Genomic DNA, 57,671 nt, shown 5'->3' on the forward strand with positions numbered 1-57,671 from the left:
TGGGTCCTCCTGGACTCGTGTCTTCGTCTCCGCCGTGCTGACGGCAGGTCTGTTAGGGGTGGTGGGGTGCGGGCCGCGGACCTTACCGATCCGCGGCTCGCACCCTCCGGGCAGGTCGGGCACTCCGGCCCGCCCCGGGGAGCCCTTACTCGCCCGTGGCCTTCGCGATGATCTCCTTCGCCACGTTCGCCGGAACCTCGGCGTAGGAGTCGAAGACCATCGTGTAGTTCGCCCGGCCCTGGGTCCGCGACCGCAGGTCGCCGACGTAGCCGAACATCTCGGACAGCGGCACGGTCGCCTTCACGACACGGGCACCGGCCCGCTCCTCCATGGCCTGGATCTGGCCGCGGCGGGAGTTCAGGTCACCGATGACGTCGCCCATGTAGTCCTCGGGCGTCATCACCTCGACGGCCATCATCGGCTCGAGGATGGCGGGGCTCGCCTTGCGGGCCGCCTCCTTGAACGCCATGGAACCGGCGACCTTGAAGGCCATCTCCGAGGAGTCGACCTCGTGGTACTGACCGTCCAGCAGGGTGAGCTTCACGCCGACCACGGGGTAGCCGGCCTGGATGCCGTACTGCATGGCGTCCTGGGCACCGGCGTCGACCGACGGGATGTACTCCCGCGGGACACGGCCACCGGTGACCTTGTTCTCGAACTCGTACAGCGCACCGTCGCCGCTGGTGAGCGGCTCGAGCTTGATGATGACGCGGGCGAACTGGCCCGAACCACCGGTCTGCTTCTTGTGCGTGTACTCGAACTTCTCGACGGCCTTCTTGATGGTCTCCCGGTAGGCGACCTGCGGCTTGCCGATGTTCGCCTCGACCTTGAAGTCGGACTTCATCCGGTTGACCAGCACCTCGAGGTGCAGCTCGCCCATGCCGGCGATGATGGTCTGGCCGGTCTCGTCGTCCAGGGAGACCTGGAACGTCGGGTCCTCCTCGGCGAGCTTCTGGATCGCCAGGGAGAGCTTCTCCTGGTCCGCCTTCGACTTGGGCTCGACGGCGACCTGGATGACCGGGTCCGGGAAGGTCATCGACTCGAGGACGATCGGGTTCTGCGGGTCGCAGAGCGTGTCGCCCGTGGTCGTGTCCTTCAGACCGATGACCGCGTAGATGTGGCCGGCCACGGCCTCGTCGACCGGGTTCTCCTTGTTGGAGTGCATCTGGAACAGCTTCCCGATGCGCTCCTTCCGGTCCTTGGTCGAGTTGATGACCTGGGCGCCCGCGGCGACCTGACCCGAGTAGACCCGGATGTAGGTCAGCTTGCCGAAGAACGGGTGCGCGGCGATCTTGAAGGCCAGCGCCGAGAACGGCTCGTCCTTCGACGGCTTCCGGCTCGCCGGCGTCTCGCCGTCGGTGAGGAAGCCCTCGACCGGCGGCACGTCGTACGGCGACGGCAGGTAGTCGATGACCGCGTCCAGCATCGGCTGGACGCCCTTGTTCTTGAACGCCGAGCCGCACAGGACCGGGTACGCGGCGCGGTCGGTGACCAGCTTGCGCACGCCGTTCTTGATCTGCTCGACGCTCAGCTCCTCGCCGCCGAGGTAGAGCTCCATGAGCTCGTCGTCGGTCTCGGCGACGGCCTCGACCAGCGCGGTCCGGTACTCCTCGACCTTGTCCTGCAGGTCGGCGGGAATCTCCTCGACCGTGTAGTCCTCGCCCTTGGCCACCTCGCCGCGCCAGGTGAGGGCACGCATCTCGACCAGGTCGACGACACCGATGAAGTCGTTCTCGGAGCCGATCGGGATCTGCAGCGGCAGCGGGGTCGCGTTCAGCCGGTCCTTGATGGTCCGGATGGTGAAGTAGAAGTCCGCGCCCAGCTTGTCCATCTTGTTGACGAAGCAGATGCGGGGGACGTCGTACTTGGTGGCCTGCCGCCAGACCTGCTCGGACTGCGGCTCGACCCCCTCCTTGCCGTCGAAGACCGCGACCGCGCCGTCGAGCACCCGCAGCGACCGCTCCACCTCGACGGTGAAGTCGACGTGCCCGGGGGTGTCGATGATGTTGATCTGGTGGTTCTTCCAGAAGCAGGTCGTCGCGGCGGACGTGATCGTGATTCCGCGCTTCTGCTCCTCCTCCATCCAGTCCATCGTGGCGCCGCCGTCGTGGACCTCACCGATCTTGTAGTTGATTCCGGTGTAGAACAGGATCCGCTCGGTGGTGGTCGTCTTACCGGCGTCGATGTGGGCCATGATGCCGATGTTGCGGACCTTCGTGAGGTCCGTCAGCACGTCCTGTGCTGCCACTGCTCAGCTCTCCCTCGATCGCGAGTTGGCGCCCGACGGTCGGCCGGTCACCAGCGGTAGTGGGCGAAGGCGCGGTTCGACTCCGCCATCTTGTGCATGTCCTCGCGCCGCTTCACGCTGGCACCGAGACCGTTGCTCGCGTCGAGCAGCTCGTTCATGAGGCGTTCGACCATGGTCTTCTCGCGGCGCTGCCCGGAGTAGGTGACCAGCCAGCGCAGACCCAGCGTGGTCTGGCGGACGGCCCGGACCTCGACTGGGACCTGGTAAGTCGCGCCACCGACCCGGCGGCTGCGCACCTCCAGGGCCGGCTTCACGTTGTCCAGCGCACGCTTGAGCGTGACGACCGGGTCGGTTCCGGTCTTGTCCTTGGTGCCCTCGAGCGCGGCGTAGACGATCCGCTCGGCAAGCGAGCGCTTACCGTCCTTCAGGACCTTGTTGATGAGCTGAGTCACCAGCGGCGACCCGTACACCGGGTCCGAGACGAGTGGGCGCTTCGGCGCCGGTCCCTTGCGCGGCATCAGCTCTTCTTCTCCTTCTTCGCGCCGTACTTGCTGCGGCTCTGCTTCCGGTTCTTGACCGCCTGCGTATCGAGTGCGCCACGGAGGATGCGGTACCGCACACCCGGCAGGTCACGCGGGCCGCCACCCTTCACCAGGACGATGGAGTGCTCCTGCAGGTTGTGACCCTCGCCGGGGATGTAGGCGGTGACCTCCATGCCACTGCTCAGCCTCACTCGGGCGACCTTGCGCAGTGCCGAGTTCGGCTTGCGCGGTGTCACCGTGTAGACGCGGGTGCACACCCCACGACGCTGCGGGCTCCCCGCGAGCGCCTTCATCTTGACCTTGTTGGGCTTGTCCTGGCGGCCCTTGCGGACCAGCTGCGAGATCGTGGGCATGTACCGACTACTTCTTCCCGTCGACGTGGCTCGACTTGCTCATGGTGCTGCCGTGGCTTTCCGTGCTGGCATCGTGCCCGGGCGCCGGCCGCAACCGTCGCGCCGGATCCCGAGGTCGGGCGTGTGGTTACCGGCGTCACGAAACGTGTGTCCACGATCTCCGCCGGAGACGTCCACCGCCCGCGGTACCCGCCCTTCGCGGCGTCGACGTGGACGTCGTGGAAGACCCGGGTTGCGGGCAAGCAGAGTGGCCCGACCGGGACCGAGCGCGAGATACAAGCGTACCCGGCCCGTTCGACGAGGGTCAAAACGGGTCGGGGTGACTCCGCGATGGAGATCTCAAGCATGTACCGCGGATCGCCCCCGGACAAGGCGACTCGCCCGTTCGTCGCACGTCGTTCACCGCTCGACGCGCGTCACGGGCACGACGGCGGCGCCGTTCGACCCGGCGCCGTCGGACCTCCACCCGGTGATCATCCGGCCGGACTGTGGTGGAGTGCGTCCGTCATCGCGCGGGTGCCGCGCCCGACCGAGGAGACTCCGACCGTGACCGGTGGCCCCGACCTGATCCCCGACGCGTTCGCCGAGACGGTCCGGGTCCGCCACGGCGCCCGGGGGGATCGCTGGCTGCGCGCGCTGCCGGGACGACTGGACCGACTACTGGAGCACTGGGGGCTCCGACCGGTGGGACCGGTGCGTCACGGGCAGTGCGGCGTGGTGGTGCCGACCGAGTCCGACGGTGTCGCGTCCGCGCTCAAGGTGTCCTGGATCGACGAGAGGACACGGTGGGAGCCGGTCGCACTGCGGACGTGGGACGGGCGCGGGGCGGCACGCCTGCTCCGGCACGCGCCCGTGGACGGGGCGATGCTCATGGAACGCCTCGACGGCGACCGCTCGCTCGAGCTCCTCCCCGAGGACGAGGCGGTGCCGGTCGCCGCGGCGCTGCTGCGCCGTCTCGCCGTGCCCGCCCCGGAGGGCGTACCGACCCTGGCCGGCCTGGCCCGGGAGTGGACACACGACCTCCCGGCCCGATGGGCCCGCCTGCCCGCTCCCCCGCCGGCCCGGATCCGGGACGCGGCGGTGGAGGCCTGCCGGTCGCTCGGACCGCACGCGCGGACGGACCTCGTCGACCACGACCTGCACTACGCCAACGTCCTGGCGGGACGCCGCGAGCCCTGGCTGGCCATCGACCCCAAGGTCGTGTCCGGCGACGTCGAGTTCGGCGCGTGCCCGCTGCTGTGGAACCGCCTCGATCCCGGATCGCCGGGCGCGGGCGCCCTGCTGCGTCGGCGGCTGGACGTCCTGGTCGACACGGCGGACCTGGACCCGGAGCTCACGCGGGCGTGGTCGCTCGTGCGCGCCCTCGACTTCTGGCTGTGGCAGGCGGAGGCGGGCGCGGACACCCGGGCCGCGGAGATGGTCGCCACCTTCCTGTCGGGTCCCGTTCACACGTAGTAGCACTGCAATTCATTGCGAGAAAGCTATAAGATGCATGTGACTCGTCTCACATTGAACCTGCGACGATCGCGTATACGGTCAATCGTGAGTCGGGGGAAATTGAGTACCAGAGCGAGCGGTGTCGCTCACCCAAGGCACCATCGTGCCCGTCGTCGGAGCACGACGAATTCCTCCCGTCCGACAGACGACCCTCGCCGCACCCCGGTCACGACCGGGGCATCGAAGGGAGACCAGCTGGTGGCCGTCCTCGGACTGTCAGGGTTATTCGCTACCGAACGTGACGATTACGATCCAGCGACGTTTCACGGATTCTTCCACGACGCGGCGGCGTGTCTCGTGCAGAACGGCCGGACATTGGCCGCGATCGAAGAAGAACGCCTCAATCGGGACAAACACACCAACCGCTTCCCGGGCCGCGCAGCCGTCGCATGCCTGGCCGCCGCGGGCGTGTCCGCCGCCGAGGTCACGGACGTGGCGTACTTCTTCGACGAAGACTTCACCGATCGCGACCTGGGCAGAGTCGCGTACGACGACCCGGCCATGCCGCTGCCGGCGGCCCGCGACGTTCTGCTGTCCCGGCTGCGCGAGGCGCTCGGGGACGTGACCCCGCGGGTGACATTCGTCGACCATCACCTCGCGCACGCCGCTTCGACGTTCTACGAGTCCGGCTTCGACGACGCCCTTGTGGTGATTGCCGACGGTAACGGCGAACGGGCCGGAATGAGCGTGTACCGCGGCGGCCCGGACGGGCTCGTACCGCTGCGGTCGTACCCGCGAAGAGACTCGATCGGACATTTCTACACCGCTGTCACAAAGGCATTGGGTTACCGTCAGTTCGATGAGTACAAAGTCATGGGACTCGCGTCGTTCGGCTCTCCGGAAAAGTTCGCGGGCAACTTCTCAGGAATCTACGAACTCCGTCCCGGCGGAAATTATCGGCTTCATCATGAAAAGATTCCGGACCTACTGCACGACGCGGGAGTCTGGCCGCGTCGACGCACCGAGGAACTGACCGGGACCCACCGTGATCTGGCCTCGTCGGCGCAGGAGGTGACCGAGCGGATCGGTCTGCACGTGATCTCGTACTGGTTACGCGGCACCGGCCTGCGCAACCTCTGCCTGGCCGGGGGCGTCGCGCAGAACACGTCCCTGAACGGCCGCGTCCTCGCCTGCGGCGAGGCGGACCGGGTCTTCGTACCCCCCGCCGCGCACGACGCAGGCGCTGCACTCGGCGCCGCGATCGTCGTCGACCGGTCCCGTGCTGGCGCGCCGCGGACGACGCGCTACAGCACGGACGCCTACCTCGGCAGGCACCTGGGCGACGACGACGCTATCGCCGGGCGGCTGCGGGACTGGGCCGGATTCGTGGAGTGGGAGCGAGTCGATGACCCGGAACGGGTGGTCGCCGCCGAGCTCGCCGCCGGGGCCGTGGTCGGGTGGGCGGACGGGCGCTCGGAGTTTGGTCCGCGCGCGCTCGGTGCGCGCAGCATCCTGGCCGACCCGCGGCCCGCGGCGAACCGCGAGCGGGTCAACAAGCTGATCAAGAAGCGCGAGGACTACCGGCCGTTCGCGCCGATCGTGCGCGCCGAGGCGGCGGACCGCTTCTTCGACCTCTCCGGCGCCGGTGCCGACCACTCGTACATGGGCTTCGTCGTCCCGGTCTGGCCGGGCGCGGGCCTCGACGCGGTGACGCACGTGGACGGCACGGCCCGGGTGCAGACGCTGCGGGAGGAACAGAACCCGCGCGTGTACCGGCTGCTCGGCGAGTTCGAGGAGCTCGCGGGCGTCCCGGTGCTGCTCAACACGTCGTTCAACAACCAGGCCGAGCCGATCGTGGACTCGGTGGACGACGCGGTGGCGACCTTCCTGACCACCGGTCTGTCCCTGCTCGTCCTGGGCGGTCACGTGGTGACCCGCCGCGACGGCGGGGACGACGCGCTGGCCGCGTCCCGCATCGAGCTCCTGCCGTTCTGCCGGCTGGTGACGACCACCGACCGGCACTCCGAGCAGCACGGGGTCGTCCGCACCGCGACGCCGACCCGGGTCCATCCGGTGTCCGCGGCCGTCGCCCGCCTCCTGCGCGGCGACGGCGTGATCGACCGGGCGGGCGCGGACGGGCCCGACCGCGACGAGCTGATCCGCGACGTCAGCCGGCTCTGGGACGACCGCCTCGTGCGCGTCGTGCCCCGCTCCGACGAGGGAGAGTCATGACCAGTCCCGTTCTGCCGACCCCGACGACCGACCAGGCCGAGGCCGTCTCCGACCTGCGCGAACACGGCTACTGCGTGCTCGCCGACGTCCTGGACGTCGACACCGTGGCGCGGCTGCGCCACGCCGTCGACCTGATCGCCCACCGCGAGCGCGGCGAGGGCACCAGCTGGAACTCCAGCGGCAACCAGAAGTGTTTCAATCTCGTCAATCACGGCCTCGAGTTCCTGCAGCTCGCCGAGCACCCGACGGCGCTCACTTTCGCCGCCGAGCAGCTCGGCCCGCACCCGTTGCTGTCCAGCCTGACCGCCAACGTCACCCGGCCGAGCAACGTTCAGCAGGGCCTGCACGCCGACCAGCAGTACGTCCCGCCGCCGTGGTCGCACGTGTCGTCGATGAACGTCGTGTGGGCGCTCGACGACTTCACCGAGGACAACGGCGCGACCGTCGTCGTGCCCGGCAGCCACCGGGAGGGCCGCCCGCCGCAGCCGGACGCCGGTCCGCTGGTCTCGATCACCGGCCCGGCCGGCAGCGCCGTCGTCCTGGACGGTCGGGTCTGGCACGCCAGCGGGGTCAACCGCACCGCCGACGAGGCGCGCACCGCCATCCTGGCCCACTACTGCGCGCCGTGGATCCGGCAGCAGGAGAACGTGTTCCGCTCGCTGGACCCGTCCGTGCGCGCACGTCTCACGCCGGGCCAGCGCGCCCTGCTCGGCTACGACGTCTGGTCCGGGCTCGGCGTCGTCGGCGGTCCGCCGCGGGAGTGGATCGGCCGCTCCGAGCGCACCGGCCCGACGAACGCCGACGGCCTGTTCGACGAGACGGACCGGGATGGCTGAGGCCCCGCGCGTCCTCCGTTCGGACACGTCGCCCGGCGCCGCCGCCGGGACCGTCGTCTACCTCACGAACCAGTCGCCGTACCCGCCCTACAGCGGGGGCCAAATGCGGGAGTGGCAGTTCCTGCGCCGGCTCGGGCGGCGCTGGGACGTGCACCTGGTCGCGGTCACGCCGCACCTGGAGCGGGACACCGCGGCCGCCGCCGAGGTCCTGTCGGTGTGCCGCAGCGTGAGCCTGGTCCCCGCGGTGCCGCGGCCGGAGCCGTCGGCGGATCTGCCGTCGCGGATGACCGACCACTGGTCGCCGGACGCCGCGGCCGTCGTCGCCGAACGGGTGTCCGAGGAGCGTGCCGACCTCGTGCACGTCGAGGGCTACTTCCTGATGCAGCACGTGGACCCCGACGGAGGCACCCCGGTGCTGCTCGTCGAGGAGAACATCGAGTACCTGATCGACGCCCGGCGCGACGAGCTGCTGGGCCCGTCCGGCCCGGACTGGACCCGCACCCGGGACCTGGAGCAGCAGGCGTGGCGGCGGGCCACCCGGTGCGGCACGGTCAGCGCCGACGACCTCGCCGTCATCCGCGACGACGTCCCCGGCGTGCTGGCGGGCCACCTGCCGAACGGCTGCGACCACATCGGCCCCGCCCCGGACCCGGCGGACACCTCCCTGATCGACCCCCGGCAGGTCCTGTTCGTGGGCAGCGCCGGATGGGGCCCCAGCCGCGACGCCGCCCACCTGCTCGTGACCGAGATCTGGCCGCTGGTGCGCGCGCGGGTGCCGGACGGCGAGCTCGTCCTCGCCGGAGCGGGCATGGACGCCCGCGAGCTCGGGCTGCCGGACGACGACCCGTCGGTCCGGATGATCGGCACGCAGCCCGACCTCGGCCCGGTGTTCGCCGCCGCGGGCGTGTTCGTCTGTCCGGTCCGCTACGGCGGCGGGGTCAAGGCCAAGATCCTGGAGAGCCTGCACGCGGGCTGCGCCGTGGTCAGCAGCCGGTCCGGGCTGCAGGGCCTGTCCCCGGCGCAGCGACGGTCGATCGTCCCCGCCGACGGGGCGGCCGAGACCGCCGACGCGATCACCCGCCTGCTCCTCGACCACGACCTCGCCGCCCGGACCCGGGCGGCCTCGCTGAGCGCGGCGCGCTCGCTGACCACGTGGGACGAGGCCGAGCGGCTGATGGACCGCGCCTGGTCCCGGACGGCCGCGATGAGCCGCCTGCGCTGCTCCATCGAGGCCTGAGTTCCCACGGCCCACGCCACGCAACGACGAGAGGATCTCCATGTTCGACTCCGACACCGCCGTGCCCGTCAGCTCGCACAACGAGTGGGACCCGCTGGAGGAGGTCATCGTCGGGACGGCCCGCGGGGCCGCGCGGCTGGCCTACGAGCCGGCCCTGTCCGCCTACTACTCCCCGTCCGAGCGTGACTTCCCGGGCGAGCCCTACCCGGCCGAGGACGTGGAGCGCGCCGAGCGCCAGCTCGACGGGTTCGCCGCGGCGCTCGAGCGGGAGGGCGTCGTCGTCCGGCGGCCGGACCCGATCGACCAGACCGCGGGCCTCACGACGCCGGAGTGGGCGGTCGACAACGGTCACGCCCAGACCTGCCCCCGGGACACCCACCTCGTGGTCGGCGACCGCGTGATCGAGGTGCCGATGGCCCAGCGCGGACGCTTCCTGGAGTACCGCTCCTGCCGCACGCTGGTCACCGAGTACTTCCGGGCGGGCGCCCGCTGGGTCGCCGCGCCGCGCCCGCAGCTCGACGCGCGCGCCTACGTCGCCGACTACACGACCGACGACGAGCCCTACGACTTCACGACGCATCCGGCGCTGACCGAGTTCGAGCCGCTGTTCGACGCGGCGTCGTTCACCCGCTGCGGCCGCGACCTGTTCTGCCAGCCGGACATGGTCACCAACCAGATGGGCATCGACTGGCTTTCCGGCTACCTGGGCGACGAGTACCGGATCCACACCGTCGAGTTCCACGACCGCCACCCGCAGCACATCGACACCACCCTCGTGCCGCTGCGCCCGGGGCTGGCCCTGACGAACCCGGAACGGCCGTTCAAGAACGACATGGCGAAGTTCTTCGACGCCAACGACTGGCAGCTGGTGGACGCCGTCCCGTCGGTGCGCACGGGCGAGCCCACGACCCGCGACGTCAGCAACTGGATCTCCACGAACATCCTGATGCTGAACCCGGAGACGGTGGTCGTGGAGACCGCCGAGGAGCCGCTGAAGGAGCTGATGCGTTCGTTCGGCATCGGTGTCATCGAGGTCGAGTTCGACGCCGTGTTCCAGTTCGGCGGCAGCTTCCACTGCTGCTCGCTGGACATCCGCCGAACCGGCCCGCTGCAGAGCTACTTCGGCTGACCGATGCGATCCACCGTTTCGGTCCCGACGTCCGGGCCGCACCCGGCCGACGCGGGCGTGCTGGCCAAGCCCCACCTGCTGGGCGGCTCCGGCGGTCCCGACGACACGGCCCCGTCCTGGGTGTCGGGCGCCCGCGGGGCCCACGTCGACGACGAGCACGGACGGCGTCACCTGGACCTGCTGCTCGGCTTCGGGTCCGTGGTGCTCGGTCACGCCGACCCGGTCGTCACCGAGGCCGTCGTCGACGCCGTCCGGCGGGGCGTGTCCCCGTCCCTGCGCTCGACGACCGAGCGTGACCTGGCCGAGCTGCTGACCCGGACGGTGCCGAACGCGGAGTCCGCGTTGCTGCTGCGGACGGGGTCGGACGCGACGGCCGCGGCGGTGCGCGTCGCGCGGGCGTACACCCGCCGCGACCGTGTCCTGCGCTGGGGCTACCAGGGCTGGCACGACTGGTGCGCCCCGCGCGGGGCGGGCGTCCCGCGGGCCTACCGGGAGCTGACGACGACGCTGCCCTTCGACGATGTCGAGGCGCTGCGGGCGGCGTTCGCCGAGCACGGCCCGGACGTCGCCGCCGTCGTCGTGATGCCGGGCGACGAGGAGTACCTGGGCCGCGACTACCTGCTGGAGTGCCGCAGGCTGGCCGACCGGCACGGCAGCCTGTTCGTGCTCGACGAGGTCCGGACCGGGTTCCGCCTCGCGCTCGGCGGAGCCCAGGAGTACTACGGCGTCGACGCCGACCTGGTGGCGCTGAGCAAGGCGATGGCCAACGGCCACCCGATCTCCGCGCTGACCGGGCGCCGGGAGGTCATGGCCACCGTCGCCGACGTGTCGGTGTCGTCGGTGTACTTCCGGTCCACCGACGGGATGGCCGCAGCGATCGCGACGATCGAGGTGCTGCGCGACACCGACGCGCTGGACCGGGTGTGGGCCCGCGGCCGCCGCCTGCTCGACGGCATGGCGGCAGCCGCCGAGCGGACCGGCGCCCCGGTCCGGCCGGTCGGTCTGCCCCCGACACCGTTCCACCGCTTCCGGCTGCACGGCGCGGAGCGCGAGCGGGCGGAGCAGACGTTCAGCGAGCTCGCATGGTCCAGGGGTGTGCTGCTGCACCGCGGCCACCACTGGTTCACCTGTGCCGCGCTGACCGACGACGACGTCGACCACGCGCTGCGCGTCATCGAGGACGGGTACCGCGCGGTGGTCGCGACCGGAGGTGCCCCGTGATCCTGGTGACCAGCGACGACGGCATGGACTCGCCCGGGCTGACCGCTCTGGCGCGCGCGGTCACCGGGGCCGGTCTGGCGCACGTCGTCGCCGGCAACGACCGCGGCTGGACGTCGGCCGGGACGTCGCTGGGCGTCCCGGACGGTGCGCAGTCCGTCGTCCGCACCGGCGACCGCGCGTACCTGTTCCGGGGTGCGCCGCCCGCGCTCATGGTGACCGCGGCTTGCGACGGGCTGCTCGGGGCGGCGCCGGACGCCGTCGTCGTCGGGGTGAACCACGGACCGAACGTGGGCCGCACGGCCCTGCACTCCGGCACGGTCGGCGCGGCGCTGACCGCGCTCGCGTTCGGCCTGCCCGCCGTCGCCGTGAGCTGCGACGACGTGTATTCCACCGGCGGCGACGAGGACGGGGAGATGCACCTCGACCACGCCGCGGTACTGGCGGTGGAACTGCTCGCGCCGCTGCTCGGCGGGCCCGCCCGCGCGCTGAACCTGAACGTACCGAACCTGCCTGCGGAGGACGTCGGCCGTCCGCGCCCGGCCCGTCCGGCCCGGACATTCCCGACCGTGACCGCCGGCCCGGACGGCCGGCTCGCCGCCGGGGTGCGGGTCACCGGGCCGGACCCGGACGGCGAGGACGACGTCACCCTGCTGCGCGCCGGCCACCCGACGTCGACCGAGCTGCGCCCGCTGTTCGACGGCGTCGGCGTCCACCCGCCCGCGGCCCGGCCGATCCCGACGCCGCCGCGCGACACGAGCGACCGAGAGGCAATCTGACATGACCACCGCCACGGACCCCACCACGTCCGGCGTGCCCCGCTGGATCGCCGGCCTGAACCACGGCGCGCACGACGCGTCCTGCGCCCTGCTGGAGAACGGCCGGCTCGTCACCACCGTCGAGCAGGAACGGCTGTCCCGGCGCAAGCGGGCCGTCGACGAGTCCCCGGCCCTCGCGCTGCGGCACTGCATCGACGAGGCAGGCATCTCACTGTCCGACGTGGACGTCGTCGCGCTCGGATCGGATCACGACGCGCTGGCCGGCTGGCTCGGCCTGGACGCTTCCGCCCGCGCCGAGGTCCTCCCGTTCGACGACCCGGAGCGCCTGTTCCCGGTCGAGCTGTTCGGCGGGGCGCGTCCCGGTTCGGTGCGGCCGGTGCCGCACCACCTCGCGCACGCCGCCAGCGCGTACTGGCCCAGCTCGTTCGACGAGGCGGCCGTGCTCGTGCTGGACGCGATGGGCGAGGACACCGCCACCTCGATCGGCGTCGCCGACGGGAACCGGATCGAGCTGCTCGAGACGTTCCCGGTCGAGACGTCGCTGGGTTTCTTCTACGAGGCCGCGTCGGAGTTCGCCGGGCTCGGGCGCAACGAGGCAGGCAAGCTGATGGGCCTCGCGTCCTACGGCCGTCCCGCGTACGACACCGGTCTCGCGTTCCGCGACGGCGCGATCGTGTGGGAAGGCGTCGGAGCCGCGACCGCCACCGGCCGAGCCGGTATCGAGGAGCGGCACGCCGCCGTGCTGGAGCGCTTCGCCCGCACCTGCTACCCGTACACGGTCCGCCGCGGCGAGTCGGTGATGGCGTACGCGGACTTCGCCGCGTCCGTGCAGGCCGACCTCGAGCGGGTGGTGCTGGAGCTGGCGCGGCGGGCCGTGCGCCTGACCGGGTCCGGGCGGCTCGCCGTCGCCGGCGGCGTCGGCCTCAACTGCACCGCGAACGGCAGATTGTCCCGCAGCGGCCTGTTCGACGAGGTCTACGTGCAGCCGATGGCGCACGACGCGGGCGTCGCGCTCGGCGCGGCGCTCGTCGCCGCGTCGGGCGACGGCGCGACCCCGCCGCGGGCCGCCATGTCGCACGCCTACTGGGGCCCGGACCTGGACCCGGCCGACACCGCGGACGCGTTCGCCGCGGCCGGACTGCCCGCCGAGGAGCTGAACTACGAGTCCCTGCTCCCCCGGGTCGCCGGCATCATCGCCGACGGCGGCGTCGTCGCGTGGGGGCAGGGCCGCGCCGAGGTCGGGCCGCGGGCGCTCGGCGCCCGCAGCATGCTGGCCGACCCGCGGGACCGGGAGAGCCTGTACCGGCTCAACATGGCCAAGAGCCGGGAGATGTGGCGCCCGCTCGCGCCGAGCGTCCCGGTCGAGCGGTTCGACGAGTTCTTCACCGGCGCCCCGAACGCGTTCATGATCGTCGCCGCGCGAGTGCGGGACGCCGCGCGGAGCCGGATCCCGGCCGTCGTGCACGTGGACGGCTCCGCGCGCCCGCAGGCCGTCGACCGCGCCCACAACGCGCCCTACCACGGCCTGCTGACCGCGTTCGACCGGCAGGCAGGCGTTCCGGTGCTGGTCAACACGTCGCTCAACGTCGCCGACGAGCCGATCGCCAGCTCCGCCACGGACATCATCGGGACGTTCCAGAAGAGCGGCGCCGACGCCGTCGTCGTCGGGCGGCACTTGGCGGTGCGGCGATGACCGCCACCCAGGTGCGTGGCACCGCGTTCCGCGCGGGTCTCGACGACGAACAGTGGTTCCTGGACGCGGCCGCCGACGGCAGGCCGACGCTGGCTACGACGGCCTGGTGGGAGCTGCCCGCCGGTACCGACCCGGCCCGCCTGGAGGCGGCCGTCCGGGCCATCGTGGCCCGGCACGAGGTGCTCGACTCGCGGGTACGGGTGGACGACGGCGGGGTCTGGTTCGCCCCGGACGGCTCCGGGCCGGAGATCGTGCGCTCGACGGCGCGGAGCGGCCGGCTGGACGAGCCGATCGACCCGTTCCGGGACCCGCTCGTCCGCGCAGCGGTCCTGCCGGGGCCGGCCGGCGTCGGGTTCGGGCTGCAGGTGAGCCACGCCGTGCTCGACGACTGGACGTGGGACCTGGTGCTCGCCGGGATCGACGACGCGTACCGCGGGCCCGACGGTGACCGGCCCGCGGACGTGTCCGCGCCGCAGCTGCGCGACTGGGTCGCGTGGCAGCGCGCGGCCGGCGACGACGACGTGGTCCGGTCCGGCTGGCGGGCGCTGCTCGACGCGGCCGGGGCGCCGCCGCCCGCCCGTCCCGGGACGACCCGGCGCGGGCGGGTCGAGTGGCGCGGCGGGCCGGACGCGTGGCGGTCGCTCTGCCGCGGCGCGGCGCGGTTTCGCACCACGCCCGCCGGTCTCGTCGCCGCCGTGTTCGGCGCGGCTCTGACCGAGACGTCCGGGCGGCCCCGCGCGCTGCGGGTGCCGTACCTCAACCGCGACGTCCCGGAGGCGTTCGACGTCGTCGGGAATCTCGGTTGTCAGATGCTGCTCCCGGTGCCGCACGCGCCGGGCGCGCCGCTGGCAGCGGCCGTCGAGTCGGTCCGCCGGCGCACGGCCGAGGCCGCCGGGCTCGCCCCGGTGTCGCTGCACAGCGCCCTGCGCGGGCCCGGTGCCGGCACCGACCTCGCAGCCGGCGTCGACGAGGCCGACCTGCACTGCTGGGCACCGTTCGTGACCGTCCACCCGCCCCTGTCCGACGACGACGAGGACGGCCTGCTGGCCGGCACCGCCGCGGTGTCGGTGCACTCCCCGCCGGACGTCGAGCTCGACGGCTGCGAGGTCGCCATCGACGCCCGGGCCGACGGCCTCGAGGTCGTCGTCACCTGGCGGGGTCTTCCCGACCCCGACGTCGCCGCCGTCCGCGACGCCGCCGCCGCACTCGTCGCCGAGCTCGGGCGCCTGCCCCTGCACGACGACCCGAACCACACCACCCACCCGAGGGAGAGCTGAATCCGATGACCACCTCCGACACCGGAGTCCGTGTCGCGGTCGTCGGCGTGGGCAACTGCGCCGCGTCGCTGGTCCAGGGCGTCCATCACTACGCCGACGCAGACCCGACCAGCCAGGTCCCTGGCCTGATGCACGTCGACTTCGGCGGCTACCACGTCGGTGACATCACATTCGTCGCCGCGTTCGACGTCGACGCCAAGAAAGTCGGCCACGACCTCTCGGACGCCATCGCCGCCAGCGAGAACAACACCATCGCCATCGCCGACGTCCCCCCGCTCGGGGTCACCGTCCAACGCGGACACACCCTCGACGGACTCGGCCGCTTCTACCGCGAGACGATCACCGAATCCGACGACGACCCCGTCGACGTCGTCACTGCACTACGCGAAGCCCACGCCGACGTACTGGTGTCCTACCTGCCCGTAGGCAGCGAGGAGGCCGACCGCTTCTACGCCCAATGCGCCATCGACGCCGGCGTCGGATTCGTCAACGCCCTACCCGTGTTCATCGCCTCCGACCCCGACTGGGCCGAGAAATTCCGCACCGCAGGCATCCCGATCATCGGCGACGACATCAAATCCCAAGTCGGCGCCACCATCACCCACCGCGTCCTAGCACGCCTGTTCGAAGACCGCGGCGTCCAGCTCGACCGCACCATGCAACTCAACGTCGGCGGCAACATGGATTTCCTCAACATGAAAGAACTCGAACGCCTCGAGTCCAAGAAGACCTCCAAGACCCAGTCCGTCACCTCCCAGGTCGACCGCGACCTGGGCAAGGCCAACGTCCACATCGGCCCCTCGGACTACGTCGCCTGGCTCGATGACCGCAAATGGGCCTACGTTCGCCTGGAAGGACGCGCGTTCGGCGACGTCCCACTGAACCTGGAATACAAACTCGAGGTCTGGGACTCCCCGAACTCCGCCGGGATCATCATCGACGCCGTCCGCGCAGCGAAGATCGCCATGGACCGCGGCATCGGCGGACCCATCCTCTCCGCATCCGGCTACTTCATGAAATCCCCACCCGAGCAGTACCGCGACGGCGTCGCCCGGGACAAGGTCGAGGCGTTCATCCGCGGCGAGTCGACGTCGTGACTGCCGCGGCGACGCCGGCCGACCCGGTCGCCGACCTGTTGCGGGTCGCCGCCCGGCAGCCCGACCGGTGCGCGCTGCTCGACGGGGATACCCCGGTCGGCTACCGCGAACTGGCGGCGGCCGTGCGGGGTGTGCTGGACGCGGTCGCGCCACACGGCGACGGGCCGGTCGGCGTCGTCGCGCGCCACGACGCGGCCGCGATCATCGGAGCGCTCGGCGTGCTCGCGGCCGGCCGGAGCTACGTCGCGCTGGACCCGTCCACCCCCGCCGGGCGGCTGCGCGCGATGATCGAGCAGGTCGGCTGCACCGAGATCGTCGGCCGGCTGCCGGACGCGGCCGTGCCGCCGTCCGCGCGGATGCTCGCCCCGGCCCGCGACGGCGACCCGCTGACCGCAGACGAGGTCGTCCCCGCCGACCCGGAGTCCGCCGCCTACCTGCTGTTCACGTCCGGCAGCACGGGCACGCCGAAGGCGGTCGTCGTACCCCGCCGGGCGCTGTCGGCCGTCGTGCCCGAACTCGTGCGGTGCTACGGCATCGAGCCCGACGACCGCGTCCTGCACTTCACGCCACTGTTCTGGGACACCAGCCTCGAGGAGCTGTTGCCGACGCTGTCCCGTGGCGCGACCCTCGTCCTGGATCCGGTCGCCGACCTGGACCTGCCGAGCGTGCTGCACACGCACGCGGTGACCGTGGTCAACCTGCCGACCGGGTTCTGGCACGAGACGGTCACCGTGCTCCTGGAGGACGGCGGCACGCTGCCCGCGTGCACCCGCACCGTCGTCGTCGGCGGGGAGCCGGTGCGCCCGGAGATGCTCCGGGCGTGGCACCGGCTCGGGCTCCCGGCGACGCGGCTGGTCAACACGTACGGGTCGACGGAGACGGCGCTCGTGACGCACGCCGTCGACATCGCCGGACCGGCGGCGGTCGAGCTGCCCGACGACGCGCCGGTGCCGTTCGGCCGCCCGCTGGGCCACGTCCGGCAGGCCGTCGTCGCCCCCGATGAGGGCTCCGAGAGCGACCAGGAGGTCGGCACCGGGACGGAGGCGTCCCCCGACTCGACCGGCGAGCTGCTGCTCTCCGGCCCGAACGTCGCGCTCGGCTACCACGGTCGGCCCGAGCTGACCGCGCGCCGGTTCCCGGTGCTCGACCTCGGCGACGGCCCGCGGGTCTGGTTCCGGACCGGTGACCGAGTCGGGCCGGGGCCCGCCGGGACGCTCGTCCACAAGGGACGGATCGACGGACAGGTGAAGGTGCGCGGGATCCGCGTCGACCTCGGCGAGGTCGAGTACCTGACCGCGGGGCACCCGCGGGTGCGCGCCGTCGCCGTCGCCCCGGTCGCGCGCCGCGGGCACACCAGCCTCACCGCGTTCGTCGTGCTGCACGACGACGGGTCGCCCGAGGCGGACGCCCTCGCGGACATCCGACGGCACCTGCGGGCGACCGCGCCCGCGCACCTCGTGCCCGGCGCCGTGCTGGCCGTGCCGGAGCTGTGCCACACGCGCAGCCGCAAGATCGACCGCGCGGCGACCCAGCGGCGGTACGCCCCGGACGGGGAGACCGATGGCTGAGCCGATCGACCCGGCGTTCGCGCCGATCGGCACACCGGACACCCGCGGGCCGCGACAGTTCCTGTGGTGGGTGATCCGCAGCAGGCTGCGGCTCACGCTCACCGCCGCTGCGTTCGGCGCGGTGTGGATGGTCCCGCTCTCGGTGCTGCCGTTCGTCGTCGGCGAGGCGATCGAGGGCATCCGCGCGACCGGCGGCCCGCAGGGCGCACTCGTCCCGGCCGCGGTGGCGCTGGTCGTGGTGACGGTGCAGGCGCTGGCCGGTGGCGGGCTCCTGCGGGCCTCGGCGTTCGCCGGCCTGCACGCGCGCACGGTCAGCCACCGCGCCCTGATGGCCCGGCTCGTCGCGGTCGTGCCCGGCGAGCGGCTCCCGGCAGGCGACCTCACGACCGCGGCGACGATCGACGCGGTGCACGTCGAGGAGTTCGTGGAGTCCCTCGGGCGGACCGTCGGGTCGCTGCTCGGGCTCGTGGTCGTCTCGGTCGTCGTGCTCACCCGCTCCCCCGTCCTGGGCGCCGTGCTGCTCGTCGGCGCCGTGCTCGCGGTGCTGACGATCGGCCCGCTGATGCGTCCGCTGCGCGAGCGCAGCGAGCGCCAGCGCGAGGAGCAGGCGCGGGCGACGGCGCTGTCGGTCGACATCGTCAACGGACTGCGGGTGCTGCGCGGGATCGGTGGCGAGGACCGGTTCGCCCGCCGCTTCGACGAGGTCAACCGACAGGTCCGGCGACTGGGCGTGTCCGCCGGGAGGTCCGAGGCGACGCTGATCGCCGCCGCCACGCTGCTGCCCGGCCTGGTGATCGTCGCCGCGACGTGGACGGGGGCGCGGCTCGCGCTGACCGGGGACGCGGCCGTCGGCGACGTCGTCGCCGCGTTCGGCGCGTCCGGGTTCCTCTACCTGGCCATCACGAATGTCGTGACCAGCGCGGACGCCGCCGCCGTCGCGACCGTCGCCGCCGACCGCATCCGCATGCAGATCCTCTCGACCCCGCCCCCGGTCGTCGGGACCGGGACGGGTGTGCGGCCGGCCGCCGGCGTGCTCACCGTCGTCCCCGTGGGCGGATCGGCCGCGCGGGAGCTGGCCCGGTCGATCGCCGCGGCGGCGCGCAGGGAGAGCGGCGCCACGGCCGTGCTCACCGCGGACGCCTCGGACCGGCTGTTCTCCGGGCCCGTCGGCGAGCAGTTGCGCGTCGCCCGGCCGGACGCGGACCTGCGTCCGGCGCTGCGCGCCGCCGTGGCCGAGGACGTCGTCGACGACGTGCTGGGCGGCCCGGACGCGCACCTCGACGTCGACGCCCGGTCCCTGTCCGGCGGCCAGCGGCAGCGGCTCGTGCTCGCCCGTGTCCTGCACGCCGACGCCGACGTCCTCGTGCTCGACGACCCCACCGGCGCCCTGGACGCCTACACCGAGTGGGAGGTCTGCCGCGGCGTCGCCGCGCTGCGCCGCGGGCGGACGACGGTGGTGCTCACCGAGAGCCCCTCGTGGCGCTCGGTCGCCGACGACGTCGCGGAGCCCGCCGGGATGGTGACCCGGTGACCGCGACGGAGACCGGGACCGCGACCGGGCCGACGACGGGGACGCGGCGGTCGCTGGCCGTGCCGCGCGCCGGACGAGCCGTCGTCCGGACCTGGCTCGCCGAGCAGCTGCGCGCCGAACCCGCGCGGACCGCGACCGTGCTCGGGCTGGTCGTCGCCGCCGCGGTCGCCGGTCTCGCCGGGCCGTTGCTGCTGGGACGGATCGTGGACACGCTGGTCGACGGCGGTGACCCGGCCCGGATCGACACGCTCGCCCTGTGGTTCCTCGGTGTGCTCCTCGCGCAGACGGTGTGCACCCGGTGGGCGCGCTCGTGGGGCGCGGCCATCGGGGAGGGCGTCCTCGCGCGGACCCGGGGGTCCTACGTCCGGCACGTGCTGGCGCTGCCGCTGGGGACCGTCGAACGCGTGGACGCCGGTGAGCTCGTCAGCCGCTCGACGGCCGACGTCGAGGTGCTCGACGAGGGCGTCCGCTCGGCCGTCCCGGAGATCCTCACCGCGGCCGTCACGCTGGTCCTGACGCTCGTCGCGATGGTGCTCGTGTCGCCGCTGCTGAGCCTCGTCAGCCTCGTCACGCTGCCGCCGCTGCTCGCGCTCGGCGTCTGGTACCGCAGGCGCGCGGGGCGCGCCTACGAGAACGTGCTCGGCGGCTGGGCGTCCGTGCAGTCCAGCGTGCACGAGACGGTCGCGGGCGCGCAGAGCGTCGCCACCCTGCGGCTCGGGCCGCACCGGACCCGCCACCACGCCGAGGCGCTGCGCGTCGCGCGCGCCCACAACCGGCGGGCCATCGACCTGCGCACGGTGTTCTTCCCGGGCCTGGAGTTCGGGGTGTTCCTCCCGCTCGCCGTCCTGCTGCTCGCGGGCGCGTACGGCGTGCAGCAGGGCCTCGTCGGCCTCGGGGCCCTGACCGCGATGGTCCTCTACGTCGAGCGGCTGTCCGAGCCGCTGGCCGACGTCCTGACCTGGCTCGACGAGCTACAGCTCGGCGGTGCGGCGCTGCGGCGGATCCTCGGGGTCCGCGAGATCGAGGGCGAGGCTCCGGGGAACGGCGTGGCGCCGGACGGGCGGGAGGTCCGCCTCGACGGGATCGGGTTCGGGTACACCCCGGGCGTCGAGGTCCTGCACGACGTCGACCTCGTCCTGCCGGCCGGCAGCCTCACCGTGCTGGTCGGGCCGTCCGGCGCGGGGAAGACGACGCTCGGGCGGCTCGTCGCCGGCCTGCACCGGCCGACGTCCGGCGCGGTGACGGTGGGCGGGGCGCGGGTCGACACCCTCCCCGCGACCGAGCTGCGCCGCGCGGTCGTCATGGTCACCCAGGAGCAGCACGTGTTCGCCGGGACGGTGCGGGAGAACCTGGCGCTGGTCCCGGCGCGCGAGGGCGAGCGGACCGACCGGGAGGTCTGGGCCGCGCTCGACGCCGTCGGCGCGGGCGACTGGGTGCGCGACCTCGACCACGGGCTGGACGGCGCCGTCGGCGACGGCGGCGCGACGCCGACGCCCGCGCAGAGCCAGCAGCTGGCGCTCGCGCGTGTCGTGCTGGCCGACCCGCCGGTGGCCGTCCTGGACGAGGTCACCTCGGCGCTCGACCGGGACGCCGCCCGCGGTGTCGAGCGCTCGCTGACGGCGGCACTGGCCGGGCGCACCGTGCTGGCCGTGTCGCACCACCTGGACATCGCCGCCGCGGCGGACCGGGTCGTCGTCGTCGCCGACGGCCGGATCGTCGAGTCCGGCAGGCACGACGAGCTCGTGGCCGCCGGAGGGCGGTACGCCGCGCTCTGGGCGGGACGGAACGCCGAAACGCACCGACAAGGGGGAACCGAGCTGATGACACCGACACCGACGACCGGGAGCGGGACCGCTCCGGCGGCACTGGCCGATCTCGTGGGCTGGGTCGCCGACCTGCTCGACCGACCGGCCGGGGAGATCGACACCGGCCGCAACCTGTACGAGCTGGAGATCGATTCGCTCGACCTGATCCGGATCGCGAGGAACATCCACCGGACCCACGGGGTGCGGGTGACGACCCAGCAGATGCTGGACCCGGACATGACGCTCGACGACCTGGGGCGCATGGTCGGTGCCGCCGCGCACGCCGGCCCGGCCTCGTCGGGAGGGGTCGCGCCGTGACCCTCGTCGACGAGCTGTCCACCCGGACACACTCCGGGCCCGCGCCCTACCGGTACGTCCGGCGGCGGCTGACCGAGCCGGACTGGCGGCGCCTGCCCGGCTGGCGTGACGTCGACGAGGAGCAGTGGCGCGACGCCCAGTGGCAGCGCGCCCACTGCGTCAAGTCCGCGCGGCAGCTCGCCGAGCTGCTCGGGCCGCTGCTGCTGCCGGACTTCCTCGACGACCTGGTCCGGGACCAGGAGGAGACGGCCACGATGGCGATGCTGCTGACCCCGCAGATCGTCAACACGATGGTGCCGCGCCTCGGCGCGGGCACGGACGCCGTCACGTTCACGGCCGCCCTGTACCGGGACCCGGTCCGCCGCTACATGCTGCCGGTGCGCACCGACCGCGACCCGTTCTGGCCGAGCCACCCGCTCGCGACCCGGGACTCGCTGCACGAGGCCGACATGTGGGCGGTCGAGGGCCTGACCCACCGGTACCCGACGAAGGTGCTCGCCGAGCTCGTGCCGACCTGCCCGCAGTACTGCGGGCACTGCACGCGGATGGACCTGGTGGGCACGTCGACGGCGGCCGTGACGAAGCACCGGCTCGAGCTGCGCCCCCGCGACCGGCAGGCCGCCATGCTCGACTACCTGCGCGCGACGCCGGGCGTCCGCGACGTCGTCGTCTCCGGCGGCGACGTCGCGAACGTGCCGTGGCCGCAGCTCGAGGCGTTCGTCGAGCAGCTGCTCGACATCGACTCGGTGCGCGACGTCCGGCTGGCCAGCAAGGCGCTCGCCGGGCTGCCCCAGCACTGGATGCAGCCGCGGATCGTGGACGGCCTGGCCCGCCTGGCCGGCGTCGCCCGGCGGCGCGGCGTGCACCTGGCGATGCACACGCACGTCAACCACGCCGCCTCGGTGACCCCGCTCGTGGCCGAGGCCACCCGCGGGCTGCTCGACGCCGGCCTGCGCGACGTCCGCAACCAGGGCGTGCTGATGGCCGGCGTCAACGACTCCGTCACCGACCTGCTCGACCTGTGCTTCGCACTGCAGGACGAGGCCGGGATCCTGCCGTACTACTTCTACATGTGCGACATGATCCCGTTCGCCGAGCACTGGCGGATCCCGCTGTGGAAGGCGCAGGACCTGCAGCACGGGATCCTCGGTTACCTGCCCGGCTACGCGACGCCGCGGATCGTCTGCGACGTGCCGTTCGTCGGCAAGCGGTGGGTGCACCAGGTCGAGCACTACGACCGGGTCACCGGGACGTCGTACTGGTCGAAGAACTACCGGACGGCGTTCGAGGACGACACACACGCCCGGGACCTCGTGTACCACGACCCGGTGCCGTCGCTCCCGTTCAGCGGGCAACGCTGGTGGCAGACACCGCCCGTGGAGACCGGCGCGCGGGGGTGACCCTGCGGCCCGCCCCGGTCCGGACGACCGGGGGACGACGAACACCGGGATAGGGTCCGGTGTGCACCTTCCGCTCGCCGTCAACCGGGCCCTGACCTCCGTCGTCGCCGCTCCGCTGCTGTCCCCGGCGCTGCCGGTGGCGCTCCGCCGACGCCTGCTCGACCTCACCGGAGCGGCGCTGCCGCTGCCGCGCGGTGTCCGGCGGGCGCGGGGCTCGCTCGGGGGCGTGCCCACCGAGGTCGTCTCCTCGGTCGGCGCGCCGGGCCCGCACCGCGTGCTCTACCTGCACGGCGGCGGCTACCTGGTCGGCTCTGCGGCGTCGCACCGGGCGCTGCTGGCCGGGTTGAGCCGGGCGACCGGCACACCGGTGCACGCCGCGGAGTACCGGCTCGCACCCGAGCACCCCTACCCGGCCGCCGTCGACGACACCGTCGCGGCCTTCCGCGCGCTGCGCGCGGCCGGTCACCCCGCCCACCGGATCGCCGTCGCGGGCGACTCCGCGGGCGGCGGGCTCGCGATGTCGCTGGTGCTGCGTCTGCGCGCGGCCGGCGAGGAGCTCCCCGGCTCGGTCGGGCTGATCTCGCCGTGGCTGGACCTGGACTGCACGTCCCCGGTGCTGCGCCGCAACGCCGCGAGCGACGCGATGCTCGACCCGTCGTGGCTGCCGAACGCGGCAGGTGACTACCGCGGCGCGGCCGATGGCGACGCCGCGGACCTGCGCCCGCTCGATGCGGACCTGTCCGGGCTGCCGCCGCTGCACGTCGTCGCCGGCGCGGACGAGGTACTCGTCGACGACGCCGACCGCCTCGTGGAGCGGGCCCGGGCTGCCGGCAACCCGGTCACCTACCAGCGGGCCGACGGCATGTGGCACGCGTTCCCGGTGCTCGCCGGCACGCTGCGCGAGGCCGACGCGGCGCTGGGCGCGCTGGGGGCCGCGCTGCGCGCCGACTGCGCGGCCGAGCGCCGCTGACCCGCCCGTTCACGCCCCCCGGGAACGCGAACGGGGCCGGGCACCTCCACGGGAGAGAGGTGTCCGGCCCCGTTCGAGACTCTCCGGGCGGTCCGGCCCCACCGTCGTGGGATCGGACCGGTGCGACCGCCTAGCGGTAGTCGCGGCCGAAGTCGTAGTCGTCCAGCGGCACCGCGGCACCGGTGCCCGTGCCGAACACGTCGGGGCTGTAGTAGCCGTCGTCGTAGCTCGGCAGCGCGTAGGCGGCCGCGCGGGCCTCCTCGGTCGGCTGGACCTGGATGTTGCGGTACCGGTTGATGCCGGTACCCGCCGGGATCAGCTTTCCGATGATCACGTTCTCCTTGAGCCCGACGAGCTTGTCGCGCTTTCCGTTGATCGCGGCATCGGTGAGGATCCGGGTGGTCTCCTGGAACGAGGCCGCGGACAGCCACGACTCCGTCGCCAGCGAGGCCTTGGTGATCCCCATGAGGACCGGGCGGCCCGAGGCCGGCTCGTTGCCCTCCGCGACGACCCGACGGTTCTCGGACTCGAACTCGCCCCGCTCGGCGAGCGCGCCGGGCAGGAACTCGGTCGCACCCGAGTCGATGATCGTCACCCGGCGCAGCATCTGCCGGACGATGACCTCGATGTGCTTGTCGTGGATGTCCACGCTCTGCGTGCGGTACACCTTCTGCACCTCACGCACGAGGTGCAGCTGCACCTCACGCGGGCCCATGACACGCAGCACCTCGTGCGGGTCCGCCATGCCCTCGAGGAGCAGCTGGCCGACCGTCACGTGGTCGCCGTCGGCGAGCGGACGCTCGGTGCCGTCGACGGTGGTCATCCCGAGCCACTGCCGCTTGGACAGCTTCTCGTAGACGATCTCCTCGCCGCCGTCGTCCGGGATCAGCGTGATCTTCCAGAACCGGTCGCCGTCCTCGATGCGGATGCGGCCGTCGACGTCGGCGATCGGCGCCTTGCCGCGCGGGACCCGGGCCTCGAACAGCTCGGTGACACGCGGCAGACCGGTCGTGATGTCGTCACCCGCGACGCCACCCTGCTTGAACGTACGCATCGTCAGCTGGGTGCCGGGCTCACCGATGGACTGTGCGGCGACGATGCCGACGGCCTCGCCGACGTCCACCAGCTTGCCGGTGGCCATCGAGCGGCCGTAGCACATGCCGCAGATACCGGTGGCCGAGGCGCAGGTCAGCGCGGAGCGGACCCGGACCGTCTTGACGCCGGCCGCGACGAGTGCGTCGAGCACGGCGTCGCCGAGGTCGTCGCCCTTGCGGACCAGCACGGTGCCGTCCGCCGCGGTGATCTCCTCGCCGGAGGTCCGGGCGTACACCGAGGTGCGCAGGTAACGGTGCGGGATGAACCGACCGTCGCTCGTCTCCTCGGTGACCGCCATCGGGATGGCGCGCTCGGTGCCGCAGTCGACCTCGCGGACGATGACGTCCTGCGACACGTCGACCAGACGACGGGTCAGGTACCCGGAGTCCGCGGTCCGCAGCGCGGTGTCCGCCAGACCCTTACGGGTGCCGTGCGTGGAGATGAAGTACTCCAGCACCGACAGGCCCTCACGGTACGAGGCCTTGATCGGACGCGGGATGAACTCGCCCTTGGGGTTCGCGACCAGACCCTTCATACCCGCCAGCTGGCGGATCTGGGTCATGTTGCCCGCGGCCCCGGACTGCACGATCGTCGGGATCGGGTTGTCCTCGGGGAAGTTCTGCTCCATCGCCTTGGCGACCTCCTCGGTCGCCCGGCTCCAGATCTTGACCATCTCGTCGTTGCGCTCCTGGTGCGACAGGGCACCACGCTGGTAGCGCTTGTTGATCTGGTCGGCCTTCGCCTCGTACTCCTCGAGGATGCCCGCCTTGGCCGGCGGGACCAGCACGTCCGCGATCGAGATCGTGACGCCGGAGCGCGTGGCCCAGTAGAAACCCGCGTCCTTCAGCCGGTCCAGGACCTGCGCGACCTCGGTCATCGAGTAGCGCTCGGCCAGCTCGTTGACGATCGTGGCCTGGCGCTTCTTCGGCAGCGGCTCGTTGACGAACGGGTAGTCCGCCGGCAGGAGCTCGTTGAACAGCACCCGCCCGAGCGTGGTCTCCGCGGTCCAGACGCCGTCCTCGGTCACGGTCTCGGCGTCCGTGCCCGGGGTCGGGGTGACCTGCGGGAGCCGGATCTTGATCGGCGCCTGCAGGTGGAGGACCTTGCGGTCGTAGGCCATGATCGCCTCGGCCGCGGAGCCGTAGTGGTTCCCGGCGCCGTGGGCATCCTCGCGGAGACGGGTCAGGTGGTACAGACCCGTGACCATGTCCAGACGCGGCATCGCCAGCGGGCGACCCGACGCCGGGGACAGGATGTTGTTCGACGACAGCATCAGCACGCGGGCCTCGGACTGCGCCTCGGCCGACAGCGGCAGGTGCACCGCCATCTGGTCACCGTCGAAGTCCGCGTTGAACGCCTCGCAGACCAGCGGGTGCAGCTGGATGGCCTTGCCCTCCACCAGCTGCGGCTCGAAGGCCTGGATGCCGAGACGGTGCAGCGTGGGCGCACGGTTCAGCAGCACGGGGTGCTCGGAGATGACCTCCTCGAGCACGTCCCACACCTGCGAGCGGCCGCGCTCGACCATCCGCTTGGCGGACTTGATGTTCTGCGCGTGGTTGAGGTCCACCAGGCGCTTCATCACGAACGGCTTGAACAGCTCCAGCGCCATCTGCTTGGGCAGACCGCACTGGTGCAGCTTCAGCTGCGGGCCGACGACGATGACCGAACGGCCCGAGTAGTCGACGCGCTTGCCGAGCAGGTTCTGGCGGAACCGGCCCTGCTTGCCCTTCAGCAGGTCGGACAGCGACTTGAGCGGGCGGTTGCCCGGACCGGTCACCGGCCGGCCACGACGGCCGTTGTCGAACAGCGCGTCGACGGACTCCTGGAGCATCCGCTTCTCGTTGTTGACGATGATCTCGGGCGCGCCGAGGTCGATCAGTCGCTTGAGGCGGTTGTTCCGGTTGATGACCCGGCGGTACAGGTCGTTCAGGTCCGAGGTCGCGAAGCGGCCACCGTCGAGCTGCACCATCGGGCGCAGGTCCGGCGGGATGACCGGCACGCAGTCGAGCACCATGCCCATCGGCGAGTTGCCGGTGGTCTGGAACGCCGCGACGACCTTCAGGCGCTTGAGCGCACGCAGCTTCTTCTGGCCCTTGCCGGACCGGATGATCTCGCGCAGCTTCTCGGCCTCGGCCGGGATGTCGAAGTTCTCCAGCAGCTTCTGGATCGCCTCGGCACCCATGGCACCGGTGAAGTAGTCGCCGTAGCGGTCGTAGAGCTCGCGGTAGATGGACTCGTCCGCGATGAGCTGCTGGACGTCGAGCTTGGTGAACGTCGTCCAGATCTCGTCGAGCCGGTCCAGCTCGCGCTGGGCACGGTCGCGCAGCTGACGCATCTCGCGCTCGCCGCCGTCCTTGACCTTGCGGCGGACGTCGCCCTTGGCACCCTCGGCCTCGAGCTCGGCGATGTCGGCCTCGAGCTTCTGGGCGCGGGCCTCGAGGTCGGCGTCGCGGGTCTGCTCGACCCGGCGGCGCTCCACGCTCATCTCGTTCTCGAGCGTGGACATGTCGTTGTGCCGCAGCTCGGTGTTCACCGAGGTGATCACGTACGCCGCGAAGTAGATGATCTTCTCGAGGTCCTTGGGGGCCAGGTCGAGCAGGTAGCCCAGCCGGCTCGGGACGCCCTTGAAGTACCAGATGTGCGTGACCGGGGCGGCCAGCTCGATGTGGCCCATCCGCTCACGACGCACCTTGGCGCGCGTGACCTCCACGCCGCAGCGCTCGCAGATGATGCCCTTGAACCGGACGCGCTTGTACTTGCCGCAGTAGCACTCCCAGTCCCGGGTCGGACCGAAGATCTTCTCGCAGAAGAGCCCGTCCTTCTCCGGCTTCAGGGTGCGGTAGTTGATGGTCTCGGGCTTCTTGACCTCACCGTGCGACCACTGGCGGATGCCCTCGGCGGTGGCCAGGCCGATGCGCAGTTCGTCGAAGAAGTTGACGTCGAGCACGTATGTCCTCTGTTTCTTCGTTTAAAGGGCGGCTGGTCGGACGGGGGTCAGTTGACGACGTCGTCGACGGTCATCGACTCCGAGCCCGGGCGGCTGGACAGGTTGATGCCCAGGTTCGCCGCGGCACGCTCGAGGTCCTCGTCGTCGGCGTCCCGCATCTCGATCGCCGCACCGTCGCTGGAGAGCACCTCGACGTTCAGGCAGAGCGACTGCAGCTCCTTGAGGAGCACCTTGAACGACTCGGGGATCCCCGGCTCCGGGATGTTCTCGCCCTTGACGATCGCCTCGTAGACCTTCACGCGGCCCACGACGTCGTCGGACTTGATCGTCAGCAGCTCCTGCAGGGTGTAGGCGGCGCCGTACGCCTGCATCGCCCAGCACTCCATCTCACCGAAGCGCTGGCCACCGAACTGCGCCTTACCGCCCAGCGGCTGCTGGGTGATCATCGAGTAGGGGCCGGTCGACCGGGCGTGGATCTTGTCGTCCACCAGGTGGGCCAGCTTCAGGATGTACATGTAGCCGACCGCGACCGGGAACGGGTACGGCTCACCGGAGCGGCCGTCGAGCAGCTGCGCCTTGCCGTCCGGACCGACCATCCGCTCGCCGTCCCGGTTGGGACGGGTCGAGCCCAGCAGACCCGTGATCTCGTGCTCGCGCGCACCGTCGAACACCGGCGTCGCGGTGTTCGTGTCGGCGGGCACCGAGTAGAGCTCCTCGGGCATCTGCGCCGCCCACTCGGGCGTGCCCTCGATCTCCCAGCCGGACTTGGCGATCCACCCGAGGTGGGTCTCCAGGATCTGGCCGATGTTCATACGACGCGGCACACCGTGGGTGTTCAGGATGATGTCGACCGGCGTGCCGTCCGGGAGGAACGGCATGTCCTCCTGCGGGAGGATCTTGCCGATGACGCCCTTGTTGCCGTGCCGGCCGGCGAGCTTGTCACCGTCGGAGATCTTGCGCTTCTGGGCCACGTAGACGCGGACCAGCTCGTTGACCCCCGGGGCCAGCTCGTCGTCGTCGTCGCGGGAGAAGACCCGGATGCCGATGACCTTGCCGTTCTCGCCGTGCGGGACCTTCAGCGAGGTGTCGCGGACCTCGCGCGCCTTCTCACCGAAGATCGCGCGGAGCAGGCGCTCCTCCGGGGTCAGCTCGGTCTCGCCCTTGGGCGTGACCTTGCCGACCAGGATGTCGCCGGGCTGGACCTCGGCACCGATCCGGATGATGCCGCGCTCGTCGAGGTCGGCGAGCACGTCCTCGGAGACGTTCGGGATGTCCCGGGTGATCTCCTCGGCACCGAGCTTGGTGTCGCGCGCGTCGATCTCGTGCTCCTCGATGTGGATCGAGGTGAGCACGTCGTCCTGCACGAGGCGCTGCGACAGGATGATCGCGTCCTCGTAGTTGTGGCCCTCCCACGGCATGATCGCCACGAGCAGGTTCTTGCCCAGCGCCATCTCACCGTTCTCGGTGCAGGGACCGTCGGCGAGCACCTGGCCCACCTCGACCCGCTGCCCCTCGTCGACGATGGGCTTCTGGTTGTTGCAGGTGCCCTGGTTCGAGCGGCGGAACTTGTTCAGACGGTAGGTCTGACGCTGCCCCTCGTCGTCCATCACGGTGATGTAGTCGGCGCACAGCTCCTCGACCACACCGGCGGCCTCGGCGGTGACGACGTCACCGGCGTCGACGGCGGCACGCAGCTCCATGCCGGTGCCGACCAGCGGCGACTCCGAGCGCAGCAGCGGCACGGACTGACGCTGCATGTTGGCGCCCATCAGCGCGCGGTTCGCGTCGTCGTGCTCGAGGAACGGGATCATCGCGGTCGCGACCGACACCATCTGGCGCGGCGAGACGTCGATGTACTCGACGCCCGAGGGCGAGATCAGGTCGACCTCGCCGCCCTTGCGGCGAACCAGCACCCGCTCCTCGGCGAACGAGCCGTCCTCGTTGAGGCGGGCGTTGGCCTGCGCGACGACGAAACGGTCCTCCTCGTCGGCGGTCAGGTAGTCGATCCGGGACGTGACGACGCCCTCGACAACCTTGCGGTACGGCGTCTCGATGAAGCCGAACGGGTTGACCCGCGCGAACGAGGCCAGCGACCCGATCAGACCGATGTTCGGCCCCTCGGGGGTCTCGATCGGGCACATCCGGCCGTAGTGCGACGGGTGGACGTCGCGGACCTCCATGCCGGCGCGCTCACGGGACAGTCCACCCGGGCCGAGCGCCGACAGCCGGCGCTTGTGGGTCAGGCCTGCGAGGGGGTTGTGCTGGTCCATGAACTGCGAGAGCTGCGAGGTGCCGAAGAACTCGCGGATCGCGGCCGTGATCGGCCGGGTGTTGATCAGGGTCTGCGGCGTGATGGCCTCGACGTCCTGGGTGGTCATCCGCTCGCGGACGACCCGCTCGGTGCGGGACAGACCGACCCGGACCTGGTTCTGGATCAGCTCGCCGACGGTGCGCAGGCGCCGGTTGCCGAAGTGGTCGATGTCGTCGGTCTCGACCGGGATCTCCCGCGCGGAGTCACCGGAGCCCACGGCCATCGTGGTCTCGCCGGCGTGCAGCCGGACGAGGTACTCGATGGTGGTGGCGACGTCCTCCTCGGTCAGCGTGCCGACCGAGTTGTCGATGTCGAGGCCGAGCTTCTTGTTGGCCTTGTAGCGACCGACCTTGGCCATGTCGTAGCGCTTGTCCTTGAAGAACAGGTTCTCCAGGAGCGCCTGGGCCGACTCGCGCGTCGGCGGCTCGCCGGGGCGCAGCTTGCGGTAGATGTCGAGCAGCGCCTCGTCCTGGCCCGCGGTGTTGTCCTTCTCGAGCGTCGTCATGATCGTCTCGGAGAACCCGAAACGCTCACCGATCTGCTCGGCGGTCCACCCCAGGGCCTTCAGCAGCACGGTGACCGGCTGACGGCGCTTGCGGTCGATGCGGACACCGACGGTGTCGCGCTTGTCGACGTCGAACTCCAGCCACGCACCCCGGCTCGGGATGATCTTGACCGAGTAGACGTCCTTCTCGGTCGTCTTGTCGATCGCGTGGTCGAAGTAGACACCCGGCGAACGGACGAGCTGCGACACGACGACGCGCTCGGTGCCGTTGATGATGAAGGTGCCCTTGTCGGTCATCACGGGGAACTCGCCCATGAAGACCGTCTGGGACTTGATCTCACCGGTGGTGTTGTTCGTGAACTCCGCCGTCACGAACAGCGGGGCACCGTAGGTCATGTCCTTGTCCCGGCACTCCTCGACGGAGGCCTTGACCTCGTCGAAGCGGGGGTCGGAGAAGGACAGCGACATCGAGCCCGAGAAGTCCTCGATCGGCGAGATCTCGGTGAGGATCTCCTCCAGACCGCTCACCGGGAGATCGTCACCGGCCTCGATCCGGCGCTGGAACCAGGCCTCGCTGCCGACCAGCCACTCGTACGACTGGATCTGCAGGTCGAGAAGGTCGGGGACCTCCAACGGCTGGGCGATCTTCGCGAAGGTGACCCGGGTGGGTGCGCCGGGGTAGTTCGGGTTCGCCGAAGCGGAGAGGGTCGAGGTGGTCGCGGCGGCGCGGGAGACAGCCAAGATGCGTCCTTCCGAGAACTGCGCTTCTCGTCTGGCGTGCGCCGGTGGCGGGCGCTACCGTCTCCCTCGATCCGATCGGGGTCCCCCCCGGATCGAGAAGCCGGTAGCCGGCCACGTCGCACGCCGTCTGTTGTCGGGCGCTGACGGACGAACGAAACCCCCGCACCCATGTCCGCCGAACCCTCTCCGGCGGCCGACGGATCGGTCCGGAAGTCTTCCCCGGTCATGAGCGCGTGAGCCTGGACGCAGACAGCGCAAAGAATGACTATAGACGCTGCGAGCGCAGCTGTCGAGACAGGTCGCCGATTCCAGCATCCAGGCAACCACCGTTGCCCAAGGGTGACCTGCACGCCGCACCGAGTCAAGTCCCACTTCGTCGACGAGCGGTCATCCTGCCGGGACGACCGGTCCACCGACGCCCGTCCGGGGCGATCCGCGTGACGGTTGACACGGTGTCGTCGGGACGCCAACGATCGGTCACAGGTCGGTGACGGCCGGCGGCGACGAAAGGACGACGATGTCCGACAGCACTCCTCCCATGCGCGAGCTCCTCGGTGACGACGCCCCCAGCAACTGGGGCAAGTGGGGTCCCGACGACGAGCTCGGCTGCCTGAACTACCTGGACGCGGGCGAGGTCCTGCGGGGCGTGCAGCACGTCCGTTCCGGCGAGGTGTTCACCCTGCAGATCCACATGGGACGCACCGAGGCGCCGGGCGACCCGCTGTGGCCGGGCCGCGAGGGCATCAAGCGCCAGAACGTCATGGACGAGGGCACCTGGGACTCGGCCGACGCACCGCAGTTCCCCGGCGGTCTGCACTACGCCGACGACACCGCCCTCATCTTCCTGCAGGGCTCCACGCAGTACGACGCGCTCGGCCACGTCTGGTACGACGGCAAGCTCTGGAACGGCTACGACGCGCGCTCCACCGTCGACGCGATGGACCGGGCCTCGGTGCTGCCGATCGCGGAGAAGGGCGTCGTCGGGCGGGGCGTGCTCGTCGACATGGCCCGGCACCGCGGCAAGGAGTGGCTCGACAAGGGCGAGACCTTCGACCACACCGACCTCGAGGCCGCCGCGCAGGCACAGGGAGTCGACATCGAGCCGCACGACGTGCTCGTCATCCGCACCGGATGGATGAAGTACTGGTACGAGCTCAACGACCCGGCCACCTTCTACACCGACTTCACCGAGCCCGGGCTCACCTACTCACGCGAGCTCGTGGAGTGGTTCCAGCGCAAGGAGATCCCGAACCTCGTCACCGACACGATCGCCAACGAGGTGACCAGCGAGCCGCACACCGGCGTCGCGCTCCCGCTGCACTGCGCGCTGATGCGCAACCTCGGCGTCGCCCTCACCGAGATCGCCTGGCTCGACGACCTCGCCGAGGCCTGCGCCGCCGACGGACGGTGGAGCTTCCTCTACGCCGCGGCCCCGCTCAAGGTCGTCAACGGCACGGGGGCACCGGTGAACCCGATCGTGATCCGCTGATGTCCTACGCCGACCGCCCCTGGCTGGCCCGCTACGCCGAGGGCCAGCCGCACGACATCACCCCGGACTTCCCGGACGCGCTGTCGATGTTCCGCGCCGCGGTGGCGCGGAACCCCGACGGCGACGCGATCCGCTACTTCGACGGCGCGCTCACCTACCGCGAGCTCGACGAGCTCACCGACGCCTTCGCCGCCGGGCTGCTCGCCGGCGGGTTCACCGCGGGCGAGCGCGTCGCGATGTATCTGCAGAACGTGCCGCAGTTCGTCCTCGGCCTGGTCGGCACCTGGAAGGCCGGCGGCGTCGCGGTGTCGGTCAACCCGATGAACCGGGAGCGGGAGCTGGAGCTGCTGCTGCGCGACTCCGGGTCGTCGGTGCTGGTGTGTCTGGAGTCGCTCTACGACGGCGTCGCGCGGACCGTGCTGGCCGGGCAGCCGGGCGTGCGCACCGTGCTCACCACCTCCGAGCGCGAGTTCCAGACCCGCGACGACCGGCGTGCGCTCCCCGACACCGCGCGGCCGGACCTGTCCGGCGACGACGTCACCGACCTCGGCGCGTTCCTGGAGACGCACCGGGGCGGCACTCCCCCGCCGGTGTCGTTCACCGCCGGCGACACCGCGTTCCTCACCTACACCTCGGGGACCACCGGGCCGCCCAAGGGCGCGATGAACACCCACGGCAACGTCGTCTTCACCAGCCAGGCCTACGCCACGTGGTGCGGCCTCGGCGACGACGAGGTCGTCCTCGGCATCGCCCCGCTGTTCCACATCACCGGTCTGATCGCGCACGTGACCCTCGCCCAGTACCTGGCCGCGCCGCTGGTGCTGTTCCACCGGTTCGAGCCGTCGCTGGGCGTCGACGTCATCCGGGAGCACCGGCCGACCCTGACCGTCGGGGCGATCACCGTGTTCATCGCGCTGATGAACGCCCCGAACGCCGACCGGGAGGCGCTCGCGTCGCTGCGCACGATCTGCTCGGGCGGGGCGCCGATCCCGCCGTCGACGGTCACCGCGTTCCACGAGGCGTTCGGGCTGTGGATCCACAACATCTACGGGCTGACCGAGACCACCTCGCCGTCGCACGCGACGCCGATCGGCACCCAGGGGCCGGTGGACTCCGCGTCCGGGGCGCTGTCGGTGGGCGTTCCGATCTACGGCACCGTCGTGCGCATCCTCGACGACGACGGCGCGGAGCTCCCGCCCGGCGAGATCGGGGAGATCTGCACGTCCGGGCCACAGGTCGTCGCGGGCTACTGGGGCAAGCCCGAGGAGACGGCCCACGCGTTCCCCACCGGGGAGCTCGCGCAGCCCGAACTCAGAACGGGGGACGTCGGCTACATGGACGCCGACGGCTGGTTCTACATCGTCGACCGCAAGAAGGACCAGATCAACGCGGGCGGCTACAAGGTGTGGCCGCGCGAGGTGGAGGACGTCCTCTACGAGCACCCCGCGGTGCGGGAGGCCGCGGTGGTCGGCGTCGCCGACGAGTACCGGGGCGAGACGGTCAAGGCGTTCGTGTCACTGCGGGCCGGTGCCTCGGCCACCCCGGAGGAGCTGATCGCGTTCACCCGGGAACGGATGGCGGCCTACAAGTACCCGCGGCAGGTGGAGCTGCTCGACGAGGTGCCCAAGACCGTCACGGGCAAAGTGCTGCGCCGCGAGCTGCGGGCCCGCGAGCAGACCTGACCCGGAGACGACGACGGGGCGCCGACCCGGTGGGTCGGCGCCCCGTCGTGCGAGCGGTGCTCAGGTCACTTGAGCGAGACCTTGGCGCCGGCCTCCTCGAGCTTCGTCTTGGCGGCCTCGGCGGCCTCCTTGGCGACACCCTCGAGCAGCGACTTCGGCGCGGACTCGACGAGGTCCTTCGCCTCCTTCAGGCCCAGGCCCGAGACGACCTCGCGGACGACCTTGATGACCTGGATCTTCTTGTCACCGGCGGCCTCGAGGACGACGTCGAACTCGTCCTTCTCCTCCTCGGCGGGGGCGGCACCGGCGGCGGGGGCACCCGCGGCGGCGACGGCGACCGGGGCGGCCGCGGTGACCTCGAAGGTCTCCTCGAACTTCTTCACGAAGTCCGAGAGCTCGAGCAGGGTGAGCTCCTTGAAGGCGTCGAGCAGCTCGTCGGTGGACAGCTTCGCCATGGTGGCGGTCCTTTCTCTACGAAAGACAGATGGGGGTGGTGATCAGCTCTCGGCGGAGTCGCCGTCGGCATCGGCCGGAGCGGCGGACTCGCCGGACTCGGCCTTCTTGTCGGCCAGTGCCTGCGCGAGGCGGGCGACCTGCGAGGCCGGGGCGTTGAACAGCCCCGCGGCCTTGGACAGGTTGGCCTTCATCGCGCCGGCCAGCTTGGCCAGCAGGACCTCACGGGTCTCGAGGTCCGCCAGCTGCTCGATCTCGGCGGTGGACAGGGCGCGCCCGTCCATGTACCCGCCCTTGATCGTCAGACCGGGGTTGTCCTTCGCGAACTGCTTGATCGCCTTCGCGGCCTCGACGGGCTCACCCTTGATGAAGGTGATGGCCGTCGGGCCGGCGAGCAGGTCGTCCAGGCCCTGGACCCCGGCCTCCGCCGCCGCGCGCTTGACCAGGGTGTTCTTCGCGACGCGGAAGTTCGCGTCCGAACCCAGGTCCCGGCGCAGCTGGGTCAGCTTGGCGACGCTGAGCCCGCGGTACTCGGTCACGACCGAGGCGTCCGACTCGCGGAAGCGGTTGGTGATCTCCTCGACCGCTGCGACCTTGTCAGGTGCTGCCATCGCTGCCCTCCTCTCGGGGGTCGGTCTCGTGCACGTGGGACGTGCTTGGGGGTGCCACCGACGCAGTTCCCACTCCGACCCCGGAGACGACGAACGCCCCGTGCGCAGCAGCACGGGGCGTCGGAAGTTCGTGGGGCACTCGCGCGCCCGGTGTCGCCTCGTCCTCCTGCGCGGGCCGTCCGGACGTTCCCGGAACCTTCGTACGCCCTTCGGGAAGGACGCGGACCTGCGGTCTTCGGTGGATCGGGACCAACTGTAGCTCCTCGCCGTACCCCCGGTTCACCCGGGGGTACGGCGGGGCGGGCCTGCTCAGGCCGGCGTCATCGCGGAGATCTTCCAGCGGCCGTCGACGAACTGGGCGTCGACCCGCAGCCGCGCCGCCGCGGAGCCCTCCTGCGGGGCGCCGCCGTCGGCCTGGCGGCGGATGACCTGGTTGACGAAGGCGTAGACGGTCGCGCGGTCGCCGTCGATGCTCGCCACGGCGAGCTTCGGGATCGTCGCGGTGACCACGGCCTTCTGCTGCGGGGCGAGGTCCTTCACGCTGCCGAAGATCTTGTCGAACTCCGGTTGGAAGCCCGGGGTGATGACGCCGCGGGCGTCGTCCTCGGCCTGCTGGAGGCGGGCGTAGTCGAAGGAGTAGACCTTCGTGATCGCCTCACCGACCTGCTCGCCGACCTGCGCGGTGGTGCCGACGTCGGTGAGCGCGGTGTTGGACGCCGACCCGGTGAAGGTCGTGCGGTACCACTCGGCGCCGAAGAACGCGGCGGCCGCGACGAGCAGCACCGTGACGGCGAGCAGCAGCCCGGTCGCGCGCCGGCTCGTCGGGGCGGACAGCAACGACCGGCGACGCGGGGTGCCGTCGGCGCCGGCCGGGGTGCCGTCGGCGTCGTCGTCGTCGGCCGTGCCGGGGGCGTCGGTGCGCCCGGCGTCGCCGGAGCGGACCGGTGCGGCGGACGGGACCGCGTCACCGGAGCGCTCGTCGAGGGCGACACCGCCGGTGCCGGTCTCCTCCTCGTCGGGCTCGTCGGCGCGGGTGCGCGGGCGGCCCGCGACCTGGGGCCTGCGGATGCCGCCCGCAGGGCGGCGGCGGGGGGTGGACATGCGGTGACCTCCTGGGGTGGTCGACCTGGGAGCGGCGCGGTGCGGGGCACCGCCGGGGGGCCGGGGGTCGGGCCGGAGGGTCAGCCCGTACCCGGGGTGACCAGCGGCTCCAGTGCGTCGACCTTCCAGCCGTCGTCGGTGCGGACCATGCCGAGCTCGATGCGCTGGCGGGTCACGGCGGGCTGACCGCCCTCGGGCGTGACGGTCACGTCGACGCCGGCGAGCACCCGGGCGGTCCCGGCGCGCGGGTCGACCTCGGTCACCGCGGCGTCGGTGACGGTCGCGGCGGTGGTGCGCTTCTGGTCGGTCACCAGCTTGGCGTAGGCGTCGCGGTTGGACACGAACTCGTCGCGGACCGACCCGGCCGAGGACTGGATCCACAGGTCCAGGCCCTTCTGGGCGTCGGAGTGGTCCAGGGTGTTCAGGTTGATCACGGCCTGGCGGGCGTCACGGAGCGCCTCGTCGCGGGCCTGGGCGACCTGGGTGGCGTCGCTGTTCAGCGCGAACAGCCACAGGCCGCCCAGCACGAGCGCGAGCACCGCCGCGACGACGGCGGCCACGGGCAGGGCCCTGGCGAGCGGTCCGGGCGGGGTCTGGCCGCCGTCCGGACCGGTGGCAGGCTCCACGGGCGCGGAACCGTCGGGGGTGTCGGCCGTCGGGTCGGCCTTCGTGTCGGCGTCGGAGCCGGCAACGTCGGTGTTCATCGGGGAGCGTTCCTCCTCCCGGCTGCGGGGGCACAGCCGCTCGGCGACCGCACCGGGCGGCCGTGGGCCGGCCGTGGGGGTCCGCGCCGTCCGGCGGACGGCGGTCCCCCGCGGTCGTCGTGCCGGCCGGGCCCGGGTGTGACCCGGCCGTCGTGCCGGTCACGCCCCGGACGGGGCGCGACCGTCGTGCTCAACCGCCCAGGATCTGGGCGAAGCTCGTCACCAGGCCCGGCGTCGCGACCCGCTCGGCACGGTTGTCGCCGAGCGACCCGGCGTTCGGCCGCGGGGCCGGTCCGTCGGCGGTGTCGCCGCCGTGGTGACCGTCACCGTGGCCGCCGAACCCCGAGTTGCCGGAGTAGTCCGGCACCTCGAGCGGCTGGGGCCTCGGCACATTCTGCATTCCGCGCACGTTGGTGGGGCTTCCGGGGGGCTCGGTGCAGCGGGCGTCCTCGTTCACCGGTCGCTCGGAGACGTCGAGGCCACCGCGGTTGGGCGTGCCCTCGTAGCCCCGGGTGCAGACCGGCGGGTCGGCGATGTTGACGACCAGACCGAGGTGCGCGGTCCCGTCGCCGGGCACGACCTTCGGCGCGACGGCCACCAGGCCGGGGTAGGTCACGAGCAGCTGGCGCAGGCCCGCCTGGCGCGGGGCCAGCAGCTCGGTCACCGTCCGCAGGTTCGCGATCGACTCGCCGAGCCCGGGGCCGCTCTCCCGGAGCAGGCCGCTGACCTGGTCGCCCAGGCGCGGGCCGTCGTCGATGATCCGGCGCAGGTCCGGGTCGGACTGCTTGAGCTGCTCGGTGACCTCGCGCAGGCCGCGGCTGAACTCCTGGAACTGCGGGGCCACCTCGTTCTGCGTGGTGAGCACCGGGCGGGCGTCGCGGATCAGCGCGGTCGTCTGCGGCAGCGCGTCGGTGGCGGCCCGGGTGAACTCCCCGGTGGTGTCGAGCAGCTGCTGCAGCGGCTGCGCGGTGCCCTCGAAGCCCTGGCCGAGCTCGCGGACGACGGTCTGCAGCGAGTCCTTCGGCACCGTCGACACGAGCTGGTCCAGCTCGGTCAGGAAGGTGTTGATCTGGACCGGGGTCCGGGTGCGGTCCTGCGGGATGACCGAGCCGGAGGCGAGCGCCTCGCCGCCGTCGGCCACCGGCTGGAGGTCGACGTACTGCTCACCGATCGGCGACAGGTTCCCGACGACGGCCCGGGCGTCGGCCGGGATGGCCGGCGCGGAGTTATCGATGTCGAGCTGGACGTCGACGCCGCGGGCGGTCAGCGACAGCGGCCCGACCCGGCCGACACTCACGCCGCGGTAGGTGACGTCGGCGCCGCTGAAGATCCCGCCGGAGTCGGCGAGCTCCACCGTGACCGGGTACGTCGTCGCCCCGAAGATGCGGTCGAGACCGGCGTAGCGGAAGCCCGCGTAGCCGACCGCCACGATGGTGACGAGCACCAGCGCGGTCAGCTGCCAGCGGACGGTCTTGGTGATCACGATCCGCCTCCGAAGAGTCCGCCGAGCAGGCCGCCGCCACCGGAGCCCTGCTCCGGCGTCGGGCTCGGTGCCGGGGTCGCCGACGGTGCCGGGGTGGCCGGCGCGGTGCCCGAGGCGGGCGGCGCCGGCGCGGTGGTGGGCTGCTCGGTCCCGAGCAGCGGCAGCGCGGGCGCACCGGGGACCGCCGGGTCCGGCTGCCGCGGGGTGGCGCCGAGCAGCGGCGTCAGCAGCTGCGCGGTGGGCGGCAGCTGGGCCAGCTGCGTCGGGTCGAGCGGCAGCCCGAGCTGGTTGGAGTTCAGGATGTTGCGCAGGACCGAACCGAGGTCCAGGTCCAGGTCCACGTACAGGTTGGCGTAGTCACCGGCGACGGCGTCGGTGGCCGCATCGGTGAACGGGATCGACAGCAGCAGCTGCAGCGAGTCCGGCAGGTTCTGGCCGGAGTCGGCCAGGTTCCGCAGCACCGGGCGCAGCGCCTCCAGGTCGGCCAGCAGGTCGTCGCGGGACCGGTTGACCACGTTGGTGGCGACGCCGGACAGCCGGTCGAGGGCCTGCAGCATGCCGACGAGCTGGGTGCGCTGGGACTCGAGCTCACGCAGGCCGGGGCTGATGTTCTGCAGGGCGTTCTCGATCTGCGGGCGACGCTCGGCGAGGGTGGCCGAGAGCCGGTTGAGGCCGTCGAGGGCGCGGTTGATGTCGTCCTTGGAGCTGTCGAGCGAGCCGACGAGCCGGTCCAGGTTGTCCAGCAGACCGCGGATCTGCGGCTCGCGACCGGACAGTGCGTTGTTCAGCTCGGTGGAGATGGTCCGGATCTGGGCCACGCCGCCGCCGTTGAGCAGCAGCGACAGGGCCCCGAGGACCTCCTCGACCTCGGCCGCGCGCCCGCTGGCCTGCAGTCCGATCCTCCCGCTCCGGGCGAGGTCGCCCTCGGCGGGGACGGTCGGCTGGGACAGCTCGACGAACTTCTCACCGAGCAGCGAGGTCGTGCGGACCCGCGCGGTGGCGTTGGCCGGGAGCGTGACGTCGCGGTTCACCGCGACGGTGACCAGCGCGTTCCACGACCCCGGCTCGACGGCGACGGTCTCGACCGCGCCGACCGGCACGTCACCGACGCGCACGATCGACTGCGGGACGAGGTCGACGACGTCGGCGAACTCGATCTGCACCGAGTACGGGTCGTCGCCCAGGTTCGCGCCACCGGGCAGCGGGATGCCCCGGAGGCCGCCGTCCACCGCGCCGCAGCCGCCCGCGAACAGGGCCACGGCGGTCAGCAGCGCCGACACCCGGCCGACACGGCCGCTGGAGCCGATCACGATCCACCTCCGAACAGGCCGAACAGTCCGCCGCCCCCGCGCTCCTCGGTCTCGGGGACCGGGGTGGGAGTGGCCTGCGGGGCCGTCGTCGTCGACGGCGCCGGGGTGGCCGGGGCGCCGGTGGCGCCCGGTGCGGGCTGCCCACCGGGGGCGGGAGCCTGCGGGTCGGCCGGGGCGCGCAGCTGCGAGCCCGGGTCGGTCAGCGACAGCGGCGAGCCCGGCATCAGCTGGGGCACCGCCGGGTTGACCCCGGAGCCGCCGGCCTGGAGCTGCTCGAGCACCTGCTGCGGGGTCGGCAGCGGCACCGCGCCGTCGAGGATCGGGGCCAGGCCGTCGCAGAGCGCGGCGGTGGGCTGGTCCAGGCCACCCGGGATCGCACCCGCGCCGCGGCGGAGGATCTCGCAGATCGCGACCGGCAGCGGGTAGGCCAGCTCGTTGATGTTGGCCCGGGTGTCGAGGGTCTCCGACGAGCCGTTGTAGATGTTGGTGAGGTTGCCCAGCGCGGCCGGGGCCACGTCGGCGATCTCGGACAGCGCCCGCTGGTGGTCGACGACCTCCTGCGAGACGCTCGCGAGCTTGTCCACGTTCGACCGCAGCGTCGAACGGTTGTCCTGCACGAAGTCGGCGACCTCGCCGAGCGCGAAGGACAGCTGGTTCAGCGCGCCACCGAGCTCGCCACGCTGGCTCGCGAGGAAGCCGGTCACGTCGGCCAGCTTCCCGTTGAGCTCGCGGATGCCGGGGTCGTTCTCGCGCAGCGTCCCGACGAACTTCTGCAGCTCGGTGATGGTGCCGAACAGGTCGCCGCTGGACCCGTTCAGCGTCGCCGAGAGCCCACCGAGGTTGCGGATGGTGTCGTTGAGTGCGCGCCCGTTGCCGTCGAGGTTCTGTGCGGTGACGTCCAGGACGTCGTTGAGCGCGCCGTCCTTGTTCGCTCCCTGCGGGCCCAGCGCCCGGGAGAGCTCGGTCGCGGTCCGGGTGAGGTCGTCGACACCGAGCGGGAACGCGGTGCGCTCCAGCGGGATCGGCTCGCCGTTCCACTCCGGGCCGCCGGTCCACACCGGGGTCAGCTGCACGTAGCGGCCGGTGACCAGGCTCGGCGAGACGACGGCGGCCTTGACGTCGGCGGGCAGGCGCACCTCGTCGTCGGTGATGGTCATGTCGACCCGCACCCGGTCCCCCTCGGGCGTGATCCGGTCGATCTTGCCGACCGGGACGCCGAGCACCCGCACGTCGTTGTCCTGGAACAGCGCGGCGGAGCTGGTGAAGTAGGCGGTGACCGGACGGCCGCCGCCGGAGGTGATCAGCCAGATCGCGCTCGCCACCAGGACGGCGACGACGGCGATCAGGGCACCGAACTGGATCTGGCGCCGGTCGTTGGCCCAGGAACCCATCAGCAGTCACCCCCGAGCGGCACGACCGGCGGCAGCAGGCCGCACAGGTAGTTGTCGAGCCAACGGCCGTTGCCGAGGACGTTGCCGAACACGCGGACGAACACCGCTTCCTTGTCGAGGATCTCGCCGAGGTTGTCGCGGTTCTCCTCGAGTACCGCCAGCACGCGGTCGAGGGTCTCCAGGGCCGGGCGCAGCTGCGCCTGGTTGTCGGCGACGAGTCCGCGCAGCTGGATCGACAGGCGCTGCACGCCGTCGAGCAGGTTCGCGATCGCGTCCTTGCGCCGCTGCAGCTCACCGAGCAGCAGGTTGCCGTCGTTCACCAGCTTCACGACGTCGCCGCGGCGGTCGGCCAGCGTGGTCGACAGCTGCCGGGTGTTGGCGAGCAGCTTCTTCAGCTCGGCGTCCCGGCTGGAGATCGTGTTCGACAGGCGGGACAGCCCATCGAGGGCCCCGCGGATCTCCGGCGGGGTGTCGCGGAAGGTGTCCGAGAGCGTGGTCAGGCTCGACGCGAGCTGCGTGGTGTCGAGCTGGTCGATCGTGCCGGAGAGGCCGTTGAAGGCGTCGACGACGTCGAACGGGGACTTGGTCCGGTCCCGGCCGATCGGCTGGTCGGGGTCCTGCTCGGCGTCGCCGCGCGGGTCGAGGGCGAGGAACTTCGACCCCAGCAGCGTGGCGATCTCGATCGACGCCGTGGTCCGGTTGCCGACCCAGGCGTCCTCGACGGTGAACTCGACCTTCACGTGGTCGCCGTCGAGGGAGACGTCCTGCACCCGGCCCGCCTCGACCCCGGCCACGGTGACGCGGTCGTTGGCCTGCAGGCCCGCCGCCTCGGGGAACTCCGCGGTGTAGCGGGTGGCCCCGGAGAAGATCGCCTCGTAGTTGAACGCGGCCAGTGTCAGCGCCGCGATCAGCACGAGTCCGATCACCGCCGTCAGGACGGGGCGCTTCTGCCCTGCCTGTGCCATCAGTTGCCTCCCGGCTGCAGCGCTGCGGTCGGGTCGCTGCTCGAGTCGACCGGGCCACGGCCGGCCGCCTGGTCCAGCAGGCCGCCGACCGACTCGGTGGTCGGCTCACGCATCAACGGGTTGTCCTCGGCGCGGTTGTCCGCGGGGTCGCCGGGCTGCGAACCGTCGGTCGGGACGGTGTTGCCGGCCCCGATCCCGGACGGGTCCGGGCCGCAGCGCCGCTCGGGGTTGCTGATCGGGCCGATGCCCAGGTCCTCCAGCGAGGTCGGCTGCAGGATCGGCGAGATGCCGATCTGGCCGTCGAGGCCGCAGAGGTAGAAGTTGAACCAGCTGCCGTACGAGCCGACGCGGGCGATCCGGTTCAGCTTGAACGGCGTGTACTGCAGGAACCGCTCGATCGCGGGGCGGCCCTGGTCGAGCTGGGTCGCGAGGTCGCCGAGGTTGCGGATGTCGTCGCGCAGCGGCGGGCGGGCGTCCTCCAGGAACGACCCCGTGACCTGGGTCAGCTCGCCGATGGACTGGATCGCGTTGCCGATGGGCTCGCGGTCCTGGGCCAGCCCGGACACCAGCGCCTGCAGCGAGCTGATCAGCTCGTTGAGGCCCTCGTCGTTGCGGTTGACGGTGTCGAGGGTCAGGTTCAGGTTGTCGATGACCTGGCCGATGACCTGGTCGCGGTCGGCGATCGAGTTGGTCAGCGACGACGTCGAGGCCAGCAGGCTCTGCACCGTGCCGCCCTCGCCCTGCAGGACCTGGACGATCTCCATCGACAGCTTGTTGATCTGGTCCGGGTCCAGGCCCTGGAACAGCGGCTGGAAGCCGTTGAACAGCACGGTCAGGTTGACCGCGGGGCGGGTCCGGTCGATCGGGATCTGGCCGCCGGCGGGGAGGTCCTCCCCGGTCGGGCCCGCGCCCTGGTCCAGCGCCATGTACCGCTGGCCGATGAGGTTCTTGTACTTCAGGGTCGCGCCGACCGTCGACGGCAGCGGGTTCGACGAGTCGACGTCGAACGCCACCTCGGCGACCCGCTGGTCGACGATGCGGACGTCCTTGATCGATCCGACGACGACGCCGGCGATGCGGACGTCGTCGCCGGCCAGCAGACCGGTCGCGTCGCTGAACCGGGCGGTGTACTCGGTGACCTGACCGCCCCGGGCGTTCGCGATGGTCAGGCCGAGCAGCGTCGTGCCCAGCGCCGTGACCAGCGCGAAGACCAGGAACTTGACCAGCGCCGAGATCGGGAGCCTGCTCACGTCAGCGTCACCTCCGTGCCGCGCAGGAGCGGGCCGACCATCGTGCTGCTCCAGGCCGGCACGGCCTGCGGGGAGCCGCCCTGCTGGGCGGCCAGCAGCTGCGCGACGACGTCCTGCTCACCGGCGGAGTTCGCGACGCCCATGTCGACCGAGCCGCTCTGGTGCGTCCCGTCGTAGGACGACGGCTGGATGCCCGCCTGACCGAGCGCGGTGGTCAGCGGGGGGAGCACGCCCGCGCCGTTCTCCGCGCTCTGGTCCTGGATGAGACCGAAGCTGTCGGTGCCGTCGTAGGTGCCGAAGGTGTCGACCCCGAAGTCCTCGGGGTTGCCCATCGGCTGCCCGGCCGGGGCCGGGCCCGGGACGGAGCCGTCCCGGAACGGGCCGTCCGGCGGGTACTGGGTGCCGGTCGGGACCGGGATCGGGTAGCAGCGCGGACCGCGGTCATCGCCGTACTCGGGCTCGTCCTGGTTCGGCAGGTACTTGCCCTTGCTCGCCACGATCTCGAGGGTGATGTTGACGCCCACCCGGTCGGTGCCCGGCCGGAACGCGTCGTTGATCTTCGGGATCAGCTCGACGAGCTGGCGGGTCAGGCAGGGGAACTCCGGCGAGTACCGGGCCAGGGTCTCCAGCGTCGGCCGGCTCGCGGCGGAGAGCCCGATGATGTTCTCGCCGTTCGCGTCGAGGAAGGCCCGCAGGTCGTCCGAGGCACCGGTGATGGAGCGGTAGAGGTTCCGCAGACCCTCGCGCTTCTCGACGACGGTGCGGCTGGTGACCGTGAGGTTGTCGAGCGCGTCGAGCAGGTCGGGCGCGGCCTGGTTCAGGTTGTCGGAGAAGGTCGCCAGCTGGCGGATGTCCTCCTGCAGGTCCGGCACGGCCGGGTTCAGGCCCTCGACCAGCGTGTTCAGCTGGGTCAGGGTCTCCCCGAGCTGGTTGCCCCGGCCCTGCAGGGCCTGGGAGAGCGAGCCGAGCGTGGTCGCCAGGTCCTGCGGACGGACGGTCTGCAGCAGCGGCAGCAGCTCGTCGAGCACCCGCTCGACCTCCAGCGCGGCCTGGCTGCGGTCCTCGGGGATGACGTCGCCCGCGGCCAGCCGGGCCGTCGACGGCGCGGCCGGCGGGACCAGCGACACGAACTTCTCGCCGAACAGCGTCTTGGGCAGCAGCTGGGCGGTGACGTTCTCCGGGATCTGGTCGAGGAACTGCGGGTCCATCGACATCTCGATGCTGGTGTCCGTGCCGTTCGAGACGACCTGGTCGACCTGGCCGACGATCAGGCCGTTGACCTTGACGTCGGAGCGCTCCTGCATCTGGGTGCCGACCCGGGCGACGTTCAGGGTCACCGGGACACCGGAGGAGAAGGCGCCGACGTACTGGGCGACGGCCAGCCCGAGCAGGACGACGATGACCGTGACGAAGGCCAGGCCCTGCAGCACTCGCTTCGGGGACCTCATCCGGCCACCCGCACCGAGGTCGAGGTGCCGAACATGACCAGCGTCAGGAAGAAGTCCAGGATGGCGGTGCTCACGATCGACAGCCGCACCGCCCGACCGACCGCGACACCGACGCCGGCGGGGCCGCCCTTGGCGGAGTAGCCGTAGTGGCAGTGGATCAGGATGATCACCGTCGCGAACACGATCACCTTGAGGTAGGACAGCAGTACGTCACTGACCGGTAGGAACAGGTCGAAGTAGTGGTCGTAGGTACCACCGGGCAGACCGTTGATCAGCGTGACGTTGATCCGCGAGGCGGCGTAGCTGGCGAGCAGGCCTAGCGTGTAGATCGGGATGATCGCGACGATGCCGGCGACCACCCGGGTGGTCACCAGGTAGGGCACCGAGGGCACCGCCATGACCTCCAGCGCGTCGATCTCCTCGGAGATCCGCATCGCGCCGAGCTGGGCGGTGAACCCCGCGCCGAGGGTCGCGGTCAGCGCCGAGGCGGCGACCAGGGGGGCGATCGAGCGGGTGTTGAAGTAGGCGGTGATGAAGCCGGTCAGCGCCTCGACGCCCAGGGCGTCCAGGGCCCGGAAGCCCTGCAGGCCGACCAGCGAGCCGACGAACAGCGACAACGACGCCATCACGCCGACGGTCCCGAGGATGACGATCAGCGCCCCGGAGCCGAAGGAGACCTCGGCGAGCAGCCGGGCGACCTCCTTCTTGTACCGGGTCAGCGTCTTCGGGATCCAGAGGATCGACCGGACGTAGAGCGACAGCTGGTCGCCGAGCTCCTCGAGCTGGTTCAGCGGCGCCTGGGCGGCCCGTCGGGCCCGCGTTCCGAGTGGGGTGGCCATGGATCAGAAGCCCTTCGGCGGGACGAGCTCGAGGTACAGGGCGGTGAGCACGAGGTTGATCAGGAAGACGAGCACGAAGGAGATGACGACGGCCTGGTTCACCGCGTCACCGACACCCTTCGCACCGGGCGGCGGGTTGAGGCCGCGGAAAGCGGCGACGACACCGGCGACGATGCCGAACAGGAACGCCTTCAGCTCCGACACGACGATGTCGCTGACCTGCGCGATCGCCGAGAAGCTGTTGATGTACGCACCGGGCGACCCGCCCTGGATGATCACGTTGAAGAAGTAGCCGCCCGCGACGCCGACGCAGGTCGCGAGCCCGTTCAGGACCAGCGCGGTGATGCCCATGGCGAGCACCCGCGGCACGACCAGGCGCTGGATCGGTGAGATGCCGAGCACCTCCATCGCCGCGATCTCCTCGCGGATGGTCCGGGCTCCGAGGTCCGCGCAGACCGCGGAGCCACCGGCGCCGGAGATCAGCAGCGCGGTGACGATGGGGGCGGCCTGCTGCACGATCGCGAGGACCGCACCGGCGCCGGTCTGGGACTGGGCGCCGAACTGGCGGGTCAGCTCACCGAGCAGCAGCGCGATCGTCGCGCCGAACGGGATGGTGAACAGGGCGGTCGGCAGCGCCGAGACCTTGGTGACGAACCAGGTCTGCTCGACGAGCTCGCGCCACTGGAACGGCCGGCGCAGTCCCTGGCGGCCGATCTCGGCGAACAGGCCGAAGAACTTGCCGACCGGGGTGAGCGCCCGCGTGACGGGGCTGGGGATGCTCACCGGTCACCGCCGGAGAGCTGGTGACGACCGCCGGGGTCGGGGGTGTCGTCGGTGATGCGCGGGTGGATGTCGGTGGGACGGTCGTCGCTCACCGTCGCGCCGCTGCGGGCCATCTGACGGGTGGTGCCGTCCTGCGACGGACCGCCGCCGGCCTGCGCGTCGCTGTCGGCGTGCTGCTCCCGGATCGCCTCCTGCGCCGACTCCGGCAGCTCGTGCATCATCGCCTCCACCCGCTCCCGACGACGGTGCACCGCCTGCCGGTCGGGCATCCCGGTCGACGCGACGAGCTGCGGCTTCATCGGCGGACGGCCCTCGAGCTCACCGGCCTCCTCCATCTCACGGGCGGCCTGCGCGGCGTCCTTCTCCTCCGACATCCCGATCGGCCCCTCCCGACGCCCGTTCAGGAACTGCGCCACCACCGGCTCGTCGGAGGTCAGCAACACCTCCCGCGGACCGAACATCGACAGATGCTTGCGGTAGAGCAGCCCGATGTTGTCCGGCACCGTCTGCGCCGAGTTGATGTCATGGGTCACGATCAGGAACGTCGAGTCCGTCATCGCGTTCAGATCGATGATCAGCTGGTTCAGATACGCCGTGCGCACCGGGTCCAGACCCGAGTCCGGCTCGTCGAAAAGAATGATCTTCGGATCCAGCACCAACGCCCGCGCCAGCCCCGCCCGCTTACGCATACCACCCGAGATCTCACCCGGCAGCTTGCCCTCGGCACCGACCAGACCGACCATGTCGATCTTCTCCATGACGATGTCCCGGATCGCCGACTCCGACTTACGCGTGTGCTCCCGCAACGGGAACGCGATGTTGTCGAACAGGTTCATCGACCCGAACAACGCACCGTCCTGGAACAGCACCCCGAACAGCTTCCGGATCTCGTACAGCTCGGACTCCGAGCACTTGCACAGGTCGACGCCCTCGATGACGATCGATCCCCGCTCCGGCTTGAGCAGCCCGATCAGGGACTTCAGGAACACCGACTTACCGGTACCCGACGGTCCGAGCAGCACCGACACCTCGCCCGCGGGCAGCGTCAGGGTCACGTCCGACCAGATGTTGGCCCGACCGAAGGACTTCGTCAGCCCCTCGACCTTCACCTCGACACCGGTCACGTGTCGCCTCCTCGCGCAATAGACCGACGAACCGCACCGGGGCCCGGGAACGCTGGGGAGCGGGGGCCAGTGGTCGGTGCTGAACGGCACAACGAGTCTGCGCGTCGGGGGTTACTGGCGGGTCGGCGGGGTCGCCGATCGGTGACCATGCCGTAATCTAAGTTATGGTTACCGTGGGTTACAGATTACCGTGCAATGTTGCGGACCGTGGGTAACAGTGCTCCCGGCCGGGTAGCAGCGCTGGTCCGAACGGCCCGATTGCCGCGGTACGACCGAGTCGGCGACCACGCCCCCACCCGCACGGAGGATCACCCGATCGGCGGCGTCACGTGCGGGGCGTGCGACAGGATGAGGCGCTGGTAGTCGTCGAACAGGGCACGCAGGAGATCCCGGTCGCGGGGGTCGCAGGTCTGCTGGTAGCCGGCCATCAGCGAGATGCCGAAGACGGCGAGCCTGCGGGCGTCGTCCGGGTCGGGCACGACGTCGGCCACCACCTGCTCCAGCGCGATCCGGCGCTGCACGTCCACCCGCGCCTGGGCGCGGCCGACCTCGGGGTCGATCTGCGCCCACGCCCGGATCGCGGCCTCGGCGTCGTGCCGCAGGGCCACCGTGAGCTGCTTGACCACGTCGATCCGCTCGACCGGGTCCGCGGTCGCCCGGGCCAGCTCGACGATCCGGTCGGTCTGCTCGGCCTCCCAGTAGCGCAGCAGGCCACGGACGAAGCCCGCCCAGCCGCCGAAGTGGTGGTAGAACGACCCGCTGGTCACGCCGAGCGACCGGCACAACGGACCGATCTTGAGCCCGGCCGCGCCCTCGCGCGCGAGGATCGACATCGCGGCGTCGTAGTACTGCTCGGCAGCGATCTGCCGACCCGCTCTCCTGGCCACCCGCCCGCCCCCTCTCCACGACCCGTGCCGACCCACCAGGGTGCCACGCCGGACGCGTGTCCGATCAGAAGATCCTGCGCAGCAGGCGTTCGGTCCGCCCGTCGTAGGGCGGGTAGACGATGCCGGGATCGGGCCGGGCCGGCTTGCGCAGCACCGCCCGCCGGTGCGAGAAGGTCTCGAACCCGAACCGCCCGTGGTAGGCGCCGGAACCGCTGCGCCCCACTCCCCCGAAGGGCAGCCGGGGCACCAGCACGTGGAACATCAGGTGGTTGACGACGGTCGCCCCGGCGGGGACCTCGCGGGTGACCCGCTCCGCGGTGCGCGACGAGCCGGTGAACACGTAGGCGGCCAGGGGCTTCGGGCCGGCGTTGACGTGCGCGATCGCGGCGTCGACACCGTCGACGGTCAGCACCGGCAGGATCGGGCCGAAGATCTCCTCGGTCAGCAGCCGGGACCCCGGCCGCGGGTCGAGCACGACCGTCGGCTCCCCGGTGCGGGCCTCCGGGTCGATCGTGCCGCCGGCCACCACGGTGCCCCCGTGGTCGTCGGCGAGCAGGCCCGCGAGCCGCGCCGCCTGCCGGGCGTCGACGATCCGCACGCCCCCGCCCGCGCCGCCGCGCATCCGCGCGGTCTCGGCGACGAGCCGCTCGACCAGCTCGTCGCGGACGGCGGAGTCGACGAGCAGGTAGTCCGGGGCGACGCAGGTCTGGCCGGAGTTCATGAGCTTGGTCCAGGCGATCCGGCGCGCGGCGACCTCGACGTCGGCGTCCGCGGCGACGATCACCGGGCTCTTCCCGCCCAGCTCGAGCGTGACCGGGGTCAGGTGCGGCGCCGCGGCGGCCATCACCTTCGCCCCGACCTCCGGGCTACCGGTGAAGAACGCGTGGTCCAGGCCCTGCGCGAGCAGCTCCTGGGTCTCCCCCGGCCCCCCGGTGACGACGGCGACGGCGTCCGGATCGGTGTAGCGCGGCAGCAGCCGGGCGAGCACCTCGGCGGTCGCGGGCGCGTACTCCGACGGCTTCACCACGGCGCAGTTCCCGGCCGCGAACGCGGCGACCAGCGGCGCGAGCGTGAGGTATGCCGGGTAGTTCCACGGCCCGATGACCAGCACGACCCCGAGCGGCTCGTGCACCCAGCGCGCCGACCCCGGTTGCACCGACAGCGGCAGACCGACCCGGTGCGGGCGCATCCAGCGGCGCAGGTGCCTCCGGGCGTGGCGGGACTCCGCGACGGTCGGGGCCAGGTCGGCCATCCATGCCTCGACGCGGGGACGGCCGAGGTCCGCGGCCAGGGCCGCGACGAACTCGTCCTCGGCCTCGGTGAGCATCCGCTCCAGACCGCCCAGCTGGCGCAGCCGCCAGCTCCGGTCACGGGTCCGGCCACCACGGAACGTGGCGCGCAGCCGGGCCACCTGCTCGGCGACGGACGGCCCGCCGGCGTCCGCTCCCACGGCACCGGTGGGCCCACCGGTCTCGGTCACGCTCATCGGCGGCTCTCCCACGTCGTCGGGGTCGGGTAATTCCCCAGTAACATAATCTACGTTACGTTCCGGGTATAAGGTCACACACTCACGACGACGTGGAGGAACCGTGCCCGGATTCGCCGACGAGGACGAGCTGTACCGCTACATCGGTGGCATCTTCGAGGCCGCACTGGCCGACCCCGAACTGGAGCCCAAGCTCCGCGGCACCGGACTGGTCCTGCGCCAGCAGTGCACCGACCCCGACTCCGCGCTGATCATCGACCTGCCCGGTGCGAAGGTCTGGAAGGGCTCCGACGCCGGCGCCCCCGAGCCGCAGGCCACGATGACCATGTCCACCGAGACCGCGAACGCCTACTGGCAGGGCACCGTCAACCTGACCTTCGCCATGGCCAAGGGCAAGGTGAAGGTCGACGGCACCGTCACCAAGCTCCTGCAGCTCGCGCCGCTGTCCAAGCGCCTGTTCCCGACCTACGTCGAGCGCCTCGAGGCCGACGGCCGCGAGGACCTCCTGATCACCACGTGAGCCGCCGGGTACTGGTGACCGGTGCCGCGTCCGGGATCGGCGCCGAGGTCGCGCGCCGGTTCGTCGACGCCGGCGACGAGGTCGTCTCGCTGGACCTGAAGGACACCTCCGTCGGCGTCGCGCGGCACGTGCACTGCGACCTGTCCGACGTCGCGTCGATCGACGCCGCCGTCGCCGCCCTGGACGGGGAGTTCGACGCCCTCTGCAACGTGGCCGGGGTACCCGGCACCGCGCCCGCGGAGCTCGTGCTGCGGGTGAACCTGCTCGGGCTCCGTCATCTCACCGAGTCGGTCGTCGAACGGATCCGCCCCGGTGGCGCGATCGTGAACGTCGGGTGCGGATGAACGCCGTCTGCCCCGGACCGGTCGAGACACCCGTCCTCGGCGACTTCGAGGAGTCCATGGGCAAGGAGAACCTCGACGCGCTCGCCGCGTTCCTCGGCAGGCACGCGGACCCCGCCGACATCGCCGGACCGGTGCTGTTCCTGGCCGGCCCGGAGTCCGCCTGGATCAACGGGCACGCGCTCGTCGCCGACGGCGGCATCAGCGGTGCCGTGCTGACGGGCATGATCCCCCCACCCGAGATCTGATCCGGTTCCGACGACGTAACCGCGAGGAGGCAACCCCGTGACCACCACGGAGAAGCGCCCGTACGACCCGCTCGACATCTCCACCCAGGCGTTCTGGGCACAGACCCCGGACGCCCGCGAGGTGCAGTTCGCCGAGCTGCGCCGCGAGCGCCCGTTGTCCTGGCACCCGCCGGCCGAGACCGATCTGCTGCCCGACCCGGACGCCCCCGGGTTCTGGGCGCTGGTCACCCACGCCGACATCCAGGCCGTCAGCCGCGACGCCGAGACCTTCGCGTCCGGCCAGCAGTACGGCGGCGTGATGCTGGAGGACGTGCCCGAGGACATGCTGGAGGCCGCGCACTCCATCCTCGCGATGGACGCACCGCGCCACCACCGCCAGCGCAAGGTCATCAGCTCGGTGTTCACCCCGCGCCGGGTCCGGCAGATCGAGGAGCAGATCGCCGAGCAGGCCCGGCTCATCGTCGACGACCTGCTCGCCGGCGACGGCTCGGCGGACTTCGTGACCGCGGTCGCGGCGCGGCTGCCGATGTGGACGATCTCGCAGATGATCGGCATCCCGCCGGAGAAGCGGCAGGAGGTCGCCGACGCCGCCAACGCCATGGTCGGCTGGAACGACCCGGACTACATCGGCGAGGGCGACCCGATGGCGGTGCTGCTCAACGGGCTGATGACGCTGCACACGGCGTCGTTCGAGCTGTCCGCGCTGCGCCGCGAGGACCCCGCCGACGACCTGATGACCGCCCTGGTGCAGGCCGAGGTCGACGGCGACGCGCTGACCGACGAGGAGATCGCGGCGTTCTTCGTCCTGCTCTGCGTCGCGGGCAACGACACCACCCGGCAGACCTCCAGCCACGCGATCCTCGCGCTGGACCGCAACCCCGGGCAGAAGCGGCTGCTGACCGAGGAGTTCGACGACCGGATCAAGCCGGCCGTCGAGGAGTTCGTCCGCTGGGCCAGCCCCGTGCTGACCTTCCGGCGCACCGCGACCCGGGACACCGAGATCCGCGGGCAGAGGATCGCCGAGGGCGAGCGGGTCGTGCTGTTCTACCACTCCGGCAACCGCGACGACGCCGTGTTCGCCGACCCGCACGTCTTCGACATCACCCGGTCCGAGAACCCGCACGTCGGCTTCGGCGGCGGTGGCCCGCACTTCTGCCTGGGCCACCACCTGGCCAAGACCCAGCTGCGGGCGCTGTTCCACCAGCTGCTCACCCGCGTCCCGGACCTGTCGGTCGGCGAGCCGGAGTGGCTGACCGGCAACTTCATCAACGGCATCAAGCGGCTGCCGGTGACCTTCGGGACGGGCACGTGAAGCTCGGTCTGGCACTCGGCTACTGGGGTGCCGGGCCGCCGCCGGGGACCGTGGAGAAGGTCGACGCCGCCGAGGACCTCGGCTTCGACTCGATGTGGACGGCCGAGGCCTACGGCTCGGACGCGTTCACCCCGCTGTCCTGGCTCGGTTCCCGGACCACGCGGATGCGCCTGGGCACCTCGGTCGTGCAGATGTCCGCGCGCACCCCGACCGCGACGGCGATGGCCGCCATGACCCTGGACCACCTGTCCGGCGGCCGGATGGTGCTGGGCATCGGCGCGTCCGGGCCGCAGGTCGTCGAGGGGTGGTACGGGCAGCCGTACCCGAGGCCGCTGGCCCGCACCCGGGAGTACGTGCGGTCCTGCGGGACACGATCGCCCGGGAGAAGGTCGGCTCCGACGGGCCGCACTACCCGATCCCGTACCCGGGCGGCACCGGGCTGGGCAAGCCGCTGCGCTCGACGCTGCACCCGTACCGGACCGACCTGCCGATCCTGCTCGCGGCCGAGGGCCCGAGGAACGTCGCGCTGGCCGCCGAGATCGCCGACGGCTGGCAGCCGCTGTTCTACGCGCCCCGGCACGACGCGCACTACCGTGAGTCCCTCGACGCCGGGTTCGCCGCCCGCGGCGGGCGCCCGGACGGCTTCGAGGTCGTCTGCATGGTGCAGGTCGTCGTCGACGACGTCGTCGAGGCCGCCGCGGACCGGATCCGCCCGTTCCTCGCGCTCTACATCGGCGGGATGGGCGCCAAGGGCGCGAACTTCCACTACGAGGTCTTCGCCCGCATGGGCTACGACGACGAGTGCGCCCGCATCCAGGAGCTCTACCTGGGCGGGGACAAGGACGCGGCCGCGAAGGCCGTCCCGACCTCGATGATCGAGCAGGTGGCCCTGATCGGCCCGAAGGCGAAGATCGCCGAGGAGCTGCCGGTGTTCCGCGACTCGCTGGTCACGACGATGGTCGTCGACGGCAGCCCGGAGCAGCTGCGCACCGTGCGCGAGCTCGTCGACGGCTGACCCGCTCCCCCACGCCGACGGCCCCGGTCCCGCTCGTGCGGGCCGGGGCCGTCGGTGCGCGCCGGGGGCGGTCAGTAGCGGATCAGTCCGCGGATGTTGCGTCCGGAACGCATGTCCTCGTAGCCCTCGTTGACCTGGTCGAGGGTGTACTCCTTGGTGATCAGCTCACGGAGCTTGAGGTGGCCGAGGTTGTGCATCTCCAGCAGCCGCGGGATGTCGAACTGGGCCGCGGAGCTGCCGAACAGCGCGCCGCGGATCTGCTTCTCGTAGAGCGTGAGGTCGAGCAGCGACAGCGACGCCGTCTCCTCCTCGGCCCGGGCCAGCGCCGTGACGACGACCCGGCCGCGCTTGCCGACCAGCTGCAGCGCGGGCTGCAGGTCCTCGCCCATCGCGACGCCCGTGCACAGGACCGCCGCCTCGGCCATCTGCCCGCGGGTCAGCTCGCTGACGATCTCCCAGGCCTCGTCGATGCTCGCGGCGACGTGCGTGGCGCCCAGCTCGCGGGAGCGCTCACGCTTGTGCTCGACCGGGTCGACGGCCACGACGTACCGGCAGCCCGCCGCTCGGGCGCCCTGCACCGCGTTCGCGCCGATGCCGCCGATCCCGATGACCACGGCGGTGTCCCCGGCCCGCAGGTCCGCGGTGCGCACCGAGGAGCCGAAGCCGGTGGTGACGCCGCAGCCGACCAGCGCGGCCAGGTCCAGCGGGAAGCCCTCGTCGATCTTCACGGCGGACTTCACCGGGACCACGGTGTGCCGGGCGAACGTGCCGAGCAGGCACATCTGGCCCAGGTCCTCGCCACGGGCGTGGAACCGGTAGGTGCCGTCGAGCTGCGGGCCGAGGGTGGCGCCGGCGCCGTCGTTGCAGAGGTTCGGCTGGCCCTTGGAGCAGTACGGGCAGCGCCCGCAGGAGGGCAGGAAGGTCATGACGACCGGGTCGCCGACCTCGAGCTCGGTGACGCCCGGGCCGACCTCGATGACCCGGCCCGCGCCCTCGTGGCCGCCGACCATCGGCAGGACCGCGGGTAGGTCACCGGTCACGAGGTGCTCGTCGGAGTGGCACAGCCCCGATGCGGTCAGCTCGACCATGACCTCCCCGGCGTTCGGGGAGTCGAGCTCGACCTCCTCGATCTCCCACTTGCCACCGGGTTCCCACAGCACCGCTGCCGTCGTACGCATGGCGGTCGATCCTGGCCGTGCGGAGACCTCCGGCACAGCCGTCGCCCGCGCCAGCGCTGGCCCCCGGGTGCCAGCGGAGGTCCTCAGGCGCCGGCGAGCGGCAGGGTGAGCCGGGCGACCAGCCCGCCGCCCTCACGCGGGAGCAGGCTCAGCTCACCGTCCATCGCGGACGCGAGCGCCTCGGCGATCCACAGGCCCAGCCCGGCGGTACCGCGGCGCTCCCCCAGCGCGACTCCCTTGGCCGTCACGACGCCCTCCTGACCCGCGGGCAGCCCGGGCCCGCGGTCGCGGACCTCGGCGGTGAGCACGGCGCCGTCGTGGGCCAGGTGCAGCTCCACGACCTCGTCACCGGAGTGCCGGGCGGCGTTCTCGGCCAGGTTGGTGAGCATCCGGCGCAGCCGCTGCGGGTCGCAGTGGACCGCGGCCCCGGCCGGTTCGACGACCGGGTGCCGCCGGTGCGCGGCGATCCCGGCGGCGTCGAGCACGGCGTCGGCCAGCTCGGCGAGCGCGACGCGGCGGGGCCGGTCGCGCCCGAGCGGGCTGCCGTCGGCGACGGCCAGGTCGGCCAGCCCGTCGAGCATGTCCTGGAGGTGGGCGGCGTGGTCGGCGAGCAGCCGCGACGCCCGCCGGGCGGCGTCCCCGCCCAGCCTGCCCGCGGCGAGGTCGGCCGACAGCGCGGTCAGCGAGGCGACCGGGGTCCGGAACTCGTGCAGCACGACGCGGGCCCCGTCCAGCCGGGCCCGGCTCTGGGACACGATCCGGTCCCGCAGCGCGCGCTCGGACAGGTAACGCTCGTGCTCGCTCTCGGCCCGGGCCCGGGTGGTGGCGATGTCGGCGAGCTGGCGTTCCAGCAGGCGCACGAGCACCCCGGTGAGCACCGCCGTCGCGAACAGGAAACCGGTCCACCACAGTCCCGCGACGACCGCGGCGCCGACCGTGACCCCCGGGTCGGAGCCGAGCAGCGCCGCCGCGGTGTAGCCGACGCCGAGACCGAGCGCGACGAGCTGCCCGAGCCGGTGCCCGCCGCGGAGCGCGATCGCGATGACGACCAGCGGCAGCGCGGCCACCATCGGGCTCGCCACCCCGCCGGTGAGTCCGCAGGCGAGCAGGGCGAGCAGACCGTCGATCCCGGTCAGCACGGCCGGCGGGACGGGCAGCCGCCCGCGGAGCACCGAGACGACGCCGAGCGCGGCCGCGTAGACCGCGCTCAGCCCGATCAGGACGGCGGCGACGACCGGCCGGGCTCCGGTGAGGTCCGGCCGGGCCACCAGCAGGCCGACAGCGCCGAGCACGACGCAGATCCTCAGGACGACGGCCTGGCGCTCCTCCCGGGTGCGTTCGGGCAGTTCACCGGCGTGCGCGGTCACGGTCGGGGCCTCTCGGGAGCGGACGGGGTCGGCGGCCACACTAGGCTCGCCGACCATGCCGCCCGTGCCGACAGCACCGCACGTGGTCGTCATCGTCGACGACCACGCCCTGTTCGCACAGGGCCTCGCCCTGCTGCTGGAGTCCCGCGCCGGGGACACCTTCCGGGTCGCGGGCTCGACCACCGCCGGGGAGGACGCCGTCGCGCTGGTCGGGAGGCACCGGGCCGGGATCGCGATCGTCGACCTCGCGCTCCCCCCGCTGGGTGGGGTGGAGACGATCCGCCGGGTCAAGGCCGCCTACCCCGCCACCCGGGTGCTGGCGCTGTCGGGCACCGAGGACCTGGACCTCGCCGCCGCCGCGATGCGCGCCGGCGCCGACGGCTACCTGGGCAAGTCCGCCGACCCGGAGGTGCTCATCGCGCCGCTGCTGTCGATCCTGGCCGGAGTGCGGGTACTGCGTGCGGAGCTGCTCGACGCGCTGCTCGTCGCGGCCGACCGCACCGCCGACGGCCTGCTCGACCGGCTCGGTGAGCGCGACATCGAGCTGTGGACGCTGCTGGCGCGGGGCCTGGAGACCGCCGACATCGCCCGCCCGATGCTGGTCAGCGAGCGCACCGCCAAGCGCATGATCGCCTCCCTGCTGCACAAGCTGGGCGCGGCGAACCGGATCGAGGCGGCCGCGCTGGCGGGGCGCTGCGGGCTGCTCGACGAGCACCCGGCCGGCCGCTGAGGTCCGCGACGGCGCGCCGCACGGCCCGGACGGGCCAAGCCTGGCCCGGTGATCGGCTGCGCGCCCCGGACGGCGCGGGACAGACTCGCGGCGACGTGCCGGGCGGCATCCTGCCCGGCCACATCTCGCGAGGAGGCGCTGATGGCCGTGTTCGCCGACGAGGCCGAGGTCTACGAGTACCTGGGCGGGGTGTTCCGGATCGGGATGGCCGATCCGGACCTGGTGGCGAAGCTGCAGCCGTCCGGGGTCGTCCTGCGGATCACGTACACGAACCCGGACGCCGTCCTGACCGTGGACATGCCGAACTCCGAGATCCACACCGGCGCCGGGCAGGGCCCCGACCCGAACATCGAGCTGTTCATGTCCGCCGACACCGGCAACCGGTTCTGGCTGGGCAAGGTCATCCTCCCGGTCGCGATGGCCAAGGGCGACGTCCGCGCCAAGGGCCCGGTCTCGAAGGTCCTCAAGCTGCTGCCGATCGCCAAGCAGCTCTTCGGCCCGTACAAGGCGAAGCTCGAGGCCGAGGGCCGCGAGGACCTGCTGAAGGCCTGACCACGATCGGGTGAAGACCCCCGGCCGTCCGTCCCGCCACGACGGCGCCCGCCGAGACTGGGGTCGACCCCACCCGACGGAGGCGCCGGCGATGGACAACATCTGGCTGGACGTGCACGCCTGGCAGCCCCTG

The 57,671-nt window shown here is 72.0% G+C and carries 43 protein-coding genes and 3 pseudogenes (1 of these 46 only partly in view); 24 read left to right on the forward strand and 22 right to left on the reverse strand.

Translation table 11 applies throughout. From position 1 onward, the window contains the following. Window positions 1-145 precede the first annotated feature (145 nt). Genes fusA through rpsL form a run of 3 tightly spaced genes read right to left on the reverse strand, consistent with a single transcriptional unit; the run spans window position 146 to window position 3,143 of the window. A complete protein-coding gene (fusA, locus tag ZF1_RS23505; RefSeq protein WP_482638358.1) occupies window positions 146-2,248 on the reverse strand; it encodes an elongation factor G in 2,103 nt (700 codons plus the stop codon). Window positions 2,249-2,295: 47 nt separating this feature from the next. Continuing rightward, entirely contained in the window at window positions 2,296-2,766 is a 471-nt protein-coding gene (rpsG, locus tag ZF1_RS23510) for a 30S ribosomal protein S7 (RefSeq protein ID WP_482638359.1), read from the reverse strand. Further along, window positions 2,766-3,143: a 30S ribosomal protein S12 gene (gene rpsL, locus ZF1_RS23515; protein ID WP_482638360.1), complete on the reverse strand. Its 378-nt coding sequence runs from the start codon at window positions 3,141-3,143 to the stop codon at window positions 2,766-2,768. The genes rpsG and rpsL overlap by 1 nt, the downstream gene beginning before the upstream one ends. Before the next feature lie 546 nt (window positions 3,144-3,689). Between rpsL and ZF1_RS23520 the strand changes: the two genes are divergently transcribed. The 15 genes from ZF1_RS23520 to ZF1_RS23590 all read left to right on the forward strand — a co-directional run bounded on the left by ZF1_RS23520 (window position 3,690) and on the right by ZF1_RS23590 (window position 23,670). After that, a complete protein-coding gene (locus tag ZF1_RS23520) occupies window positions 3,690-4,598 on the forward strand; it encodes an aminoglycoside phosphotransferase family protein (protein WP_482638361.1) in 909 nt (302 codons plus the stop codon). A gap of 240 nt (window positions 4,599-4,838) precedes the next feature. Next, window positions 4,839-6,812, forward strand: coding sequence for a carbamoyltransferase family protein (locus tag ZF1_RS23525; protein WP_482638362.1), 1,974 nt, complete (start codon window positions 4,839-4,841; stop codon window positions 6,810-6,812). Continuing rightward, window positions 6,809-7,648, forward strand: a complete 840-nt coding sequence (locus ZF1_RS23530; RefSeq protein ID WP_482638363.1) for a phytanoyl-CoA dioxygenase family protein — start codon at window positions 6,809-6,811, stop codon at window positions 7,646-7,648. The genes ZF1_RS23525 and ZF1_RS23530 overlap by 4 nt, the downstream gene beginning before the upstream one ends. After that, complete coding sequence (locus ZF1_RS23535) at window positions 7,641-8,885, forward strand: glycosyltransferase family 4 protein (protein ID WP_482638364.1); 1,245 nt, start codon at window positions 7,641-7,643, stop codon at window positions 8,883-8,885. The genes ZF1_RS23530 and ZF1_RS23535 overlap by 8 nt, the downstream gene beginning before the upstream one ends. 40 nt (window positions 8,886-8,925) lie before the next feature. Then, window positions 8,926-10,014 (forward strand): amidinotransferase, encoded by a 1,089-nt coding sequence (locus tag ZF1_RS23540; RefSeq protein ID WP_482638365.1) that lies wholly within the window; start codon window positions 8,926-8,928, stop codon window positions 10,012-10,014. Window positions 10,015-10,017: 3 nt separating this feature from the next. Next, window positions 10,018-11,235 carry an aminotransferase class III-fold pyridoxal phosphate-dependent enzyme gene (locus ZF1_RS23545; protein ID WP_482638366.1) on the forward strand — a complete coding sequence of 406 codons (1,218 nt, stop codon included), beginning with the start codon at window positions 10,018-10,020 and terminating at the stop codon, window positions 11,233-11,235. Continuing rightward, window positions 11,232-12,011 carry a 5'/3'-nucleotidase SurE gene (gene surE, locus ZF1_RS23550; RefSeq protein WP_482638367.1) on the forward strand — a complete coding sequence of 260 codons (780 nt, stop codon included), beginning with the start codon at window positions 11,232-11,234 and terminating at the stop codon, window positions 12,009-12,011. The genes ZF1_RS23545 and surE overlap by 4 nt, the downstream gene beginning before the upstream one ends. Window position 12,012: 1 nt before the next feature. Next, entirely contained in the window at window positions 12,013-13,704 is a 1,692-nt protein-coding gene (locus ZF1_RS23555) for a carbamoyltransferase family protein (protein WP_482638368.1), read from the forward strand. Continuing rightward, on the forward strand, window positions 13,701-14,981 hold the full coding sequence (locus ZF1_RS23560) for a condensation domain-containing protein (RefSeq protein WP_482638369.1): 1,281 nt from the start codon (window positions 13,701-13,703) through the stop codon (window positions 14,979-14,981). Before ZF1_RS23555 ends, ZF1_RS23560 begins: the two co-directional genes overlap by 4 nt. Before the next feature lie 5 nt (window positions 14,982-14,986). After that, the gene (locus ZF1_RS23565) at window positions 14,987-16,078 is read left to right on the forward strand and encodes an inositol-3-phosphate synthase (protein ID WP_482638370.1); all 1,092 of its coding nucleotides are present in this window, start codon (window positions 14,987-14,989) and stop codon (window positions 16,076-16,078) included. Continuing rightward, window positions 16,075-17,646: an AMP-binding protein gene (locus ZF1_RS23570; protein WP_482638371.1), complete on the forward strand. Its 1,572-nt coding sequence runs from the start codon at window positions 16,075-16,077 to the stop codon at window positions 17,644-17,646. Before ZF1_RS23565 ends, ZF1_RS23570 begins: the two co-directional genes overlap by 4 nt. Then, a complete protein-coding gene (locus ZF1_RS23575) occupies window positions 17,639-19,177 on the forward strand; it encodes an ABC transporter transmembrane domain-containing protein (protein ID WP_482638372.1) in 1,539 nt (512 codons plus the stop codon). The genes ZF1_RS23570 and ZF1_RS23575 overlap by 8 nt, the downstream gene beginning before the upstream one ends. Next, entirely contained in the window at window positions 19,174-21,300 is a 2,127-nt protein-coding gene (locus ZF1_RS23580) for an ABC transporter transmembrane domain-containing protein (protein ID WP_482638373.1), read from the forward strand. The genes ZF1_RS23575 and ZF1_RS23580 overlap by 4 nt, the downstream gene beginning before the upstream one ends. Then, a complete protein-coding gene (locus tag ZF1_RS23585) occupies window positions 21,297-22,700 on the forward strand; it encodes a KamA family radical SAM protein (protein ID WP_482638374.1) in 1,404 nt (467 codons plus the stop codon). Before ZF1_RS23580 ends, ZF1_RS23585 begins: the two co-directional genes overlap by 4 nt. A 61-nt stretch (window positions 22,701-22,761) precedes the next feature. Then, entirely contained in the window at window positions 22,762-23,670 is a 909-nt protein-coding gene (locus tag ZF1_RS23590; protein WP_482638375.1) for an alpha/beta hydrolase, read from the forward strand. Between the two features lie 130 nt (window positions 23,671-23,800). Here the strand turns inward: ZF1_RS23590 and ZF1_RS23595 are convergent, their stop codons facing one another. Beyond that, window positions 23,801-27,712 (reverse strand): DNA-directed RNA polymerase subunit beta', encoded by a 3,912-nt coding sequence (locus ZF1_RS23595; protein ID WP_482638376.1) that lies wholly within the window; start codon window positions 27,710-27,712, stop codon window positions 23,801-23,803. A 47-nt stretch (window positions 27,713-27,759) separates the two neighbouring features. Beyond that, a complete protein-coding gene (gene rpoB, locus ZF1_RS23600; RefSeq protein WP_482638377.1) occupies window positions 27,760-31,269 on the reverse strand; it encodes a DNA-directed RNA polymerase subunit beta in 3,510 nt (1,169 codons plus the stop codon). Between the two features lie 538 nt (window positions 31,270-31,807). On the opposite strand from rpoB, the gene ZF1_RS23605 reads away from it, so the two are divergent. Both ZF1_RS23605 and ZF1_RS23610 read left to right on the forward strand, forming a co-directional pair. Next, window positions 31,808-32,758 (forward strand): cyclase family protein, encoded by a 951-nt coding sequence (locus ZF1_RS23605; RefSeq protein ID WP_482638378.1) that lies wholly within the window; start codon window positions 31,808-31,810, stop codon window positions 32,756-32,758. After that, window positions 32,758-34,440 (forward strand): AMP-binding protein, encoded by a 1,683-nt coding sequence (locus ZF1_RS23610; protein ID WP_482638379.1) that lies wholly within the window; start codon window positions 32,758-32,760, stop codon window positions 34,438-34,440. Before ZF1_RS23605 ends, ZF1_RS23610 begins: the two co-directional genes overlap by 1 nt. Window positions 34,441-34,505: 65 nt before the next feature. Here ZF1_RS23610 and rplL read toward each other — a convergent pair whose 3' ends face one another. The 15 genes and pseudogenes from rplL to ZF1_RS23685 all read right to left on the reverse strand — a co-directional run bounded on the left by rplL (window position 34,506) and on the right by ZF1_RS23685 (window position 50,275). Next, window positions 34,506-34,895, reverse strand: coding sequence for a 50S ribosomal protein L7/L12 (rplL, locus tag ZF1_RS23615; protein ID WP_073576478.1), 390 nt, complete (start codon window positions 34,893-34,895; stop codon window positions 34,506-34,508). A 42-nt stretch (window positions 34,896-34,937) separates the two neighbouring features. Beyond that, window positions 34,938-35,504: a 50S ribosomal protein L10 gene (rplJ, locus tag ZF1_RS23620; RefSeq protein WP_073576479.1), complete on the reverse strand. Its 567-nt coding sequence runs from the start codon at window positions 35,502-35,504 to the stop codon at window positions 34,938-34,940. A 309-nt stretch (window positions 35,505-35,813) separates the two neighbouring features. Continuing rightward, on the reverse strand, window positions 35,814-36,605 hold the full coding sequence (locus ZF1_RS23625; RefSeq protein WP_073576480.1) for a nuclear transport factor 2 family protein: 792 nt from the start codon (window positions 36,603-36,605) through the stop codon (window positions 35,814-35,816). Between the two features lie 80 nt (window positions 36,606-36,685). Beyond that, window positions 36,686-37,309, reverse strand: a complete 624-nt coding sequence (locus tag ZF1_RS23630) for a hypothetical protein (RefSeq protein ID WP_083658784.1) — start codon at window positions 37,307-37,309, stop codon at window positions 36,686-36,688. Between the two features lie 190 nt (window positions 37,310-37,499). Further along, window positions 37,500-38,792, reverse strand: a complete 1,293-nt coding sequence (locus ZF1_RS23635; RefSeq protein WP_073576481.1) for an MCE family protein — start codon at window positions 38,790-38,792, stop codon at window positions 37,500-37,502. Beyond that, window positions 38,789-40,102, reverse strand: coding sequence for an MCE family protein (locus ZF1_RS23640; protein ID WP_179761806.1), 1,314 nt, complete (start codon window positions 40,100-40,102; stop codon window positions 38,789-38,791). The genes ZF1_RS23635 and ZF1_RS23640 overlap by 4 nt, the downstream gene beginning before the upstream one ends. Further along, window positions 40,099-41,493 (reverse strand): MCE family protein, encoded by a 1,395-nt coding sequence (locus tag ZF1_RS23645; RefSeq protein WP_179761805.1) that lies wholly within the window; start codon window positions 41,491-41,493, stop codon window positions 40,099-40,101. The genes ZF1_RS23640 and ZF1_RS23645 overlap by 4 nt, the downstream gene beginning before the upstream one ends. Next, window positions 41,493-42,458, reverse strand: coding sequence for an MCE family protein (locus ZF1_RS23650; protein ID WP_179761804.1), 966 nt, complete (start codon window positions 42,456-42,458; stop codon window positions 41,493-41,495). The genes ZF1_RS23645 and ZF1_RS23650 overlap by 1 nt, the downstream gene beginning before the upstream one ends. Window positions 42,459-42,688: 230 nt before the next feature. Continuing rightward, window positions 42,689-43,708, reverse strand: a pseudogene (locus ZF1_RS23655) (MCE family protein); the annotation flags it as partial. Further along, window positions 43,705-45,156 (reverse strand): MCE family protein, encoded by a 1,452-nt coding sequence (locus tag ZF1_RS23660; RefSeq protein WP_253066724.1) that lies wholly within the window; start codon window positions 45,154-45,156, stop codon window positions 43,705-43,707. The gene ZF1_RS23660 and the pseudogene ZF1_RS23655, both read right to left, overlap by 4 nt. Beyond that, window positions 45,153-45,995 (reverse strand): MlaE family ABC transporter permease, encoded by an 843-nt coding sequence (locus tag ZF1_RS23665; RefSeq protein ID WP_161152754.1) that lies wholly within the window; start codon window positions 45,993-45,995, stop codon window positions 45,153-45,155. Before ZF1_RS23665 ends, ZF1_RS23660 begins: the two co-directional genes overlap by 4 nt. A gap of 3 nt (window positions 45,996-45,998) precedes the next feature. Next, a complete protein-coding gene (locus tag ZF1_RS23670; protein ID WP_161152753.1) occupies window positions 45,999-46,778 on the reverse strand; it encodes an MlaE family ABC transporter permease in 780 nt (259 codons plus the stop codon). After that, window positions 46,775-47,902: an ATP-binding cassette domain-containing protein gene (locus tag ZF1_RS23675; protein ID WP_179761801.1), complete on the reverse strand. Its 1,128-nt coding sequence runs from the start codon at window positions 47,900-47,902 to the stop codon at window positions 46,775-46,777. Before ZF1_RS23675 ends, ZF1_RS23670 begins: the two co-directional genes overlap by 4 nt. A 308-nt stretch (window positions 47,903-48,210) precedes the next feature. Next, complete coding sequence (locus tag ZF1_RS23680; RefSeq protein ID WP_161152751.1) at window positions 48,211-48,789, reverse strand: TetR/AcrR family transcriptional regulator; 579 nt, start codon at window positions 48,787-48,789, stop codon at window positions 48,211-48,213. Between the two features lie 64 nt (window positions 48,790-48,853). After that, entirely contained in the window at window positions 48,854-50,275 is a 1,422-nt protein-coding gene (locus tag ZF1_RS23685) for an aldehyde dehydrogenase family protein (protein ID WP_179761800.1), read from the reverse strand. Window positions 50,276-50,378: 103 nt separating this feature from the next. Here ZF1_RS23685 and ZF1_RS23690 point away from each other — a divergent pair, with 103 nt between their 5' ends. The 4 genes and pseudogenes from ZF1_RS23690 (at window position 50,379) to ZF1_RS23705 (ending at window position 53,711) form a co-directional block, all read left to right on the forward strand. Further along, window positions 50,379-50,795: an SCP2 sterol-binding domain-containing protein gene (locus tag ZF1_RS23690; protein ID WP_179761799.1), complete on the forward strand. Its 417-nt coding sequence runs from the start codon at window positions 50,379-50,381 to the stop codon at window positions 50,793-50,795. Between the two features lie 14 nt (window positions 50,796-50,809). Further along, window positions 50,810-51,384: pseudogene (locus tag ZF1_RS23695) on the forward strand (SDR family oxidoreductase). 37 nt (window positions 51,385-51,421) lie between these two features. Then, window positions 51,422-52,696: a cytochrome P450 gene (locus tag ZF1_RS23700; RefSeq protein ID WP_482638380.1), complete on the forward strand. Its 1,275-nt coding sequence runs from the start codon at window positions 51,422-51,424 to the stop codon at window positions 52,694-52,696. Then, window positions 52,693-53,711 (forward strand): annotated as a pseudogene (locus tag ZF1_RS23705) (LLM class F420-dependent oxidoreductase). Before ZF1_RS23700 ends, ZF1_RS23705 begins: the two are co-directional and overlap by 4 nt. Before the next feature lie 71 nt (window positions 53,712-53,782). Here the strand turns inward: ZF1_RS23705 and ZF1_RS23710 are convergent. Beyond that, a complete protein-coding gene (locus ZF1_RS23710; RefSeq protein ID WP_073576491.1) occupies window positions 53,783-54,889 on the reverse strand; it encodes an NDMA-dependent alcohol dehydrogenase in 1,107 nt (368 codons plus the stop codon). Between the two features lie 83 nt (window positions 54,890-54,972). Further along, window positions 54,973-56,295 (reverse strand): sensor histidine kinase, encoded by a 1,323-nt coding sequence (locus tag ZF1_RS23715; protein ID WP_482638381.1) that lies wholly within the window; start codon window positions 56,293-56,295, stop codon window positions 54,973-54,975. 25 nt (window positions 56,296-56,320) lie between these two features. On the opposite strand from ZF1_RS23715, the gene ZF1_RS23720 reads away from it, so the two are divergent. The 3 genes from ZF1_RS23720 to ZF1_RS23730 all read left to right on the forward strand — a co-directional run. Beyond that, window positions 56,321-56,986 carry a response regulator gene (locus ZF1_RS23720; RefSeq protein ID WP_482638382.1) on the forward strand — a complete coding sequence of 222 codons (666 nt, stop codon included), beginning with the start codon at window positions 56,321-56,323 and terminating at the stop codon, window positions 56,984-56,986. Window positions 56,987-57,127: 141 nt separating this feature from the next. Continuing rightward, window positions 57,128-57,538 carry a sterol carrier protein gene (locus ZF1_RS23725; protein ID WP_062397890.1) on the forward strand — a complete coding sequence of 137 codons (411 nt, stop codon included), beginning with the start codon at window positions 57,128-57,130 and terminating at the stop codon, window positions 57,536-57,538. 91 nt (window positions 57,539-57,629) lie between these two features. Further along, window positions 57,630-57,671, forward strand: the beginning of a protein-coding gene (locus ZF1_RS23730) for a hypothetical protein (protein WP_073576493.1). The gene runs 243 nt beyond the window's last position; the window shows 42 of its 285 coding nt (coding positions 1-42); the start codon lies at window positions 57,630-57,632; the stop codon falls past the right edge of the window.

Source organism: Pseudonocardia sp. ZF1 (assembly GCF_056835605.1).

Excerpts from the sequence above, each read along its gene's own strand:
- rpsG (WP_482638359.1), bottom strand. The coding sequence starts at position 2,766 with ATGCCGCGCAAGGGACCGGCGCCGAAGCGCCCACTCGTCTCGGACCCG.
- rpsL (WP_482638360.1), bottom strand. The coding sequence starts at position 3,143 with ATGCCCACGATCTCGCAGCTGGTCCGCAAGGGCCGCCAGGACAAGCCC.
- ZF1_RS23530 (WP_482638363.1), top strand. The coding sequence starts at position 6,809 with ATGACCAGTCCCGTTCTGCCGACCCCGACGACCGACCAGGCCGAGGCC.
- ZF1_RS23535 (WP_482638364.1), top strand. The coding sequence starts at position 7,641 with ATGGCTGAGGCCCCGCGCGTCCTCCGTTCGGACACGTCGCCCGGCGCC.
- ZF1_RS23540 (WP_482638365.1), top strand. The coding sequence starts at position 8,926 with ATGTTCGACTCCGACACCGCCGTGCCCGTCAGCTCGCACAACGAGTGG.
- ZF1_RS23545 (WP_482638366.1), top strand. The coding sequence starts at position 10,018 with ATGCGATCCACCGTTTCGGTCCCGACGTCCGGGCCGCACCCGGCCGAC.
- ZF1_RS23555 (WP_482638368.1), top strand. The coding sequence starts at position 12,013 with ATGACCACCGCCACGGACCCCACCACGTCCGGCGTGCCCCGCTGGATC.
- ZF1_RS23560 (WP_482638369.1), top strand. The coding sequence starts at position 13,701 with ATGACCGCCACCCAGGTGCGTGGCACCGCGTTCCGCGCGGGTCTCGAC.
- ZF1_RS23565 (WP_482638370.1), top strand. The coding sequence starts at position 14,987 with ATGACCACCTCCGACACCGGAGTCCGTGTCGCGGTCGTCGGCGTGGGC.
- ZF1_RS23575 (WP_482638372.1), top strand. The coding sequence starts at position 17,639 with ATGGCTGAGCCGATCGACCCGGCGTTCGCGCCGATCGGCACACCGGAC.
- ZF1_RS23605 (WP_482638378.1), top strand. The coding sequence starts at position 31,808 with ATGCGCGAGCTCCTCGGTGACGACGCCCCCAGCAACTGGGGCAAGTGG.
- ZF1_RS23610 (WP_482638379.1), top strand. The coding sequence starts at position 32,758 with ATGTCCTACGCCGACCGCCCCTGGCTGGCCCGCTACGCCGAGGGCCAG.
- rplL (WP_073576478.1), bottom strand. The coding sequence starts at position 34,895 with ATGGCGAAGCTGTCCACCGACGAGCTGCTCGACGCCTTCAAGGAGCTC.
- rplJ (WP_073576479.1), bottom strand. The coding sequence starts at position 35,504 with ATGGCAGCACCTGACAAGGTCGCAGCGGTCGAGGAGATCACCAACCGC.
- ZF1_RS23625 (WP_073576480.1), bottom strand. The coding sequence starts at position 36,605 with ATGTCCACCCCCCGCCGCCGCCCTGCGGGCGGCATCCGCAGGCCCCAG.
- ZF1_RS23630 (WP_083658784.1), bottom strand. The coding sequence starts at position 37,309 with ATGAACACCGACGTTGCCGGCTCCGACGCCGACACGAAGGCCGACCCG.
- ZF1_RS23645 (WP_179761805.1), bottom strand. The coding sequence starts at position 41,493 with ATGGGTTCCTGGGCCAACGACCGGCGCCAGATCCAGTTCGGTGCCCTG.
- ZF1_RS23650 (WP_179761804.1), bottom strand. The coding sequence starts at position 42,458 with ATGGCACAGGCAGGGCAGAAGCGCCCCGTCCTGACGGCGGTGATCGGA.
- ZF1_RS23660 (WP_253066724.1), bottom strand. The coding sequence starts at position 45,156 with ATGAGGTCCCCGAAGCGAGTGCTGCAGGGCCTGGCCTTCGTCACGGTC.
- ZF1_RS23665 (WP_161152754.1), bottom strand. The coding sequence starts at position 45,995 with ATGGCCACCCCACTCGGAACGCGGGCCCGACGGGCCGCCCAGGCGCCG.
- ZF1_RS23685 (WP_179761800.1), bottom strand. The coding sequence starts at position 50,275 with ATGAGCGTGACCGAGACCGGTGGGCCCACCGGTGCCGTGGGAGCGGAC.
- ZF1_RS23710 (WP_073576491.1), bottom strand. The coding sequence starts at position 54,889 with ATGCGTACGACGGCAGCGGTGCTGTGGGAACCCGGTGGCAAGTGGGAG.
- ZF1_RS23725 (WP_062397890.1), top strand. The coding sequence starts at position 57,128 with ATGGCCGTGTTCGCCGACGAGGCCGAGGTCTACGAGTACCTGGGCGGG.